We start from the raw sequence: 57671 nt of genomic DNA, 5'->3' as shown, positions 1-57671 counted from the left end.
AATATGCCAAGCGTTTTGATAATTTTATGTATGGATTGATGCTCGCATCATTTGAGTCGGCTTCTATGTTTAAAAAGCTAAAAGCACAACTTTGCAATATGGCTAATGATCTCGCAGGGCGAACGACTATCGCAGAGGTAAAGGCAAAGTTGCCCTTGATTACTGCAATACCGACAGATGAGTTTTGGGAAAATTGTGGCTTATTGGATTTGGAGCAGGTGCGTTTTGAACTGCGAGGTTTGATTCAGTTTATTGTCGATGAGGGTGATGGCAAGAAGATAGTATGCACCGATCTTGCCGATGTGGTGCTTACTACAAAGGAGGGGGAAAGCGTTGGTGAGGCTTATACTTTTGAGGATTATCGCCTAAAGGTAAATCGATACATTGAGCAACACAAGGATTCCAGCGCTATTTTGAAGCTACGCAATAATATCAAGCTAACCGAATCTGATTATCAGGCCTTGTCTGATATTCTCACAAAAGAATTAGGCAGTGAAGAGGACTACAAAAAAGAGTATGGGGATATGCCTTTTGGATTGATGATTCGTAAAATTGCCAAGCTTGAATACGAAGCTGCTATGCAGGTATTTTCTGGATTTATCAACGAACAAGGGCTTAATCACGAACAGATCGTGTTTGTGCGTAAAATTGTGGATTATGTGGTGCAAAATGGGTATATCGAAAGTGCCACCGAACTGATGAAACCGCCTTTTGATACGCCTCAGAGCTTTATGAAGCTCTTTGGGCAACCTGAGCAAACTAAGCTGGTTGCGCTGGTAAATCTTATCAAAGAAAATGCTTTGGTGGCGTAGGTGTCCCCTCAAATAATTGCCATTTGAAAAGATATAAAAGTCGAGTGGGAATAAAATTAAGTTTGAATGATTTTGGGTTTGCTAGCAATTTGAATCTTAAAATTTGACATTTTTGCTGTTTGCATTTTGCTTATTTTTGGCGTGGCAAAAATACTTTTTAATAAAATCTAAGTATTTCTTAGCTAGAATTACCGATTTAAATTCACAACAATAGACATAAAGGAATTGCGATGAAAAAAGGCATTCACCCCCAGTATGTTCCCTGCAAGGTAACTTGTGTTACCAGCGGGAAAGAAATCGAAGTGTTGAGCACAAAAAGTGAGCTAAGGATTGATATATCGAGCTTTTGCCATCCTTTTTATACAGGTAGTGATAAAATCGCCGATGCAGCCGGCAGGGTTGAGAAATTTAAACAAAAATATAATCTAAAATAATGCCGTGCTGACCCTCTTACCCACGCCTATTGGGAATCTAGCCGATATTACTTTGAGAGCCTTGCAGGCTTTGGGTGAGGCTAATGTCGTGATGTGCGAGGATATCAGGGTTACGAAAAAATTGATCGCACTTTTTGGGAAAAACCCCATCATCGCCGAGCATTTTTCTGCTATTTTTGAAAAAAAAGATTTTGTATCCTTTCATTCTCATAATGAAAAAGATTTTTTTAAAAATCTCACGCAGGATTTTTTTCACCAAAATAATGTCGTGTATATGAGTGATGCGGGGATGCCCTGTGTGAGTGATCCAGGAATATCGCTTATAGCCTATGCCATAGCAAATAATATCCCTTATGATGTGCTTCCGGGTGCGAGTGCGGGAGTTGTTGCGTATGCTTCGTGTGGGTTTGATGCCCAAGGTTTTTTGTTTGCTGGGTTTTTGCCACACAAGCAAAAAGAGAGGCGGGAGAGGATTTTAAATCTTTTACAAGGTTGTGCCTATCTTGAGCAAAGCATTCCCATCGTGATGTATGAAAGCCCCCATAGGATTTTGGATACGTTGGAAGATTTGGCTTTGCTCACCCCGAATGCGAGGCTTTTTGCCATCAAAGAAATGACGAAAATGCACCAAAAATATTTTATCGGGCAAGCCCGTGAGGTTTGCGCTCAAATAGAATCGCTCAATACAAGCGGGGAGTGGGTATTAGTGCTTTTTTCAGATACAAAAATGGAACGCTCGCTTTCAAGCGCACAGATATTGCAACTTGACATCCCTCCAAAAATCAAAGCCAAAATCCTCTCAAAGCTCCAAAACGAAGACACCAAAAGCCTTTATAAAAAAATTTCTATGCAAGTGTCCGTATGAATAATATGATTGTTTATGGAAAACGCATTGTAATGCACCTTTTGGAGCGTCACCCCGAACGTATCGAAGAAATCTATCTGGCTAAGGAAATCGACCCTAAAATTTTTACTTTTATGGCTAAAAACAATCGCCGTATTTTGCGCACAGATACCAAAAAAGCCCAAGCAATGGCGAGGGGCGGGAATCATCAGGGGTTTTTGGCAAAAATCCTCCCACCATCGCCTATTTCGGTCTCTGAGATAAAAAAATACCATAAGATTTTGGTGCTTTGTGATATTACGGATGTCGGGAATATCGGGGCTATTGTTAGGACGGCGTATTGTCTGGGTGTCGATGGGGTTGTGCTGGGCTTAAGGGAGAGTTTTTCTTTTGAGGGCGTTGTGCGCTCGAGTGCGGGGGCGATGCTAGATATGCCATTTTGTATCTGCAAAAATATTTTGGATCTCATCAATGAACTCAAAAATGAGGGCATACAATGCTATGGGGCAGATGTTGGGGGTCAAGATATTGTGGGTATTGAGCCAAAGGAGAAATGGGCGTTGTTTTTGGGCAGTGAGGGTGTGGGATTGCATAAGAAAATTTTATCAAAACTTGATAAAATAGTCTCAATCAAAATGAAACGGGATTTTAATTCCTTAAATGTGAGCGTCGCAGCGGGCATTTTAATCAACAGGATGGGTTAAATGGAAAAAGCAATCGAAAAACTTAAAGAAATCGGTGTCAGAGAAATCAGCAAAACCACCAAGATTTCTATCAATAAGCTCGATGATATTATCGAAAAGAGATTTTCAAACCTCCAAAGGGTGCGTGTGGTCGGGTTTTTGAAGATTCTTGAGCGGGAATATAAGGTCGATTTGAGTGAGTGGCTCAAAGAATACGATGAAAATTTCTTTGCCGGCTCGCAGGCTACCCAAGAGGTCGAAGACGTCGAGCATTCTGTCAATAATCTCGATCTGGACACGCAAAAACAAAAAGATGACTTGATCGAAGAAAGAAAAAAGCAACTCATTTCTAGAAAGCGTTTTTATATTTCTTTGATTGTTGTGGTGGTGATATTGGGAGGTTATTTTGGCTATAAGAGCATTTTTATGAAGTCGCCTAGCCCTTCAAAACATAGCCCATTACCCCAGCAAGAGCATTTGACAACCCCTGAAGAAAGCCCTGCAGTAGAGGAAGAAACTAGCCAGCAAGAAACCAGCAATATTGAGGAAGAAAATGCTAGCGATGGTTTGACCGAAGATGTTTCAGATGAGGCTATGAGCGCTCCAGTGCCACAAGATAACGTTTCAAAATCTGAAAAAAGCCACAAAGAACAGATTGTAGTTATCCCCAATCGTAGCCTTTGGATTGAAGTGCTTGATCTTAGTAGCAAGCAAAAATTTCAAACCATTGTAAATACGCCTTATCCTATCGAAGTCAAAAATGATAGATTATTAATATCTTTTGGTCACGGCGATTTTTCACTGCAGACTAATACAGGTGTAGCACATTATGAAAAACCTTATCCAATGCGATTTTTATACACCCCCAAAGAGGGTGTCAAACAAATCAAATACGCACAATATCTCGAATTAAGCGGTCAAAATTAATGATTTTAAAAATCGCCATTTCCATAGCTTTGTTTTTGTCTTTGGCATTTGCAGATGCCTTGGATGACAAGATCGAGAATCTCATTGGGACGCAAGCTTATAATGTTAATAAAAACTTTATCAATCGGATTTTTAATAACAAACAAGCGTTTTATGTTGATGGCAGGATTGATATTAAAAAGTTGGTTGCCACGCTCAAAGATAATGGCTTGTTGATACTCAAATTCAGCCAACCAAGCGAGCTTAATATTACTTTTGTTTCTCAGACAACGCCGATTTTTTTGACACGGAGTATCAATAGCGCGCTTTCTTCGATGGGGTATTCTTATTTTGCAGTTTCAAAAGCAGAATACACCGCAGGGATAGCTAAAATTACGTTTAGTTTTGCTACTGAACACGCTTTGGAGCCTTCGATTATGATTGATGAATTAAATAAACGGGGCTATATTTTTACCGACATCAAAAGAAATTCTATTTTTGATTGGGAATATGATATTGAGCTTGTCGATCCCAAGCTTGCCAATGCCAGAGAGATTTCGCCCTCTAATGAGGTTTTGGAAGTCAGAGAAGTGAGCGGGGAGTATTGGTTTAGCACAAAAGATAGTGGCAATATTACCATCACTGCCAAAACGCCCTACTGGCGTCCTCGCATTGTTCTTTATGATAAGGATCTCCAGATTATCAATCTGATTTCTCAAACCAGCACAACCAAAAAAATCACATTTAGCCTTTTGGAAGGGATTCGTTTTATTATGGTGAGCGATATTCAGAATCCTGCTATAATAAAAAACGGGCTTGAAATCAAGTTTGAAGAATTTGATAAATAAGGTTGCTTGATGTTTGATGAAATTGAGTTTGAAAAAATCAAACGATTGCCAAAATATGTTTTTGCAGCTATCAATGAGATGAAGCTTGATATGCGCCATCGCAATGAAGATGTGATCGATTTTAGTATGGGTAATCCCGATGGGCCAACGCCCCCGCATATCATCGAAAAGCTTTGTGAAAGTGCGCATAAGCCAAAAAATCACGGCTATTCGGTTAGCAAAGGGATTTATAAACTGCGCTTAGCGATTTGTCGGTGGTATCAGAGAAAATATAACGTTTGCCTAGATCCCAATCTCGAAGTTTGCGTGAGTATGGGGAGCAAGGAGGGGTATGTCCATCTTGTTGCTGCCATCACCAATCCGGGCGATACGGCTGTTGTGGCAGAGCCGGCTTACCCGATCCATTATTATGCTTTTATTTTGAATGGTGCGAATGTCGCGAGGTTTGGTATCAAGTGGAATCAACAAATGGAACTCGATGAGGATGATTTTTTTGAGAATCTTTCTCGTGCGCTAAAAGAAGCGATGCCCAAGCCAAAATTTGTGGTTGTGAATTTCCCGCATAATCCCACCACGACGATCGTATATAAAAGCTTTTATGAACGGCTTGTGGCAATGGCTAAAAAAGAGCGGTTTTATATCATCAGCGACATCGCTTATGCGGATTTGTGTTTTGATGGCTACCAAGCCCCCAGCGTGCTTGAAGTGCCTGGCGCAAAGGAAGTCGCTGTGGAGACCTACACCCTTAGCAAGAGCTATAATATGGCTGGATGGCGGATTGGCTTTGTGGTGGGTAATCAAAAAATCATCGGCGCACTCCAGAAAATCAAAAGCTGGATCGACTATGGTATCTACACCCCACTTCAAATCGCCTCTACTATCGCCCTTGAGGGTCCCCAAGACTGCGTGGAAGCCATCAAATCAAAATACGAAAAGAGAATGCAAGTCTTGATAAAAAGTTTTCAAGAAGCTGGCTGGGAGATGGATAAACCCAAAGCGAGTATGTTTATCTGGGCAAAAATCCCGCCTTGTGTGGAGCATTTGGGAAGCTTGGAGTTTTCTAAACAGCTTTTGCAAGTTGCCAAAATCGCTGTGAGTCCGGGTGTGGGGTTTGGGCAACACGGCGAGGGGTATGTCCGTATTGCCTTGATTGAAAATGAAAATCGTATCCGCCAAGCCGCAAGGAATCTCAAAGCATTTTTGAAAGATTTTCAATAGGCTTTATTATTTTTTACTCGGTTTAATTTTTTCTCTGAAAAATTAAACCTGAAGACCATTCCAGCAGGCAGAGCCTGCTTCCATTCCTAAAGTAATCATCTCATATTCAAGCAAGCTTGAATATTCGAGATAAATTTCTAAGGTTTTCATTATGTTTTACTCGATTCGATAAATCTAATCTGAAGACCACTACCACCGATTAAATCGGTGTTCGCTCCTAAAGTAACCATCTCATATTCAAGCAAGCTTGAATATGAGATGGTTTCTAAGGTTTTCATTATATTTTACTCGATTCAGTTTAAAAACTGAATCTGAAGACCGCTACCACCGATTAAATCGGTGTTCGCTCCTAAAGTAACCATCTCACACCCAGCCAGAGGCTGTGCGTTCGAGATAGGTTTCTAAGGTTTTCATTATGTTTTACTCGATTCACGTTGTGAATCTGAAGACCGCTACAGGCGAGTGAATCGCCCTACGTTTCTAAAGTTTAGGGTTATAACGGCGTGCTTTGCACTTCGTTATCTACCTAATTTTATAAGAAGCCACAACCACCCTACATATAAGCACACACCGCTCGGCTCACCTTGCCTTGATGGTAAAGCTCACAGAGATAATCGTGAATGACTGCTGGCTTGCTATGCTTCCCGATGGGGAAAACGAGAATACGAAAGACAAACGGCACCCTCGCAAAATCGGATTCAAATCCTTTTGGGACTTTGATGATTTCATCGGCGTTATTTTCTCGGTAATAATCAAATTCTTCGGTTATTTTAATATTGCCATTGTCGAGGATTTCGCCTTTTAAGGGTGTAGTAAATGAAAACATTTTAACTCCTTATGTTGATTTTTTGATGGTTTTTGTATATAATTTTTGTATTCTAGTTTGTGATGGAACTAGATAGTTTTAGCCTTGAAAAAATTTATTAGCTAGACCTGTTTTGGAAAAAGCCTGACGTCTTTTGGCGTTGGGCTTTTTTTATGGAATGTGGGCGGGCGGGAATCCAAAACAGGAGTCCGCAATGGATGCTATTATCCTTGCTATCTTGGCGGTCGTGATTCTCATTAAAGAAATTCGCGATCTGTTGCGATAGCCACCTAGCTTTTTAAATTTCCCGCTCTGCCTCATCAACAGGGCGGGTTTTATTATTTGTTTTTTGCTCGGTTTTCATTATTTTGAACTCGATTCACGTTGTGAATCTGAAGACCGCTTGATGGAAGCAAAGCTTCCAGTCGCTCCTAAAGTAATCATCTCATACCCAAAGCTTTGCTTTGTGTATTTGAGATATATTTCTAAGGTTTTCATTATTTTGAACTCGATTCAGTTTTTGCAAACTGAATCTGAAGACCGCTACCACCGATTAAATCGGTGTTCGCTCCTAAAGTAATCATCTCATATTCAAGCAAACTTGAATATTTGAGATATGTTTTAAAGGTTTGGGCGTCTTGCGGTGCTCCTTAAAGCTCACATATTGCCATCGCACTGCGGAGCTACCGAAGACGGCAGTTGGCTTTACGCCTCTCCTCTCACGCTCACGCGGGGCTTGAGTATTGAAGTATTGAAAAATAATCAGATCGGCTTTTTAGATTGCAGGCTTGCAACATCGCAAAATATGCCTACATTGGTATTAAAAATCCATATTGATAGATACATAATATCTCCGTCCCTCGTGGATATAGTTGTAGTTATTGACTTGCGTATTTATGTTTTTACTGCGACCAGGATAGACAACATCCACCCAATCGGAGAATTTTTCATTCAATAGATTATAGACAGCAACATTGAGCCGAATATTTTTGGTGATATTGTAATGCCCGCCGATATGGAGTAAAAAATAGGGATTAAAAAATGGCTTTGCACCCGGATAAGCTTTTTTGAGATCATCAAAAGAGTAAAATATCACATAATCAGCTGTGGATAACCAGCCCGGCTCACCTCTTGGTTGTTTGGCATAAAATTCACCCCGCAAATAAAGCCCAAAAAGTTTTTTGAATGTATAGTTTAGCGTGCCATTGAGATTATGCTCTGGGATATTGAGTAGGGGTTTGTTTTTGTTATTGCCTTTGGTTTGGAGGGTTTTTGTAAATGTATAATTGAGTTGTGCATCGATACTGCTTGTCCCCAAATCAATCGGCTTGAGGTTGAAAAATACTTCTGTGCCATACGTGATGGCTTCATCGACATTTACAGGGATATAACAAGCATTATTTGTCCGTGAAGTATGCCCATTGAGTGAGCAAACCGGACTGCCTTTTACTGGAAGCTTCTCACCAAGATTGAATTTTTGCCCATTCCTGCCATCAAGGATTTTATCTTTGAATTGATTGTAAAATCCCGTGATACCCATATCGGTGTAATCTGTCTCTGAAAGGGCGGAGAGTTCAAAATTAAGCGAGGTTTCAGGCTTCAAATCAGGATTGCCATATGAGAGTCTTAAATCAGCACTATTTCCGCTTATGGTGTAGTTGCCATTGACAAGTTGGTTGGCTGTTGGGACTCTATAACCTGTGGAGACCCCGCCTTTGAGGGTAAGCCAATCAGTAGCATCATAAGCGAGATATGCCCGTGGAGAAGCGTTAAAACCAAAGGCAAAATTGTAGTTTTCCCGAAATCCTAGTGTCAAAATCAGATCGTCTGTGAGGCTGAGTTCATTTTCTGCAAAGAGGCTGATATTGTTCTGATAGAGAAAATCCCCGCCCGTTGAGGCAATGAGATCTTTATCAAAGAGAGAAGAAAACCAATATTCCCCGCCTAGCACCAGTTGGCTTGTCCCCAACGATAGCTTGGCTTTTGAGGTAGCGATTACATCAAGCCCTGTGAGATCACGGCTTTTTTGATTCCCCAAAGCATCGACATAATTCTCACCATTTCCCCGCAATCCCGAGTTGTTGATTTGGATGGAATTATCTGTTTTTACCCGATCATAATCACCAAAATGTGCCAATATGCCATTGTTTTGATAATATTTTGCGGGTTCATAGACAGAATCTGGCCACGAGTTATACCACGCTTCATTGTGTGAAAAATCCACATAAGCGTGATTTTGCTCTGATGGTGCATATGATAATCTCGCCCCAATATCATATTTGTTGCTTTCTAAAGCCCCTGCGAGCAATCCATAGCCCTCTTGAATGAATTTTTTGCCATCGGGGGTCGGAACGACTGCCATATCTTTTTTGGATACATAGGAGGTATAAGCTTCACTCCCTCTGATCGCAATCCCCCAGTGTTTTTGGGGGTCTAGGGGCCCTGCAGTATAAAATGAGCCTTTATAGAGATTGCTAAATGCCTTTTCTTCTTGCAAGGTTGTGGAGAGATTGAAATTTGTGTGCCATTTATCAAAATTTTTTTTGGTAATGATATTGACCACGCCCCCCATCGCATCGCTTCCATAGATGGTGCTCATCGGTCCTCTGATGACTTCGATCCGCTCAATCGCAGAAAGTGGGGGGATAAATGAACTAAATATCGAATCAGCGCCGTGAGGGAATACTGCGGGACTGACATTTTGACGTTTGCCATCAACGAGAATAAGCGTGTATTGGGAGGGCATACCTCGAATGGAGATATTATAACCGGTGTTGCCGGTGATGTCTTGATTGGTCGTGATTCCTGGCACTAAGGAGAGGGCATCGCCAAGGTCTCTAACGGGTCTGTCTTCTAAATCCTTGGGGGTAACGATAGAAATGCTTGCGGGGGCATCTTTAAGATCTTGGGCAAAGCCACTCGCAGAGACAACGGACTTTTGAAGCGTAAAAGTCTTTGCCCCCCCCCCCATTGCTAATTTCTTCGCTAAAAGCCAACAGAGGGGATAGGAGAAGCGAGCCAAAGATAATATTTTTTTGAATACGTGGATGAAATATTTTCATTTTAATTCCTTTGATAAAAATTTAATATAAATAGATTATAGTAATTATTATTAATTTAATCTTAAGTTAGTTAAAAAAATAAAATTTTTTTATGCTGTTTTTTGGGCTGGTATTTTGGCTATTTGGGGGACAGGTGTTTGATTTTATTGATTTTTATTGTGCTTGGTTGGGGTGCATTGGGTTTGGATTTGTCTGCCAAACCCTGCTATTTTGTCGTTGGTTTGGCGACTTGGTAGCCGGATTTAAGGTTTTGTTTTGAATGCAAAATCATTTAATAACAGACCCCTTTAGCAACATATACAAACTCAAATCATTAAGCGATTCCATTTTTTGATACATTTTTTTTGCTTGGGTTTCTGCGATGGCTTTTTGGTTTTTATCCATCTGTTTGAGTGGTCGCAAGCCAAAATCCTGTGTGTATAAAAAATCCTCATTCCCCACGATGTCATAACCAAAGGCTTGGTTGTTTGGGTCAAATGGTGCTTTGGGGTCATTGCTAAAAAATGGCTTGCCAAAGCTATGATAAACAAAGCCTTTAGGGGCGACTAGCTCTATAAGCGTGGGCGTGATGTCGGTATGTGAGGCGATATGAGCAAGCATTTTGGGCGCAAGCGTAGGGGAATAGAGGATGAGTGGGACTAAATAATGCACCTTCGGATCGTTTGTGTTTACCGGTGCAACACGCCCGTAATGATCGCTGGTGATAACAAAAAGCGAATCAGGATAGGCTTTGGCGATTGTCTTGATAAAATGCGTAACTTGTTTGTCATACCACCAGATATGCTCTAAGATATTGGCATCCATTCCAGGTGAGCGTTTGGAAGCGGGGAAATGTTTGTCAAAAAAAGTGCTTAAATCGGGGACATTGAAATATTTTAGATCCAAATCATACGGGGGGTGGATAGAGGTTGTCATTATCATATTAAATGTGGGCTGGGTAGCCTTGCTTACCTTGTCTTTAACAAAGTCAAACATCACGTTATCGTGCGTGCCCCATTCATTAAACAGATGTTTTTGATAGGGTTTGTTGTGGGCAAAGTTGAGCATATCAATACCATCAAAGGTTTGATCAAATCCCTCTATAAGGGCAATCTTATCAAATAGCCCGTATTTGTCTTTGCCTTCTTTGTCATAAGCCCCGTAAAAAAATCTACTTTCATAACCAAGCTGGTGAAATATCCCTCCTGGTGCGGTGGGCGAGAGATTAAATTGCCCAAATAGCTTGTGAAGATAGAGCTTGGTCTGGACCAATCCTGTCATTTGCACGCTCAAGCTCCGGATGGTGCAAGGTCCATTTTCAACAAAATAGGGCATTTTAAAGCCGTGTTTGTTATCAATAAGGCTTTTGAGCCCTGAAGTCAGCCCGATGGCATCAAATACAGGGTCAAATGCCCAGTCGCTAAAGCTTTCAGAAACGATATAAAAAATATGCTTGATTTGTCTGTGTGATGGGTTGGTGCTTGTGCGTTTTAGCAGGGAGGTGAGATCGAGAGGGGCGCTTGGTGTGGTGGGGAGATCAAAATAATCTTTGCTCGCTTCAAGCAAACTCTGTGTGGAAAATTTGAAATCGGTTATGGCGCTATTGTCTTTATAATTGAGCCAGACAACAAAAAGGTGGCTCATAAACCCGTGAGAAGTGCGCTTGAGAAAAACATCTTTGGTTTGGTTGTCAAATCGATCGAATTGGTTGAGCCAATAGGTGCTGAGGGGTGATAGCATATACACAAGAAAGAGGATATTGCCCCCCCCCCCCTGAAAATACTAGTGCTTTAAAAGCAAAAGAGCGTTCAAATAGCGCTTGGCTTTTGGGAATGGTTTTGGAGACGATCTGGTGATAACCCCAACAATAAAAAACGCTTGCAAGCACCCAGATGATGAGCTTGGGTGTGATGTTGTATTGCCCGTTTAAGCCGGTTTTGAGAATAGCCGTCGTGTTGTCAAAAATAAGCCCTAAGAGGGCATTATTGAACCCATCAGCATAGATCTGATAAAAACCCATTTCAGCAATCCCCAAAAATAGGCACATAACAAAGACTATCTGGGCATAAACATATTCCCATCGCCTAAAAATACGCCCATAGACAGATAGGAGCGAGAGAACAAAAAACACCAGGGCAACCAGGGCAATATAACGCCTATCATAAAGCATACCGATGAAAAGGTTTTTGACCACCTCGCCCAAGCCAATATCACCCATAAAGCCCCCATAAACACCAACATAAAGAACAAAGCCTATACGAATGCCAAGTAATAATAAAATAAGCGCAATGGTAAAAATCAGTGTATTTGTGAGGGTTACAAGCAGGGCTTGCGACTTGTTTTGCGGATTGGTTGGCAATTTATTTGTAATTTGGTTTGATGGTGTCATTGTTGTCCTTTGTATATTTATGTTTTACTCGATTCAGTTTTTGCAAACTGAATCTGAAGACCGCTTACACGGGTAAAACCCGTGTTCGCTCCTAAAGTTCAGGGTTATTCTGAAGCTACGCTTCATCATCAACCCATTTTTATAGGTTTTCACTCGGTTTGTTTTGCAAAATAAGCAAACAAAGCAATTAAAAAATCCTCTTGTTTTGTTTAGGCTTTCGCCTGTAAGTTTTTCTAGTGCTTTAAACTTTTCAATCGCAAAAGAAATTTCACCCGCCCGCCCGTTGTTTATCCCTCCCCTAACCCCTTGCTTGCTACGAGCAAGATTCCTCCGTCCCGTCCAGCTATGCTTACACATATTGCAGGCGGTGTGCGAGGCTACCAGAGCCAAGCAGTTGGCTCTAGCTTTTCGCCTCTCCCCCAATTAGCCCACGAAAAGAATAAGCCTCCGCTTTTCTTTTTAGCTCCGCACGGCGATGGTTTTATGCGACTTTTAGGAGCATACCGGACGCCCAAACCTTAATCTACTCGCCCGAAGTGGTCTTCAGATTCACAACGTGAATCAAATAAATAATGATAGAGGCTTTCGCCTATTAGGAAGGGGGCGGGTTCTACTTGCGAAGCGTCGCCCGCCCCCTTCCTAAGACCTTCCCCCACCCACTGCACGCCCCCTTAGCCTGCAGGCTGAAAGTGCGTAGCGGGCTTTGGTTTGAGAGTGGATAGGATTTAAAAGCCATCTAAGGATTAAAATCTCAAACTGCTTTGCCTTTGTCGCGCTTGTGTGCTATGAAAAACCTCTTTAAAGTGGCACATAAGCACTCACTTAGCTGACCTATAAAAATACCATTACATTTTTATCCTCCATTACATTGGTTGGTTGGCGCTCGCTTTTTCAAGACTATTCACGCAGGGCAAACCTGTCTTTTTTCCAGAAAAAACGTATCATTCTTGATAAACCCTCAAAAATCGGGCGAATTTGGGAAAGCCATTTTTGGTGGTCCCGTTGTATTTGTAGGTGATGATAGTCCCTATTTTTGGCGGGTTTGCTCGAAAATCTTCGCTCAAGCCCGAGCCGATCTTGAATGTGATTACGGCAGGTTTTTTGTCCGATTTGGCTGGGTTTTGGCTTGCACCTATTGTATTCAAAGCAGGGCTTGGTGTGCTCTCTAGGTTCGCATTTGAAATCGTGCTTGGGGTTGCATTTGAGCTTGCATTTGGCGTGATGGGCAAGATCTGTGCGCAGATGATCGCCCCTACCTTGCCTTTAAAACGCCCTTTCCCCTCTGTGTAGGCTGTGATCTTGCATTCAGCGTCTTGGTAGGCTTTGAGTTTGAGGGCATTTTTGCTCCGAATTTCCTCATAAGGGGCGTCATTTTTGCGGATTACCACGCCCTCGCCAGCATTTTTGGTGATTTTTTCTAGCATATTTTGGAGCTGCGATATGCTTTGCAAGGGAATTTGGGGGATGATATGGATAGGCGTATCGGCGTGGGTAATAAGATAATCTTTTATGATTTGGAGGCGTTGTGTGAGCGTGCAGTAGGGCGATTTGGGATTTTTGTCTGTGTGGGTTGGGGGATTGGGGGCATTGCTAGGGGCGATAAATCGCTTATGATTATTATCCGCACCGCAATTAGGCACATCAAAGATTTGGTAAGTGATTTTTTGCCATTTTTGGCAATCTTGGTTCTGGGAAAGCACAATGCTCGCAGTTTCTTCAAACGCACCCCGTTTGATCCAAAGCTCCCCATCAAGCCCAAAAGGCGGGAGATGTTGCGTCCAGCATTGGGGGGCAAGGATGGGTTTATTCTGGCGGGTTTTTAGCGCTACGCCATCCCAGATCCCACGGATACCATCGAGTTTTTCGCTTGCAAGATAGCCTACAGGGGAACGCCCATCAAGAAATTCTTCGTTGTAGATTTGGAGTAACAAAACACCACCAGCAGTGCAGTATCCCCATAAAGATAAAAAAATAATTAAAATCTTTTTCAAAGGATGGCCTATTTTGGAGTTTGGTTTATGGGATTTAAATTGCCAAAAATTATATTCAAACCCTATGCAAAAGTCAATCGGGATTATTGGTTTGGCATTGGTTTAAATCTGTTGATAATGATGGCACTTATTTCCCCATCAGTGTTTGTGTAGCGTGTTTGAGGGCGCTAGATAAATCTTTGGTTTGGGGCTTTGATCGGATTTCATCGGTGATTTTTTCTACAAAATAGCTTCCTGCCACGATAATATCAACGTGGTTTTTGAGTGCTTGTATTTGGTCGTTTGAGCGGATACCAAATCCTAGGGCGATTTTTTTGTTTGAATGTTTTTTTACAAAATCGATCCATTCAAACAACGAGGCTTCCATCTCGGTTTTTTTCCCTGTGGTGCCACTCCTAGCGACGACATAGACAAAATCACTGCGGGTTTTAGAGAGTTTGGCAATGCGTTTGGCATCCATCCCGGGCGTGATGAGTTCGATGACATCAACGCCATATTTTTTAGCAATTTTTCTAAGATTTTCATCACATTCAAAAGGCAAATCAGGGATGATAAGTGCCTTGATCCCGCAAGCTTTGGCTTTTATCACAAAATTTTCTACACCATAGACAAAAACAATATTCGCATAGGTCATCAAAAGGATTTGGGTTTGCGTGTTTTGAGCAAGCGTGCTGGCGATGTCAAATCCATCTTGGATTTTGAATCCATCTTCCAAGCTCACATTACAGGCGTTTTGAATGATAGGGCCATCAGCACTCGGATCAGAAAATGGGAATTGGATTTCTAAAAAATCCGCCCCGCCATTACAGATTCCAAGCCCGGCTTCGATACTGCTGGCTTTGTTGGGATATCCGGCGATGATGTGCCCCATCAGCTGAATATTTTTCATTTTTTTCCTTTCGCCGACTCGATTTCTAACCGCTTGATCTCTTCTTGCAAAAATTTCGCCCAACTATCGCTATGGAGGGCTTTGGCGGTGATGAAAATATCTTTATCGCCCCGCCCAGAAACATTGATGATTATTTTTTTGTTTTTGAGTTTTTGGGAGATTTTTATCGCCCCAGCAAGGGCGTGCGAGGATTCCAAAGCGGGGATAATGCCCTCATTTTTGGCAAAAAATTGCAAAGCCCTCAAGGCTTCTTCATCTGTGGCATTGATGAACTCCACCCGTTTGATACTGCCTAAATAAGCGAGTTGCGGTCCGATACCTGCATAATCAAGCCCCGCACTAATCGAATGCGTGCTTGCAAGCTGTCCTTCATCGTTTTGCAAAAAGATACTTTTGTAGCCTTGAGCGATCCCGACACGCCCCGTGCCTGATTGATCCATCCTGGCAGCATTTTGCCCGCTTTCTTTGCCGATCCCGCCAGCTTCGACACCGATGAGACAAACGGCTTCATTGATAAATGAGCTAAAAAATCCCATCGAATTACTCCCGCCACCCACGCAGGCGACCAGATAATCAGGAAGCCCTTGAAAATAATCTTTACATTGTAGCTTTACTTCTTTGCCGATGACGCTTTGAAGCTCACGCACCAAATCCGGGTAGGGATAAGGTCCTAGCGCACTCCCTAGCACATAAAATGTATCGGTGCTGTTATTGCTCCATACCCGTAATGTCTCATTCACAGCGTCTTTGAGGGTTTTGCTCCCTGAGGTTACGTGAATCACTTTTGCCCCAAAAAGTTCCATATTAAAAACATTAGGCTTTTGCCTAACCGCATCGATTTCGCCCATATAGATCTCACATTCCATCCCGAGCTTCGCACACGCACTCGCCACTGCTAGCCCGTGCTGGCCCGCTCCTGTTTCAGCGATGACACGTTTTTTGCCCATTTTTTTGGCAAGCAGGACTTGACCTAGGGCGTTGTTGATCTTGTGCGCTCCAGTGTTAGCAAGACCTTCAAACTTGAGATAAATCTCATTACTGAGTGCTTTTGAGGCATTTTTGGCGTGGATAAGCGGTGTGGGACGCCCGATAAAATGCTTGCAAAGCGCTTTAAACTCATCTTGATAGGCTTTGGTAGGAAAGATTTTTTGATAGGCGATTTCTAGCTCTAAGAGGGCAGGTCTGAGGATTTCAGGCACGTATTGCCCCCCAAAACCTCCATTTTTGGGGTCGCCAAAAAATTTATTTTTGGATTTGAGCGGTATTTTTTTCATCGGGTTTCCTTTGAGCCTAGTTGGTGTGATGTTTTGATTTTATGAATAATCTCTTTGAGTTTTATTTTATCTTTTTTGCCCGGGGTTTGCTCGATTTTTGAGTTAATATCAAGCATTTTGGGTTGCAAACAAAGAATTTCATCAATGTTATCAAGCCCAATGCCCCCGGCAATAAAGAGCTTTTTTCCTAAATTTTTAAGCTTTTTTAGTTCGCTTGTAGCGATACTTTTGCCACTCCCGCCTGTTTGGGGGGATTTGGAATCAAGCAATACAAAAGGTGAAACGCCCTCTTTGGGATAATCGCAGAGATTTTCAAAATTGCTACAAGCATAGAAATTAAAATCAGCTTCTTTGAGGTCAAAACCTGCGTAAATATCGGGCGTATCGGGGTTAATGGCGTGGAGCTGGATAGCGTCTAAAAACCCTTCTTTAAAAAGCTCTTTTGCGATGATAAGCTCCTCTTTGTTTTCGGTGATAACGCCGATTTTTAAGACATTTGGGTAAAGCTTGTTCATCGCTTTACTCATCAGCTTGACATCTTTGGCTGAAATATACCTCGGGCTTTTTGGTGTAAGGATAAAGCCAATCATATCTGCCCCGGCTTCACTCGCAGTATATGCGTCGTCAATATCGGTGATCCCGCAGATTTTCACTAGCGGGGTAGGGTTTGAATAGATTGAGGCAAACACGCTGGGATAGAAAGGATTTTGGTGCTTTTTGCCTAAGGTAAAGGATTTGATGAGATGTTGGAGGTTTTTGCCTGTTTCTTTAGAAGCCACCAGATAGCTCCCGCACAACATCCCATCAAAGCCAAAACTCCCGGCTAAATACCCATCAAAGCTTGATTGAATGCCGGATTCAAAGATGGTTTTTATTGGAGCGGGGATTTTTGTTCGCAAATGCAGTGCTTTGGGCTTGTCGATCACAAAGGTGCGGAGATTTCTTGAGTTGATACCCAAAATCGGGCTTGCAGATGGATTGGCAGGATTAACAAAGCGGAGGGCGAATTGGCATTCTTCTTCGTTGTGGATTTCTAGCAGTGGTGTGAGGGCGTATTTTTGGCATTCTAGTAGGATATTTTGGAATATCGCTTCTTTTTTGCTATCCCCTATAAACATCGCTACGATCAAAAGCACCAAATCCGCTCCGGCTAAATACGAGATGGCGATTTCTTCGGGGGATTGGATAAAATCTTTTCGCAACACGCTGGCGTTTTTGAAAGCATTTTTGACTGCCATCAAATCAGCCAAACTCCCGCCAAAATAATCCTGCTCGGTCAAAACAGAAATGACATTTGCCCCGTTGTTGAGGTAGTTTCTAGCGAGCGCAATGGGGTCTTTTATCTCCCCGATGTGTCCAGCAGATGGCGAAGAGCGCTTGATTTCAGCAATCATTAGCGGGGCATTGGGATCAAAACGTGGGGGGCAAAGGGGGGCTTTTCGCTCTTTTGGGATAGAAAAACCAAAATGAAATCCCAGTTTTTGGATTTTTTCTTCCCTGTTTTGAGCGATTTTTTCCAAGACCTCTGCCATTGTCTATCTCCGTAAATTTATGAATATTAAAAGGTTTTTAAAATAATACACATAAAAACTTAAATTTTAAAGTTATTATCTGATATAATCTTGTCAAGTTTAAGGAGAAAGATTATGGAATCGCAGTTGATGGGATTGGCGATAGAGACTTATAAAATCACCCTGATTATTTCTTTGCCGATACTTTTGGCAGGGCTTATCGTGGGGCTTTTGGTGAGTATTTTTCAAGCCACGACGCAAATCAATGAGATGACCTTATCATTTGTTCCTAAGATCTTGGCTGTTATCGGCGTGGTGATCCTTACAATGCCGTGGATGTTGAATATGCTTTTGGATTATACAAAAATGCTTATCAATCTTATCCCCAAGTTTGCGCTATGAGGCTACATTATGAGTAAAACGATCGATTTTTCAAAATATTCTAGCATTAAGGTTGGGGGTGCTTTGAGTGTGCGGGTGATAGATACACCAGAGGCGATGGGGGATTTTGACTCGCACGCAGAGCTTCGTATCGTAGGCTATGGGAATAATCTGCTCGTTTCTCCTGATGCCAAAAACATCGCTATTTTGGGCGAGCAATACGATTATATCCACGATTTAGGCGATGTTATCGAGGCGGGCGGGTTTGTGAGTGCTCGCAAGCTTTATGCGTATTTTAGAGACGCTAATCTGGGGGGCTTGGAGTTTTTGTCTGCCTTGCCCGGTAGTCTTGGCGGGCTGGTAAAAATGAACGCCGGAATGAAAGCCTATGAAATCAAAAATATCTTGCATTCGGTGTGTGTCGATGGGGAATGGCAAGCGATAGAAGATTTACCGATGGGTTATCGCAACAGCGGGATTGATGGGGTGATTTTTGCAGCGAGATTCAAAAAAATCACCGGTTTTGATGAATCATTGCGCGAGGTGTTTGCCTCTATGCGTGTAAGCCATCCAAAAAAGCCAAGTTGTGGGAGTTGCTTCAAAAACCCGCCCGGCGATTTTGCGGGTAGGTTGCTTGAGGCAGTAGGGCTAAAAGGCTATCGCAATGGGGGCATAGGATTTTCTAGCGAACACGCCAATTTTTTGGTAAATCTGGGCAAGGGGCGCTTTGAAGAAGCTATTAGCCTGATTGATTTGGCAAAAAAACGGGTGTTTGAAGCGTATGGCAAGCATCTTGAAGAAGAAGTTGTCATCATCAGATGAGGAGAGGAAAATATGAATAAGATTTCTAAGATTATTTTGGCAAGCTCGCTTTTGGGCGTGGGGGCAGAGGCGTTGGAGTTTGGCGGGATGGGAAATATCTCTGCGAGTATGGGCGGGGCGGGGGTGGCTTTGAAAAATTCCCAATGGGCGCTCTACTACAATCCTGCGCTTTTGGGTGTCGATAAAAAATCCCGCATTGCCTATAGTTTTGGGGTGCATATCAAAGAAACCAATCTATTGTCCTTGGCGAGCGTGGATTATCAAAATCTCCAAGATACGCCCAGCAATATCGCAGGTATTTTTGACTCGAGTGCAACTACCAAAGCCATAGGGGGCGCGATTGGTGGGGCAACGCCGGTTATGCGGGCTATTTCTTCTCCTAAAGATCTTGAGGCGAGTGGGCTATTTGCTGATGTGCTGAAAAATATCAACTACAATGGAACAGGACTCAAGACCGATCAAGATGTCCAAAATTTTTTGGTAAACATTGTAACCAGTGCCGGTGGCAATGCTGATGAAATTAAAAGTGCCACTGATTTGACTGGCGTTGCAGAGAAATTTAAAGAGGCGGTCCAAAATAATCCCAATGCAGCAGAAAGCCTCAAACAAAATATCGTCGAGGCAACCAAAAAAACGGGTGGCGAGGGGGCTGATCTGCTCGCAGGCATTGTCGAAAACATTGACACGAGCAATATTTCGGGCTTGATAGATTTGTTTAATGAGAAAAATCCCAGCGTGGATAAGATATTAGAAAAACTTGGAGGCATTACGTTGGCTAAAGGGAGTAATCCCGGGCTTGATCGCTTTATCCAAGATGTCAATACGATCCAGAATGCCCTCAAATCAAACAATCTGGATATTACTTCGCAAAATGGTTTGGTCTTTCAAATAGGGGGTAATGGCCCAAATAAGCGAGGGGCGATCGCATTTGGCGTGTTTGGGAGTGCGTTTGCTTCAGCGAGTGCGGCATTTGATGATAGTCATAATCAAATCATCATCGAATCAGGCGGGAAGTATATCGAAGTAGGTGTCAATGGTAATGACATCAAACTCAATAATGCTGACAAGACTAAATACGAAAATTCTTCTTTGCTAAGCCCTAATGCCCAACACTACATCTATGGGCAAGCCATCGCTTTGAGCGAAGTTCCTATTGGGTATGGGCAGGCGTTTTCTACCCCGATAGGGAATTTTTCTATGGGGCTAACTGCGAAATATATTTTTGGTATGGGCTATAGCGTCGATAAAACGGGATCTATTGATAGCATTACCAAGTCATTCGGCGATATGGATTTGCAAAATGCTTCCAAACAATCGACTTTTGGGATAGATTTGGGGGTGTTGTATGATGTGAAAGGCTTTAGTTTGGGCGTGGTGGCAAAAAATATCAACGAGCCTGCTATCAAGGTCAATGATAATCATAAGATTATTTTAAATTCGCAGTTGCGTGCGGGCATTGCTTATGAATGGAAAATCTTGTCTTTTGCGATGGATATGGATCTCAAGCCCAATCATACCCTTTCGATCCTGTCCCCACAAAATCAAATGATTGGCGGGGGAATGATGGTCGATCTGAAATATATTGATTTTAGGTTTGGGGCGATGAGCGATCTAAAAAGCCAGACGCACGAGGGTGTGATTTTGACGGGCGGTATCAATATTTTGGGCTTCTTGGACTTGGCTGTGCAGTCTAGTCTCAAAACCACAAGGGTTGCAAGTTATAGTGTTCCGAGCTATCTAAGTGTGAAGCTTGGTGGCGGATTTAGCTGGTAAAAGGAGTTTCAATGCCTTATGTTGATGTTAAGGTTGGGGGTAAATTGAGTGCTGAGCAAAAACGTGCGATTGCAAAGGATATTTCAGATTCGTTAGAAAGAATCGCAAACAAACCAAAAGCGAGCGTTTATGTGAGTTTTACGGAGTTTGAAAGGGATAGTTTTGCTAAGGGAGAAAATCTCTTGAGCGATTTGGATCAATTAGAAAAAAAGAATCTTCCCAATACTTAAGCAGTCTTTTTTTGCAGACTACCCCGCCTCTTTGCCTCTCGCTATCACCTTTTTTCCTTACTATCACCTTTTTTCCTTGCCCGCCGTTTCTCTTTACTCATCTTTGCCCTGCCTGTTGCTCTTTTTGCCTCCGCCTTTTTGTTGTCCCATCTCGCACCGCACGGCCTCCTTGCACAAAAAAGCCCATCAAAAGCCCTTATTGTAGAAAATGCGTAATGGGTGCGAACAATTTGATTTGATAGGTTGGTGTCAGTTTATTTTTGCTAAAATCGTATAAAAAAGGATGACGAGGCGATGTTTAGAAAAATATTGATTGCCAACCGAGGTGAAATAGCCGTCCGTATTATCCGTGCTTGCAATGATTTGCACGTCAAAAGCGTGGCGATTTATTCTGAGGCGGATAGGGATTCTTTGCATATCAAGATGGCAGATGAAGCCTATATGGTGAGCAAAGAACCGCTCAAGGGGTATTTAGACGCAGATACCATCATCAAAGCTGCCAAAGAAAGCGGGGCGGAGGCGATCCATCCGGGTTATGGATTTTTGAGCGAAAATGCTGATTTTGCCAGAAAGGTCTTGGAAGCCGGGCTTGTATTTATTGGACCAAGTCCGGAAGTCATAGCAAAAATGGGGGATAAAAATCAAGCCCGCGCATTGATGGCGTGCAATGGTATTCCTATTGTCCCAGGCACGCAAGCGCTCAATCAAAACACCCCTGATGAAATCAAAAATCTTGCCGATAAAATCGGCTACCCTATCATACTCAAAGCCAGTGCTGGAGGCGGGGGCAGGGGAATCCGTGTGGTTTTTGAAGAAAAGGATTTGTTAGCTAGTTTTGAAGCGTGCAAGCGGGAAGCCAAGGCGTTTTTTAAAAATGATGATGTTTTTATGGAAAAATATATCCAAAATCCTCGCCATATCGAATTTCAAATCCTTGCGGATAATTATGGGAATGTTATCCATTTGCTTGAGAGGGATTGCTCTATCCAGCGTCGCCATCAAAAGCTTTTAGAGATTGCGCCTAGCCCGTTGATGGGAGAGGATTTGCGCCGTAGGATGGGGGCAGCTGCTGTTAGAGCAGCTAAGGTTTCAGGCTATAGCAACGCCGGGACCGTGGAGTTTTTGCTTGATGAAAATAATGAATTTTATTTTATGGAGATGAATACCCGTATCCAAGTCGAACACGGCGTTACCGAAGAAATCACGGGATTGGATTTGGTTGCTAGGCAGATTCGCATTGCGAGTGGGGAGTTGCTCGAACTTCTCCAAAGTGATGTCAAGCCCCAAGGCTTTGCGATCGAAGCAAGAATCAATGCGGAAGATGTCCATAAAGATTTTGCCCCAAATCCCGGAAAAATCGTTGGTTATTATCCGGCATTAGGGCCTTTTGTGCGTATTGATAGTTGTATTTATAAAGATTATATTATCCCCCCGCATTATGATTCGATGGTTGCAAAGGTCATTGTGCGTGCGAGTAGCTATTCTTTGGCGGTCAATAAGATGATTCGTGCGTTGAATGAATTTAAAGTCGAGGGTATCAAGACTACCACAGAGTTTTTGCTCAATATCTGCAAGGAAAAGAATTTTGGGCGTGGGGATTTTGATACTTCTTATATCGAGACGTATTTGCCTGATTTGTTGCCCCAAGGCGCTCCCGATGAGGTTTTTGTGGCGGTTGCTAATGCGATTGGTGCGAGATATGGATTGGCATAGTGGATTTTGTGAGGCAAGATAATGCGTGAGATTGTTTTGATTAATTCAAAAGAAGATCCCAAAGTAAAAACCTTAGTCGTCAATAAAATCGAGCTTTTGCCTATCAAAAAATCCATCGTAGAGCAACATATTGATTTGTATCGGATTGAAAAAAGTGTCGATGCACTGATTTTTACCTCAAGATATGCGGTCAAATCGTTGGTAAAAAATATGCAAGAATACCCTGAATTGGAAGTTTTCAGGCAGATACCCGCATTTGTCATCGGAGAAAATACCGCCCAAAAGCTAGAAAGTGCGGGTTTCAAGGTGGAATACATTGGTTTGGATTCGCACGGGGCGGGGTTTTCAAGCGAGATTATCCCGTTGCTCAAAAACAGAAAACCCCTGTATTTTCGGGCGAAAAAGATTGTTTCAGGGCTTGATGTCAAGCTCGCAGAAGCTAAAATCAAGCTCAAACAAATCATCGCCTATGAGAACAAAACCAATATCGTGGATAAGACATTCAAGCCATTGCCCCGATCGATCTTGATTTTTACTGCGCCTAGCCATTATCTGGCTTTCAAACAAAATTTTGGTTGGGATGGTAGCTATAGCGCTGTGGCGATTGGGATGACGACATTTGGGGTGTTTGATAGCGAAGTGGAGGGGTTTGTAAGCCCCGCACAAAGCATTGATAGCTGTATTGAGTTCGCAAAAGAATTGGCATTGAAACTTCCTTAGGAGGAGCGGATGGATTTTGCTTTGGTTGCTTTGGGTGGTGGGCTTGGTAGTGTGTTGCGGTATTGGTTGGGCAAGGTATTGGTGTTGCAATTTGTAGCGATCGGGGGATTTCCTCTGGGGACATTGGGCGTGAATCTCATCGGCAGTTTTTTGATCGGGTTTGCCAGTTTTTTATTCGCATACAAGGTTTTAGGGGCTGATTTTAGAGTATTTTTTATTGTTGGGGTTTTGGGAGGATTTACGACATTTTCATCTTTTGGGATGGAGGCATTTGATATGCTTGCTCAAAAAGAGTTTTTCAAAGCGTCTGTTTATGTTTTGGGCACGAATATCTTCGGATTGCTACTGGTTGGGCTAGGGTGGTGTTTGTCAAAAATGCTTTTCAACTCGTTTTTTGTTTGACTTCAAGGAGATACCTTGCGATAATGATGGTTTGCAATAATGTCGCAAAAAAGTTAAAAATAGGTATGAGTGAAAATGCGTAGGCTAGTGCTGTTATTTGAAAGTTTTTGGCTTTGTGTTGGGATAAAATCAAATCATAAGCGGGTTTTTCAAAAATAGAACTCCCCACATCAAATAACATCGTATTTTTGAAAAAGAAAAAATGCGGGATCAAAGCGGCAAAAATCCCTATAAACGGCAAGAAATAAAGTGGGGTGAGGATGAGGGCAAATAAAATAAAATAAGCAAATGATTTGGTAAAGTAGGCTAGTGATAAAGCAATCCCTCCAAAAGCTTGGAGTTCTATGTTGCGATAATATTTTTTGTGGAGATAGCCAATCACAATGGGCGTGTAAAAAATAGAAATAAAGACATTGCCAATGAGCGTGAGGATAATGATAAAAAATATTAACAAGATGTAAAGTAGGGATTTGATAAATACATTCCAGATGCTTGCAAAAAAGCCTTGATGCCCGGATAAATCTTGCCAGCTTGTAGGCAAAAGGTGGCTAAGCCAACCAAAAATATCCTCACTGAAATAAAACAGCAGCGTTCCCCAAAATAGCACGCCGATGAGGATTGGGATGATGTTTAGAATCAACATTTTTAGACTAAAAAAATCTTCCCAGCTTTTTTTCACGATATTTAGCATAATTTCGCCTTTAAGGATTTTATATAAAAACTTATCTTTTATTGACTTTATTTAAGTTTAAAAAAGGTAAGATTACGGGATATGTCGCCTCGTAGCATAATGATGATGGCGTCAAATTTCAAATATGGAGATTTAAATAATGAAGAAAAGTCTAGTCAGTCTGATTCTTGTGAGTGCTATATGTGTTGGATTTGCAGCAGCGAAGACCCTTGCTACGGTTGATGGCACAGCGATTACAGAAAAAGATTTTGATATTATCAAGCAACGTGTGCCTAATTTTAATTTTGATACCCTCAAAGATGATCAGAAAAAAGCTTTGTTGGATCAAGCCATCAATAATATCTTGATTGAAAAACAAGCCAAAAAAGAAAAAGTTGAGGATTCAGCTGATTTTAAATCTGCCGTTGAAGCGTTTAAAAAACAACTTTTAGTAGAACTTTGGGCAAAGAAACAAGCAAAAGAGATTGAAAAAATAAAAATACCTGAAGCTGATTTGAAAAAATATTATGATGAACATAAAGATCAATTTATCCAGCAAGAAGCCCACGCACGCCATATTCTTGTAAAAACTGAAGATGAGGCTAAGAAAATTATTTCTGAGTTGAATAAAACCCCTAAGGCAAAGGTTGAAGCTAAATTTATCGAATTGGCTAATAAAGATTCGATTGATCCTAATACAAAAAATACTCAAAATGGTGGGGATTTGGGAAATTTCCAAAAAAATCGAATGGTGCCTGAATTTTCTAAGGCTGCTTTTGATCTCAAGCCCGGCACTTATACAAAAACACCTGTAAAAACAGAATTTGGTTATCATATTATTTATCTCATCAAGAAAAACGACCCGATTACTTATACATTTGACCAAGCAAAACAAAGCATTGAAGCGATGTTGAAAGAGAAAAAGTTTCAAGAAGATATGCAAAAGAAAATCCAGGCATTGAGGAAAAACGCAAAGATTAATATTACAAAATAAAGAAAGGGGTCTCTGTATGCTCGTTGTCGGCAATGAGATTTTACAAAAGGCGCATAGAGAGCGTTATGGGGTTGGGGCTTTTAATTTTGTAAATTTTGAAATGTTAAACGCAATTTTTGAAGCTGCTAATGAGGCAAGCTCCCCGCTATTTATCCAAGCGAGTGAGGGAGCGATCAAGTATATGGGTATGGATATGGTCGTGGGGATGGCTAAAACGATGGCAAATCGCTACCCGCATATTCCTGTGGCATTGCATTTGGATCACGGCACGACGTTTGAGAGTTGCCAAAAAGCAATTGAAGCTGGTTTTACCTCTGTGATGATTGATGCGTCCCATCACCCTTTTGAGGAAAATCTGGAATTAACGAGTAAGGTTGTCGCATTTGCCCATAATGCTGGCGTGAGTGTCGAGGCGGAATTAGGCAGATTGATGGGTATTGAAGACAATATCTCTGTAGATGAAAAAGATGCCGTTTTGGTAAATCCCAAAGAAGCAGAGATTTTTGTTAGGGAATCCAAGGTTGATTATCTTGCTCCAGCGATCGGGACTAGCCACGGGGCATTTAAATTCAAAGGCGAGCCAAAGCTTGATTTTGAGCGTCTCCAAGAAGTCAAACGATTGACAAATATTCCTCTGGTGCTACACGGGGCGAGTGCGATACCAAATGATGTGCGCGAATCGTTTTTGAAGACCGGCGGGGATCTCAAAGGGAGCAAGGGTGTGCCATTTGAATTTTTGCAAGAAGCCATCGCAGGGGGTATCAACAAGGTCAATACCGATACTGACTTGCGGATTGCTTTTATTGCAGAAGTTAGGCGCGTTGGCAATGAGGACAAAACCCAGTTTGATTTGAGGAAGTTTTTTGCTCCTGGTATGCAAGCTATTAAAAAAGTGGTTTTTGAGAGAATGCACTTATTGGGTAGTGCTAATAAGATAGGCTAGAGGAGAGATGATGGCAATAGGAATGAGCGAATTAAAAAAAGGCTTAAAAATCGAGATAGAGGGCATTCCCTATCGAATCGTAGAATACCAACACGTTAAGCCCGGCAAAGGGGCGGCGTTTGTTCGTGCAAAAATCAAGTCATTTTTGGATGGAAAAGTGATTGAAAAAACATTTCACGCAGGCGACAAATGCGAAGAACCCAATCTAGTTGAAAAGACAATGCAGTATCTCTATCACGATGGCGATACCTATCAGTTTATGGATGCGCAAACATATGAGCAAGTCGCTCTCAATGATGACCAGGTTGGTGATGTTTCAAAATGGATGCTTGATGGGATGAATGTGCAGATTCTTTTCCATAATAATAAAGCAATTTCGGTCGATGTGCCTCAGATTGTTGAGCTAAAGATCATCGAAACGGCGCCAAATTTTAAGGGCGACACTTCGAGTGCGAGCAAAAAGCCCGCAACACTTGAAACCGGGGCTGTTGTACAGATTCCTTTCCACGTGCTGGAGGGTGAGGTAATTCGGGTAAATACGGAAACCTCCGAATATGTAGAAAAAGTCAAATAATCTATATTTTTATTCATATATTCTTTTATTATCTGCCTCGCTGTTTGTTGGTAGTGAGATATTTTCCTGCTTTTAGACCTATTTGGCAGGGTTCAAAATAGGTCTTTTCTTATCCCAAGAATTTTTATAGACCCACAACGCTATCAAACGATTATTTTAAATACACTTGGTGGCAATGAATTTTAAACTTTGTAGCTTTTGTTGGGTGTGTAATAAATTTTGTGGCTTCTGTTTTTGTTGAGAAATTTTAATATTAGTAGATAAATATCAAAATCACTATTGAAAATTTGGATATTGAATAATTTTGACTAAAATGTGTTTTATTTATCAAAGGAGTTTGCTTATGAAAAAAGTTGCAATGGTTGCGTGTTTATTGACAAGTTTTGTTTTTGCTCATCAAGTTCAAGAGGTGTATAAAGTGAAAGATTTGGAAGTCAAACCAGCGAGTATTTCCCAATATAATCCCGAGTATTTAAGTTTGAAGATAAGCCATTATGATTTTCAGACTACGCTTAATCGAGCTAAGGATCTCATCAAACAGCAAAAAATAAAGCTTTTTGCGATTCTTGATCATTCTGAGGCTGCCAGTGAATTTCACCAGACATTGCCCCCTACGAGTGTCGTTGTGTTTGGCAATCCTGCCGTAGGCACAGGCAAGATGAAAGAAGTCCCCAATCTAGCTATTGAATTGCCGATGAAAGTTTTGATTTATGAAAGAGACAAAAAAGTGTTTGTGGGCTTTGTGAAACCTAGTTTTTATGCCAAAGCTTTGGGATTGAGCACTGATGATACATTTATCAAAAATACAGAAAAATCCTATGAGAAATTTACCCATTACATTACCCATTGATGATTTTTGAAAATATTTTTGAAATTTTAAAGGGTATGTTTGAGGATTTCTAAGACGATTTTGTCTATGGGCTGATTTGCTTCAATAACAATATCAGCCGATTGGGCGTATAAATCCTGGCGGCACTTATAAAGCTCATAGGTTTTTTGCACATTGCTAAAAAGCGGTCTAGAGGCTAGCTCTGCTTGAGTGAGGCGTTTTTGGATCGCTTCAAAATCTATTTTGAGATAAAATACCTTTCCCATATTTTTTACTTGATTGTAAATCGGCATTCCCCCGCCGGTTGCAATGATAGCATTCTGGATACTTTTTTGCGCCCATTCTATAAAATGCGCTTCAAGCTTGCGAAAATATTCTTCCCCATAGTTTTCAAAAATACTTTTAATGCTTTGAGAATTTTGCGTGGCAATAAGCATATCGGTGTCGATGAGATAGCTTCCGGTGTATTTGGCTAAATGCGCCCCGATGGTGGTTTTCCCACTTCCCATAAAACCTATCAAAACGATATTTTTCATTACTCAAGACTTATGACGTAGTATTGATCTTCTTTGTTGATTTGATACTGGTATTGCCCATCAAGCGTGATGACAATGCGATAAAATGTATTATGCGTGCCAATGGATATTTTGGTGAAATACCTTTTGGCAAGATCAATGTTTTGGTTGATATTGCGGTCTTTTCTATCAATGTCAATGACGATACGATAAGGCGTAGGGAGAATAAATGCACGTTGGATCTTCTCATCAGTATGGATATAGAGCTTGTTTTGCTTGGTAAAAAACTCAAATGGCGGGATAGTGTAGTAATGCGTTTTTTCTGAAACGATGGCATTTTTTTGAGTGAGTCTCAAAGGATAATGCCAATCAATACTTTGATCGATACTTAGGGTTTTGGTATCGACAGAACCATCAATGTTTTGATACGTGATAGTAATATTTTTGAGAATTCTTGCTGTTGTGGGCAATTTGAAATCAAATACTTCAAAATAGTCTTTGGCATTTTTTGTTGCGTCGTGCGAGCTTTCTTTGGGTATCAAGAGAGGCTCAAAGGGATTTTCACGCCCGATGAGGCTACAGAGGACAAAAATCAAAACAGCAAAAATTTTTTTCACGGCTCAAGTCCTTTGAGTTCAAAAAGCTGTTTTTGCAGTTTGGCATTTTCATATTGGAGTTTTTGAACATTTTCTTGAAGCGATGTGCGTTTTTCTTTGACAGAAATGAGAACCTCAAGAGAATTGTTCCCAAAAAGCAGATAGCCTGTATAAGCCCCCATCAGTATCAACGCCAAAAAACTGATAATCATCGCCCGATTGACATAGATAGCACGGATAAGCTGGGCGTATTTGGTGGGTTCTTTATTTTCTATCATTATTTTTTTGCCATCATTCTTTGTATGGGGTTTTGAAAAGCTCTTTACCGATGTATTCGGTGTTTGCCATTTCGCTTTCTATTTGGAGCAAGCGATTGTATTTAGCGATTCGCTCACTCCTTGCTGTTGAGCCGGTTTTGATTTCACCTGTGTTGAGTGCCACGCCAAAATCAGCGATAAAAGCGTCTTCGCTTTCCCCACTGCGATGGCTCATCACACATTTATAATTACTTCTTTGTGCTAATCGCACCGTTTGCATTGTTTCGCTAATCGTGCCAATCTGGTTGGGCTTAATCAAAATAGCATTCGCGATGTTTTGCTCGATCCCGTGCTTTAAAATCGCCTTGTTGGTTACAAACAAATCATCGCCTACAAGCTGGATTTTCCCCCCAAGCCTTTCGGTGAGGTGTTTCCATCCCTCCCAATCATCTTCGCTCAAACCATCTTCGATAGAGACAATCGGGTATTTACTTACGAGTTCTTCATAATAGGCAACGAGTTCGTGCGAGCTGAGTTTCCTGCCCTCGCCACTGAGATGATAAATACCATTTTCTTCATAAAGCTCGCTACTAGCGACATCAAGGGCGAGCGAGATTTCTTCACCAGGTTTGTAGCCAGCTTTTTGTATGGCTTTGAGGATGATTTCGATGGGTTCAGCATTGTTTTTGAGATTGGGCGCAAAGCCCCCTTCATCGCCTATGCTTGTGATATGCCCAGCATCTTTGAGGATATTTTTGAGATATTGATACACCTCTGCACTTGCTCGCAATGCCTCTTTAAAGGTGTGAAATCCCAACGGCATAATCATATATTCTTGAAAATCCACCGTGTTATCAGCGTGAGATCCGCCATTGATGATATTAAGCATAGGCACGGGGATGGTGAGTGCGTTAGCACCGCCAAGATAGCGATAAAGCGGGATATTTAGCGAGCTTGCTGCTGCACGTGCTACTGCCATCGATACGCCGAGTGTGGCATTTGCACCGAGATTGGAATAGTTATTTGTCCCATCGAGGCTTTTGAGTAGCGAATCAATCAAGCTTTGATCAAACGGCGTGCTACCAATGAGTGCGTTTGCAATCGTTGTATCGATGTTTTCGCAGGCCCTCAAAACGCCTTTACCCAAAAATCGTGTCTTGTCCCCATCACGGAGTTCGAGCGCCTCACGCTTGCCTGTGCTTGCCCCACTTGGGACGATGGCGGATTCTATCGTGCCATCGCTAAGGACAACGCTGGCTTTGATGGTCGGATTGCCACGGCTATCAAGGACTTCTTGAGAATAGATATTTTCTATATAGACCATTGGGATTCTCCTTATTCGCTCATCTCATCGAGGGGTTCATCAGGCAGAGGCATAATCTCTTCTGTAGCACCGATTTGCTCTTTGATTTTTCCTGTGATTTCATCAGCTAGGGCTTTGTCTTCTTTGAGCAAGACTTTGGCATTTTCCCTGCCTTGACCGAGTTTTTTGTCTTTGTAGCTCAGCCAAGCCCCGCTTTTGTCGATAATATCAAGCTTGATACCATAGTCGATGATTTCACCCTCACGGCTGATCCCCTCGCCAAACATAATGTCAAATTCTGCTTCTCTAAAGGGCGGGGCGACCTTGTTTTTGACAACTTTTGCTTTGGCGCGATTCCCGATTTGCTGGTCGTTTTGTTTGAGCGTAGCGATTCGGCGAATATCGATCCGCACGCTGGCATAAAATTTTAGCGCGTTCCCGCCGGTGGTGGTTTCTGGGCTACCATATCCCATTGTGCCTATCTTCATACGGATTTGGTTGATGAAAATAAGTGTCGCATTCATCTTGTGGAGAATGCCCGTGATTTTTCGGAGGGCGTGGCTCATTAGCCTTGCTTGCAAACCGACGTGTTGGTCGCCCATATCGCCATCTATCTCGGCTTTTGGGGTGAGTGCAGCTACGGAGTCGATGACGATGAGATCTACAGCACCGCTTCGGGTGAGGGTTTCAAGGATTTCTAGGGCTTGTTCGCCATTATCAGGTTGGGAGACGAGGAGATTTTCGGTATCTACGCCCAATCTCTTGGCATAATACACATCCAAGGCGTGTTCGGCATCGATAAACGCACAAATCCCGCCATTTTTTTGGCATTCTGCTACGATTTGGAGGCTCAATGTCGTCTTGCCACTAGATTCGGGCCCATAGATTTCGACAATCCTGCCCTTGGGGATTCCTCCAATACCCAGTGCCATATCCAGCCCCAAAGAACCCGTAGAAATCGCATCGATTTTTTCTATTTGTTTATCGCCAAGCCTCACAAGTGCACCTTTGCCAAATGCCTTGTCGATTTGCTTGAGGGCGAGATCGATTGCCTTTTGCTTTTTTTCATCTATTGCCATTCTTTTCCCTTTCCTTGATATTGCGACAAAATAATCTTTGGATTTTACCAAACTCTTGACTAAAATAAACTTATTTTTTGGAATGCACTAAAAAATCACGCTAGGGATTTTGAATAAGGGATTCTAAAAATCTCTTAAAGCCTTTGTGATTTTTTTGTTTCAATAGCTCCTGCCCTTTAGTAAATGTGCATTGCCACTAATTTTGAGCCATCGCCTCAAGGTATCGCGATGGACGCCTAATTTTCTTGAGATTTTTGCGTGGCTCATCCCTTGGGCATCCCATTGGAGTATCTTGTCTCTAGCGTGGTAACACGGGTGGCATTCGATACGGCTTTTGCGCCCCACAGGTCGCCCCAAAATCACTCCCTCAGCTTTCTTTCTAGCGAGCGCCTCTTTGGTGCGTGCGGATATGAGATTTCGCTCAATCTCAGCAGCGAGGCTAAAAGCAAACGCCAAAACTTTGGAATTGATATTATCGCCTAGCGTGTAGTTTTCTTTGATGGATATGATGGTGATGTCTCTTTTCATACAAAAATTCAAAAATTCCATCACATCTAACAAGCTCCGCCCCAGTCTGGAGAGTTCTGTTACGATCAACGTATCGCCTTTTTTAAGCGTTTTGATCAAACTCCCTAGCTTGCGATTGGATGTGGCGATTTTGCCACTTATTGTCTCTTCTGTGGTGTGATCGATTGTAAAACCCCTCGCTTTGGCATAGTTTGTGATTTCAAACTTTTGATTTTCTGCGGTTTGCTTGTCTGTGGATACGCGGACATAACAATAAGTCATAGGATTCCTTTGATTTAGATTATCGACACGAATGGAATTTTGCCAAGCATAGTGGGTATGGCGTGCGTATAGCACCGATTTTGCGAGGTAGGGATATTAAAAGATATACGTATGAGTGGGCAGGATTGTGGGTTATTGGGACTTTTCCAGCCCTAAAGCTTGATATTGAAAATTATCCGAGCTTGAAAAATTATCTTCAAACTTTTATGCCAAAAATTTCCCAAAGCGGTGAAAGAGGTTGTAGGAAAAAAACTTCCAATAAGTGGTTTGAGACACAAGATAACATTGCTTATTTCGGGGAATTTAATAGGCAGAAAATTGTGTATAGCGAAATTGTTAGAAATTCTCAATTTTACCTTGATAATGGAGAGTTTAAATTTGGGAATTTTTATGCAGAAGCAACAAGCTTTATCCTCACGGGCGAGAAATTGCATTATTTGTTAGGCATTCTTAATTCCAAGCTTTTGACCTTTGCATTCAAAGAATTTTACGCAGGTGGCGGTCTGGGAAATGGTGGCTTTCGATACAAAAAAGCATTTTTAGAAAACCTCCCTATCCCGCAAATTGACCCCGAAGAGGAAATAAAATTTATAAAAATTGTAGAAAAAATCTTAGAGGCTAAAAAACGCAATCAAAACACTCAAGAATTAGAAAAAGAACTTGATATGATGATTTATGAATTGTATAGCTTAAACGAAACTGAAATAAAATCTGTTCTCTCTCTCTCTCTTAATAGCCCTTCTTGTGGTGAGTGCGATTGAAAGCCGGGCTTTAAGCTTGTTAAAATTACTTTTGAATAATTTTGAAAATGAGCTAAAAGAAGCCTTGAAATACGAAGATGGTTTAAAGCTCCCAAAAATCGAGCTTGAGGGGAAAATAATTTATCCAAATATGGCAAAAGAATTTATCGCACTTTTTGACAAAAAAGGTTTTTATACAAATCAAAAATGTTTTATAGTTACTCTAAACAAACCGAATGAGGATGAATATTTATATCTTACTGCTTTCCTTAATTCAAAAGCTAATTTTTGGTATTTTAAACAGATTGGTGCTACTTTGGGGGCAACAGGATATGAAATGAGTAAAATTTTTGTAGAAAAACTCCCCATCCCAAAGCCAACGTTTAAATCCCAAGCATTGGTTATTCAAATTGCTAGTTTGACAAGAGAGATTTTAAAATCCAAAGAAAAAGATGAGGATACCCAAAAGCTCGAATCTGAAGTCGATAGTTTGGTTTATAGGCTTTATGGTCTTAGCCCCGAAGAAAGGGCATTTATAGAAAATCAGATGTTATGATTTTTATCTCTTCATCAGTAAGGGCATAAAGGGCAAAGACCATCGTATCAAGTTGTTTTTCGAGGGTTTGGGTATCGTGATGTTGTTTTTTAGCTTCCAAAATTTGCTCAACAATTTCAACGAACTTGTTTTCCTCTTCGGCGCTGATTTGGGGGATAGGGAGGTTTTCAATTTTATCTTTTGACCCATAAGCATACTGCCCGACTTGTATTAAATTTGTCATTTGTATAATCAACCATTTATAAAGTGTGGAATTCATTAATCCTAGAAGATAAATCAAAAAATTATCATTTTTAGCTTGCAGATTCGAAGATTTTTTTGTATTGGATTTAGTAATCATAAAAAGCGAATTATTAAAATATATTTGGTCTTTAATATATGCAAAAAAGTATTCCCCACTAACTGGATTCCACACAATTTTCTGCCTATTAAATTCCCCGAAATAATTTGCTCCCCAACGTTGAAGACAATACCATTCATAACGAATCCCTGTTTCATCTTGATTTCTTTTAGATAGTCTATTTTTGTGTTCTAGTAGATGATTATATAGTTGAGGGTAGAGCCTTGTGAAATCTTTTTCATTTTCTTCCATTGATTTAGGTTGTAGGGTATTTGGGAAATGCCAAGGAATAAACAAAAGCCAGATATTTCCCCACTCATACGCATATCTTTTAATATCCCTACCTCGCAAAATCGGTCTAATAATTTGGTCTGTGCGCTCTTTTTCATTCAGATAGATGATACCCTCGTTTTTGTCTTTGGGATTTTCACACAAAATATATTGCCCATCGATACATTCAAAAGGTAGTTTGGAAGCAGGCGTGTCATCGCAAGCCTTTAGGATTTCATCTCTTTTTTCTGTGGTGATAATAAAGGCTTCGTTGTAGCCAGTCAGTATTCCTCTATAAATCTTAATATCCCAATCTTTGAGTGGCGTGCCGATAGATTCGATTTTTTGTTTTATCTGGAGGGTGAGAGGATCGCAAAATGTAAAGGCGGATTTGCTAAGCTGAGAGATTTGGAGTGTTTGGGGTTGTTCGCACTCGATATCGGAAGCTTCTTGGGGCTTGGATGTGATGGCACGGTATTGGAATGCCCCCCCCCCCGTTCGCCTCTACTGGCGTATTTTGATGTTTGATGGATTTTTGGAAGCTAATAATAGAAGTATCGACCGTGGCACTATCAAAGACCTTGATACCATTGAAATCGACATAATTTTCCAATCGGGTGTGTTCCAAAATAAAGGCTCTTAGTTTTTCCCCATAGCCTGCACGCGTCCATTTGTTGGAAACAATAAAGCTTAGGCGACCTTTTGCTTGGAGCACACGCCAGCCTTGCTCAAAAAAGTAGGTATAAATATCGCTTGTCCCGCTATAAATATCAAAATTTTTTTCAAGATGGGGCTTAAGCTCTTTGATGGATTCTTGGCGGATATACGGCGGGTTGCCGATGATAAGATCAAAGCCCATAAAATCGCCGTTTTCATCGAGGATTTCGGGGAATTCAAAGCGCCATTCAAAGGCGGGCTTGTTTTTGCGTTTGTCTTCAGGGATAGTGAAAAATTTGAGCGATTCAAGGGATTCAAAATCGCTTTTGAGTGCTTCTAGGAGCTTTTCCCCATTTTTGTCAAGCTCTTTTGGTTCTAGGCTGGTGAGCGTGGGGGTGAAGCGGTATTTGTTTTCCCGAGAAATCTTTATCATCTCCATACCAAAGGGACTTTCAAAGTCAAACACCCCATCGCCATAGTCAAAAATAAATTTTCTAAGATTTTCTTTGAGGCTCGTATTTTTGGGGTGATTTTCGATGAGATATGTTTCAAGCATTGCTTTAACTTCGGTGATGTTTTTAATGATTTGATTTTTGTCGCCAATATTATTTTTGTAGCGTTTGACTTGGTCTTTGTAGTCATCAATGGCTTTTTTGAGATTTTGTGAAAAAGAAACACTCATCCCGATGGTAAATTGGGTATGGATGGGGAAGTTTGACACCAGCGAATTGCCGTCTTTGATGTTGATGTCGATGTTGGGGAGAGTTTGGAGGAGTTTGTTTTTGATGTCTTTGTAATAGCTGTATTTGAGTAGCTCTATCCAAAGCCGGAGTTTGGTGATCTCACACGAGTTTGGATTGATATCGACACCAAAAAGGCAGTTTTCTATCAGGTCTTTTTTGGCATTAAAAAGGGCTTTTTGGATTTTATGTGTTGCGATGTTTTCGTGGGCAGGGTGTTCATAAGCAAATACCTTCCCATCAGGATCAATAATAACAATCTCATCGTTGCTAATCTCAAGCGTGATATCTTTGAGTCTTTTGAAATTTTCATCACACAAAATGCCTAGTGTGAATTTGATAAGAATCAATTCATTGAGTGCAGCAACAAGAAAATGCCCGCTCCCTACAGCAGGATCGCAGATTTTTATGGTGTTAAAAATCTCGTTGGCTTCTTTGAGATCCATATCCTTATCGATTCGATTTTCTAGCTCATCAAGATTTTGGCATTCATAGCCTTTGGCGGTGTTGAATTTATCCAGCACAACTTTTGCTAGGGCATCCTTGCACATATAGTTGGTAATGAAGCTGGGGGTATAGAAGCTCCCTTCTTTATAGCCGTTGAGCTTTTCAAATACCAAGCCTAGCACCGAAGCGTTGATGAGTTTGTCAAAATTGATTTTGGTGTGGTTTTTGATGTCTTTTGGCGTGGTGGTGAAGTCATAGGCATTCAAAAAGGCAAAGAGGTATTCGAGCAAGGGGAGTTCGGCAGTATCTTTATATGTGGCGTCTTTTTTGAGGATAGAGTATTTATGTAGGGCAAGGCGTTTGGAATCGAGCAATTTGATTTCTTTGCCGTCTTTTTCTAGGGCGGTTTTATCAAAAAGACTTGAGTTGAGATAAGGGATATTTTTGAGGGCTTGGGGGATTGCTATCCTAGCGTGCTCTTCTTTTGCTAGGACATCAAAAAATAGCGTATTTAGGTCTTTGAAATCTTTGATAATCTCGATATGTAAAAAGGGCTTTTGGATATGCTGGAAAGCTAAAAGCATTGATTCAAGGAGTCGCAAGAATAAAATCCGATTGTTCCAGGTGGTGATAAGAGAAAATATATCTTCAAAGCCTGCCTCTTTGTCTAAGTCAAAATTTTTGGTGATAGAATCCAACAGGGAGTTTGGCGTGTCGCTTGAGACAATGAGGACTTTGCCATCTTTTGTGATTTCTTGTAGCCCCAAGATATGGAGCAATTCATTATAAAAATCTTGATTGAGGACATTCGCATCAATGGTGCTTTTTTGCTTGAGGAGGCAAGCTGGGCTTAAGAGGCTATAAATCAGGGCGAGATTTTCATCGCTTGTTTCATTTTCGTTGATGGCGTAGGCTAGGTTGCAATGCGTATAGGCGATTTTACCCTCTTTTTCTTTGAGATAGTCTTTGATGTCTTCGTAGAATTTCTCCGTTGTGGCGTTGTTGCCAGCTTTGGCTTCGGTGTTTTTGAAAAATTTGTTTATTTGTTTGTCTTGCCCAAAAAGCCGTTCATATTCTTTGGCATCAATGATAAAGAAATCTTTGAGCGTGCATAAAATAATATGTTTGATATTGTTGTTTTTGTGGGTTTTGCTTTCTCGCAGATAGTAGAGGATAGATTCATAAAAGGCTTTGGATTCGAGTGTTTCAGGCGTCGGAAAGGCGTCTTTTGGGGCATTGAGCGCTTTGACTTCAATGAGGACAGATACGGCATTATCCACAAAGATTGCTGAATCAATCCTGCCTTTGGTGTTGATTTCATAGTCAAAGGTGGTTTTTAAAAATTCATTGATATTGTTTTTGTGATGTTCTTCGCTTTCTTTGGGGTCGGTTTGCAAGAGATTATTTATCGCTTCGTAAAAGGCTTGGCGTTCCTCTTGCGTGGGGTTTTTGGCAGTCTGGTCGCTGAGAAAATCTTGCAGGGATAATTTTTGATATTGCATTGAGAATCCTTAAAATCAAGTTTGCTTTCTTGAAAAATTATATGTAAAAGAACCTTAAGATTCGGGAGTGTTTTTAACCCCGCTTGCGGGCTTGGGATAGGTCGATATGGCAGTAACCTTGCGGGTTTTTTTGGAGATATTTTTGGTGATAATCTTCGGCGAGATAATAATTTTGGAGTTTTTTGACTTCGGTTTGGATCGGGGCTTTGTAACGGGGTTGGATGGTTTGGATATAGGCTTTTGCAAGCTCTAAGCTTTCATCATCATCGGCATAGATTCCGGTGCGGTATTGCGTGCCGGTGTCATTGCCTTGTCTGTTTTTTAGCGTGGGGTCGATGATGGAAAAAAACTCTTCAAAGATTTTTTCAAGCGAGATTTTTTCATCATCATAAACAAGCTCGATCGCCTCTACTGCCCCGCTCATCCCAGTGCATACAAGCTCATAGCTGGGATTTGCAATCTCTGAGTTCGCATAACCCACGCTACTTTTTAGCACGCCATCAAGCAGGTCAAAATACCCCTGCACGCCCCAAAAACACCCGCCGGCTAGATAGATGGTTTTTGTCATTGCGATTCCTTATTTTTTTGATTTTGTGATGGCATTTTAGCAGATGTATCAAGGCGATTTTGACTATAATGCAAATAAATTTTGATTTTAAAGGAGCGCGTATGGTTTGTGTGGCACACAGCCCGGATGCTGATGATTTGTTTATGTATTATGCGATCGTATTTGGTTGGGTAAGTAGCCCGTTGGGGCAGAAGTTTGAAAATGTGGCGCTGGATATTGAAACCCTCAATGTTGCGACTATCAAGGGGATTTATGATGTGAGTGCCATATCGTTTGGGGCGTATCCTTTTGTTCGGGAAAATTTTGCCCTTTTGCGCACGGGCGTGAGCTTTGGGCAGGGCTATGGGCCTAAGCTCATCAAGAAAAAAGCCACGCATTTGAAAAAAAACTTTAGAGTCGCCTTGAGTGGGGAGCATACGACGAATGCGATTATTTTTAGGCTGGCGTATCCTGAGGCTAGGATTGTGTATAAAAATTTCCTTGAGATTGAAAGTGCGGTGCTTAGTGGCGAGGTCGATGCGGGTGTGTTGATCCACGAATCGATATTGAATTTTGATTCGGGGCTTGTTGTTGAGCGCGAGATTTGGGATATATGGCAGGAATTTTGTGGGACGGATTTGCCCTTGCCTCTTGGGGGGATGGCGTTGCGCCGTTCGATCCCGCTCAATAAAGCGATTGACATTGAAGCTACGTTAAGCAAGGCTGTGGCTGTGGCTGTGAGAAATAAAAAATTGCTTTCAAAAATGCTTTTGGAACGGGGGGTGATTCGGGTGAATGAAAATGAACTCGATACGTATTTGAATCTCTATGCTAATAACGACTCTATCGAGCTTAATGCCCAGCAAAAACAGGGCATTGACAAGCTTTTTGAGCTGGGATTTGAAGCGGGGATTTATGATATTTTGATGCGGTGTGAGGATTATTTTATCCCCACAGAGTATGGGGATTTGCGATTTTCTTAGGCGAGGAGTTTTTTGTAGGCTTGCGAGGCTTGCTCTAGTCCTGCGTCTGTGATACCCGTTGCATTATAGGTGCAAAATACGCTTTGGGTTTGCATTCCAAGATATTTTGTTGCCATTTGCAAAGGGAGCAAGATGTCTTCAAGACTTTTTTGATTTCTTCCATCAGGGCGGTATTTTTCCTCAGGGCTTCCTGCTGATGTGATGATTTGGAAGATTTTGCCCGCAAGCATTTTGGGTTCAGAGCCGTAGAGTATGGCGCTAAAAACAACATCTTGGTATTCTTTGAGTAGGCTGGGGGTGCTAAACCAAAAAAGCGGGAATTGAAACACGATACGTTCATAGGCTTTTAGCAGGGCGATTTGTTTGTCTGCGTTGATTTTGCCATCGGGGTAGGTGGCATAAAGGTCGCAGATGGCTATATCTGGGTTGTTTTGAATGCCAGAAATGAGAGTTTTGTTGATTCTGGATTCTGCGATATTGGGGTGAGCGAGTAAAATCAGGGTTTTCATACATAATTCCTTTTTGGTAAAAATTTAAATTTATCTTAGCATTTTATATTAATGTTTTTGCCCCATCGTTTTATTTTGGCAAAAATAATGCGGGCTGGTGGTAGCAGAGCAAGGTAGTGTTTTTGGGTTGTAGCCAATAGTGTTTTGGCGTGATTTTTCTGGGCTTTTTTATTTTGTCGATAGATCGTCGATGAAATATTGCTATGGGATTTTAAAAATCGCCTTAAAACCTTGCGTCTAAAAAATATCGTATGGAGGCAAAGCCTTTTAAACCTTTGGATTTGATGGCGTCGATTTGTTCTTGGGTGAGGATACCACCAAGTGCAAACAGGTGGGCTTTGCACTCGGAATCAAAGCTATCGAGATAGGATATGCCTAGAGGATTTGGTTTATTGGGTGTGAAAAATATCGGGCTGATGGTAACAAAATCTATCCCCAAATCCAAAGCTTGGGATACTTCTGTTTTGTGATGGGCGCTGTAAAAGGTTTTTATTTTTTGTTCTGTTAGGGTTTTTGGGAGATTTTTTGCTTGGGATAGTTCATTGCCTTTGATATGGATACCACTTAGCTTGTATTTTTGGCAATATTGCAGGCTCTGGGGCGTGTTGGCGAGATTGATAAAACTCTCAATGTTATATTGGTCGCAAGTCTGAGAAAAAACCTTGATGAGATGGGCGGGGATTTCTTGGGTGCTATCTCTAAAACAAGCTTTTTGGATTGAATGGGATTGGAAAATATTTTCTAAACGCTGTTTGAATATGATAGGGGAAAGCTCAGGGTATAGGAGCGGGGAAGTGATAAAATAACTTTCAAATGTGGTTTTGGGGTTTGGAATCATTATGTCGCAACAAAATACTTAGGGATTTGGACAAAATCGCAAAAAAGCTAAAAATCCCAAAAAATGTGATGGATAACAAAAAAGCGATGATAGTATCAAAATCTCTTAAAATCAAAAAACACGAAATCCCCCCAAAAATACCAATCCCAAAGAATATCCCAACAAAAAATTCCAAAAGCTTGATGGCGGTATTTTTTTTCATTGTTTGGGTTTAAAACTGATTTTCATCTTCTACCAACACCGCACCTGCAAGATATACATAAGTCAAAATCATAAAAACAAATGCTTGCAAGATACCCATAAAAAATAAAACGGCAAAAGGCGCGATGGGGACAATCCAAGGAACGAGCATTAACATTACGAGCAAGAACATATCATCGCCTTTGATATTCCCAAAAAGCCTGAAAGATAATGAGATGATACGAGAAAAATGCGCGATGATTTCAATCGGGAACATCAGTGGGGCAAGCCATTTGATAGGGCCTGCAAAATGGGCGATGTAATGGAGGATGCCTTGGGCTTTGATACCCTCGTAGTGGTAGTAAAAAAACACGATCAACGCAAGCACGAGGGTGAAACTCCAGCTTGATGTGGGGGCTTCAAATCCGGGGATAATACCAATCATATTACAAAAAAACACCAAGATAGCTATCGTGCCTGCTAGAGGGAAATATTTTCTAGCGAGCTTTTCGCCGATAATATCCTTTGCCAAAAACAACATCCCCTCAATCATTGTTTCATAAAAATTTTGAATCCCAGAGGGGATGACTTGCATTTTGCTGGTGGCGATTTTGCCGATGATGATAGCGAGCAAGGCACATAAAATCGTATAAAAACCGATGATAAAGTCGTGGTCGGGATTGAAAAGGCTTGCGAATGTAAAAACTCGGTGTTCCATAATGATACCCTTTTGGATTGTTTTTAGGATTTATTGGAATCATTCTAGCCGATTTTTTTTTAAGACCAAATTAAATTTGGCGTTTAAGCTTGGATTCATTGGGAAATATTATAATTAAGATTATTATTTTTATACAATTGGCATAAAGATAATAATTTACAAAAACATTTCAAAGGAAAAGTATGAAAAAACTTACGTTAAGTTTGGTTTTGGCAGGGGCGCTCGCTAGCACGGCGTTTGCAGCGGCAAATAAAAGTTCAGGTTGCGGTCTAGGCAGTATGCTTATTGATGGGGATTCAAAACTTATCCATATCATTCAAGCTACCACTAATGGCACTTCTGCGAATCAAACATTTGCTATCACTTCAGGGACTTCGGGTTGTTCAGATACCAAGCTTGTGCTTGATGAGCGTGTGCAAGAATTTGTCGCTGCCAATATGGATAATCTTTCCAAAGATATTTCTCGTGGTGCTGGCGAGAGCTTAGATACGCTCGTAGAGCTTTTGGCTGTGGCAGACAAGGAGGATTTCAAAGCGAGATTGCAGGCAAATTATAATGCGATCTATCAGGATGAAAATGCTCAAATGAGCGATGTTTTGGATAATATTTCTACGCTTTAAATTTTATGATGGCAAGTTTTAATTCTTTGCCATCTGTTATTTTGATGACACGTTATTTTTTGTTATTGGTTGCTTTTTGTGTGTATTTGGATGCTGTGGGGAGTGATGGAAAAACGGGCAAAACGGCAGATTTTCAATCCCCTGATGCTTTGGTGCAAAAATATATTCAAAAGGCAAATGAACTTAAACTTTATGAAAGCAAGCACTGGCTGAATCTCTTGCATTTTCGTGGCAAAAAAAGCGAGATAACTGATAAAAAGTTTTTTTACTCTCCTGCTGGCAATCGTGATCCAAAAGCCGAGCTTGAAGCGACTATCAGGGAGTTTTATCGCCCCATAGAGGCAGTAAAAGTCCCTAGCTATCTCAAAGAAATCGTTGCCAATGCCAAAAAAATCCAAGGCGAACATCGCACAAAAATCCCGCAACGCTCCGCTAACAAGGCGGATTATCACGCAATTTGTAGATTTGGGGCGCGTTTTGATTATCTCGATGGCGCACTGCATTTTGAGGGCTTGCCAAAAAATCCTTGCAAAGAATTTACCGATATGTTTGCTTATATCGATCCAAAATCTGCTTCCATCGTATTCCCATCATCTTTTATGGGGTCGCCAGCTTCGATGTTTGGGCATACGTTTTTGTTGCTCAATTCAAGCTTTGATAGCAAGCTACTCGCCCACGCCGTCGATTTTGCCGCTCAAGTTGATATTTCCAAAGAAAATCCTCTGGTATATATGACAAAAGGCTTGCTTGGGGGGTATGATGGATTTTATGCGATCGCTCCCTATTATGATAAGCTCAAAGAATATTCTGACACAGAAAATCGGGATATTTATGAGTTTGGACTCAATCTTAGCGAAGAAGAAGTCAAGAAAATGTATCGGCATATTTGGGAATTGCGCGATATAGGTATCGAATATTTTTACTTTGATAAAAATTGCTCATATAATATGCTATGGCTGTTGGAGATCGCACGGGAGGGGGTGGATTTGCACCAGTATTTTATCTATCAGGTCAATCCGCCTGAGACGATTTTTGCTATGAATAATGAGGGCTTGATAGCAGGGCAAGAATACCGCCCTAGCAAGTGGAGTAAGATCACTGCGTATGAAAAAAAGCTCCGCCATCACGCACTTTTTGAGGTCAAAAAAATCTCGCAAGGGGTTAAAGAGCCTCAAAGCATTTTTTCTGAAGATATGCCACACAAAGAAAAGCAGGCTGTCTTGGAGGCGAGTGCGGAGATGGCAGAATATCGCTATATCAAAAATAAAATGCCTTTGCCAGAGTATCTCAAAACCGCCCATCAGATTGCTTTGGCACGCTCGTTTTTGGGGAAAGGCGAAGCGCTCGTTTTTGATCCTGATACGTTTTTGCAGGGCAATCAAGGCACTCGGATGATGCCCTATGCTTTTATAAAAAACGGCAAATTTGCTAGTGGTTTTGAGTTTAGGCTTGCCTATCACGATATTACCGATAATGATGTGGGGTATCTCAAAGGGATGCAAATCGAATTTTTGAAAGGTAGTTTTTATCTTGATGGCACGCAAAGTTCTGTTTTCCAGCTCCAAGAGGCAAAGATTTTTTCGGTGGCATCTTATGGGATGATGAGTTATTTGTTTCACCCGATAACCTATCGCTTCAATACAGGGTTTGATAGGAGTTTTTGGGAAGATAGACCTGTTTATTATGCAGCACTTGGGGGAGGGGCGAGCTATGCTGTTAATGATTATCTCTATATGTATTATGTGCTTGAGCCTATTTTTTATGTTTTGCGTTCTTCACGGGTGGCATTGGGAAATTCATTGGGGATGGTGGCTAGCAATGCGAGGCTCAAGCTCACTATCGAGTATTCCAACCGGGTGTATGGCAGGATTATCGGGCATATTCTTGATGCGAGTTTTTCGGTGCAGATAGTGCATAATCTCGCTTTGTTTGTGAATAATCAATCGTATTTTTTTAATGATAGAGCCACGAGGCAACAAAATGCTATGGGATTGCGGATTTATTTTTGAGTTTTTTTGATGATGGTAGTCCCACAAACGATGTCGTGGAGGCATTTTTTGTCTTTGCGAAAAAATGGCGTGCAAAGCCCGAAGAGAAACGTTGTTCCCAATATCCAGATAAAAAACCGGACCAATGCTCTCAAAAAACCCATTTTTTTACCATTTGTCCGAACAGCCATCAAGCCAGCATAGCGCAAGCCCGGAGTTTGCGAGGATATAGAAATAAAAAGAGCGCTGATGACCCCATAGAGACATACGCAAATAAAAATGCTGGTTTGATTGTCTCGAAAGCCTTGCGCACTTCCCAAAACAACATAAGCGGTGATATAAAGAATCGGCGTGTAAATCATAAACATATCGGTAATGAAAGCCTTGATACGCCCAAAGGTGTGGATTTGCTGGAGAGTTTGCAAAGAGGCGTGAAAAAACGTTTGCATAGAGTGGGATTTTTGTTTTACAGAGCCAGAAGAAGTGCGGGGAGGATGGTTTTTTTGGCTTTTGACTTTCCGCCATTTTTTCAAATCATTTTTCAATCTGGTTGCAACCTAAATTCTAGTTGCCTCTACTACCGGGCTTGATGGCTTTGTTTTTGCCATTTTGGCATAGCGGGCAGTCTTTGGGTTCATACATATTGAAAATAAAATCTTCAAGTGCAAATAATGGGATATTATCAGGCAATCGGCATTCAGGTTTTTTTGCCAGCTCTGAACCAACCCTTTGGCAAAAGCCCCGATTGGCTAATCCCGCATAAGCAATGACCTTGCCCCCTTGAAACTCCACACATCTGGCAGCTTCGAGTGCTGAGCCTCCTGTGGTGATAATATCCTCACAAATGAGGATTTTTTCATCTTCTTTTACCTCAAAGCCTCTGCGTAGGCACATTTGCCCCTCAACTCGTTCGGTAAAGATAAATCTCACTCCCAATGCCCTAGCAAGCTCATAACCAGCCAAAATCCCGCCAAGGGCAGGCGAACAAACACAATCAGGCAAAAGCCCGGCTTCTTGGATTTGTTTGGCGAGGGCTTTGGCGAGGATTTCAGCTGTTTTTGGATTTTCAAGCACTCTGGCAGATTGGAGATAGCGATCGGAATGATTGCCACTGCTAAGAAGAAAATGCCCTTCAAGCAAGGCTTGTGCGTCGGTGTAGTATTTTTTGATATCCAATTGCATTGCCATCCTTTTTGGTATTTCTATGAAAATTAAATTTAAACTTTCATTACCTCATCTTCTTTGTTTTTTGTCATTTCATCAATCTTTTTGACATATTCATCGGTATATTTTTGAATCTCATCAAGCGCTTTTTTGTTTTCATCTTCGGTGATGGCTTTGTCTTTTTCGAGCTTTTTGATGTGGTTATTGGCATCTTGCCTGATGTTGCGGATGGCAATTTTTGCTTTTTCGCCCATCCCTTTGGCTTCTTTGGCGATTTCTTTTCGTTGGTCTTGGGTCATTGGGGGAAAAAATAGCTTCACCGATTCGCTATCAGAATTGGGATTGACACCGATATTTGCCTCTTGGATGGCTCTTTCGATGTCTTTTAGGAGATTTTTTTCCCACGGGGTGATAACGATAGTCGTCGCATCTTGGGCGATCACAGAGCCGACTTGATTGAGCGGTGTGGGGGTATCATAATAATTTATCTTGATATTATCTAGGATACTGATAGAGACTTTTGCACTCCGAAGCGTGCCAAAATCCCTGCGGAGGGACTGGAGGGTCTTATCCATATGGTCTTTTGTTTCATCATAAATATCTTTTAACATCGCCAATCCTTTATTTTGTTTGATTGTTTTCAGGGATAAGTGGGGCTAGCGGGGCGATGGGCTTGACAGGTTCGAGGGTATTTTGCAAAGGAGCAACAGGGACTAGGGATTTTTTCGTGGCATCATCTAGGATACTTTTGTTGTGATTTTTGTTATAGACATAGCCCAAAGAAATCGTATTGATGAGGAACAAAAGCCCCAAAAACATCGTGAGTTTTGCCATAAAACCTGCAGGTCCTTTTGCGCCAAATACAGAGTCATTGCTCCCGCTATAGACGCCAAGCCCGATACTTGAGCTTTTTTGCAATAAAACAACGATCACGATTACAATCGCCAAAATAATTTGAGTTACCAAAAGTGTGCTAGCCATTCATTTCTCCAGAAATTTCTATATTTAATCAGAAATTTTACCAAAACTTTATTGAGTAAAATATAAAATTCGCAAATGTATAACCATATTCGCCACTCATTTTCTAAATCAGCACACACCTATCAAGAGAATGCTTTTGTGCAAAATCTCGTTGCCTCAAAGCTTTTGAAGACACTGGGTTTGCAACGTATTGATTCGTTGATTGATATTGGTTGTGGCAGTGGGAATATCGCTTATGCGATTGACAAAATAGGGATTTACGTGAATGATTTTATCGGTATCGATATTGCCGATACTATGCTGGCTTCGCACCCAAAGGCACTGCCGTGTATTCAAAATATTTCGCTTTTTTGCCAAGATTTTGAAACATTTTCTTTTCAGGCATATGATGTGGGCATTGCAGCTTCATCACTGCAGTGGGCAAGCGATCTCGAATCTGTGCTAAAACGTATCGCAGGCTCTTGTGCGCAGGTGGCATTTGGGATTTATACCAATAAGAGCTTGAGTTCATTGCATTCTTTTTTGGGGACTGCTTCCCCGCTTCGAGATGAAAAAACGCTCCGAGAGATTTTGGGAAAATATTTCAATGGCAAGGTATGGCTGGAGTATGTCAAGCAAGATTTTACTTCTCGCACAGATTTTTTAAAACATCTCAAATATCTCGGGCTTCTCGGCGGGGGAGTGCTGGGCTACACGGAGGCAAAACGCTTCAGAGAAAATGTCCCTTATGCGTGTGCAGAATATGAGATCTTGATGTTTGTAGGACGCCCCCGAATAACTACAGAATGCGAAAAATAGCTCACAAATCATCACCACAAAGGGCTTAAAAACTATAAAAATAACCCAGATTATTGGGCAGTTTTGCTTCCATCAATGATTTCATCTACTGCTTCTGAAAGCGCCTTTGCCGCACTTTTATCCAAAGCTTTGCTTTTGGCAAGATTTTCTTCTAAGAGTTTTGTATCGAGTTTATCGACTTTGACAAGCGCCCACAATGTGCCATCTTCGCTTATCCACGTTTTTGTTCTTTTGGAGCCGGCAAGGGTTGTATTCACGCTGTTTCGTATCGCTTGGACGGCTTCTTGAGATACGCTATCTTCGCTACTTGTAGAAAGCTCTTTGTATTTGCTTTCTATTTGCACTGCTATTTGGCTAGCAATCTCAGCCCTTGCGGCATTGGTCGCTTGCGTGGTGGCAAAACCGATATTATTGTTTTTTATCTTGGCGCTACCTACAGCGCTTAATAAACTTTTATCGCTATTTAAAACCCAATCAGGAGCGTTTTTTAACCCGTAGTTTGCCACATCGCCAACATCGTTTTTACTAGCACAACCAGCTAAAATCCCTATAGCGACAATCGCACCGATAAAATAGGCTTTTTTCATTTTTATCCTTTAATCATAGTAAATTTTGAACTTGAAATTTTTTCATTATAGTGTAGATATTTGCTAAAACAACTTAAAAATTGATTTTAATTTGCTTGCAAGCCCAGCACGTGTATAATGTGGCTCAAATCTAGTTTCGGACAAAAAGGGCTTAAAATGGCTAAAAAACGAGTATTTTCAGGCATCCAACCTACAGGGCAAATCCATTTGGGGAATTATTTGGGTGCGGTCAAAAATTGGGTGGATTCTCAAGATGAGTATGAAAATATATTTTGCGTGGTAAATTCGCACGCCATCACCACCACACAAGACCCCAAAGAACTCAAAGAAAAGACTTATGAGCTTGCTGGGATGTTGCTAGCTTGTGGGATTGATGTGGAAAAATCCAACCTTTTTATCCAGAGCGAGATCGATGAACACCCTGCTTTGGCGTGGATTCTTGATTGCAATATCCCGATGGGCGAAATGAATCGGATGACACAATTTAAAGACAAATCATCAAAAAATGCCAAAAATGTGAATGTTGGGCTGTTTAATTATCCTGCATTGATGGCAGCAGATATTTTGCTTTATCAGAGCGATGGCGTCCCTGTGGGTGAGGATCAGAAGCAACATCTTGAGCTTAGCAGAAATGTTGCGATGAAATTCAATCGGGATTTTGGTGAATGTTTCAAAATCCCTGAACCTTTGATTCCAAAAGTAGGCGCACGGGTGATGGGGCTTGATGACCCAAGTGTCAAAATGAGTAAATCAGCCAAAGGGAACAACCACGCGATTTTTTTGCTTGATAGTCCTGAAGAGATTTTGAAAAAATTCAAAAAAGCCACCACGGATTCTCATAATGCCATCATTTTTGATGAAACCCGTGCGGGTGTGTATAATTTGCTAAGCATTTATGAGGTTTTCACGCACAAAAGCAGAGAGATGATAGAAAATGAATTTGCACACAAGGGCTATGGGGAGTTTAAAATCGCAGTCGCCGAGGTTGTGATCGAAGCACTAAGACCGATTCAAGAAGAGTATTTGCGATTAAGCACAGAAAAAGGCTATATACAAAAAGTGCTTCGTGCGGGGGCAGATAAGGTCCGCCCCTTAGCAAAGGCAACGTATCAAAAAGCCAAGGATCTCGTTGGACTAGTTTGAGGCTTTTAGTTGGTTTTTTTGATGGAGATTTTCCATTCTGCATCGCCAATCTGGATAAATTCCCCGACATCATAGCCTTCTTCAGCCGCCCATTCAGGGATACTTTGAGTCCCTTGCGTGCAGTCAAAATAAATGATGAGTTCTTCATTGATAGCCATTTCTTGCATTGCTTTTTTTGCCTCTACTAGAGGGAAAGGGCATACCAGCCCGTTTGTGCGTAGTGTTTTTGCCATTATTTTCCTTTATGATTTGATTTTATTTGAAGCGATTTGTTGGGGTCGGATGATTGTCAGGTAGGTTGCAAGCCACGCCCCAATGATAAAAAATACCACAGCTACCCAGCCTTGATAGGAAAAAATAGCCGTATTTACCAGCCCATTTCCGATCGTGCAACCCCCTGCCAAAGATGCGCCAAACCCCATCAAAAGCCCACCAGAGAGGTTCAAGCCAAGCGTTTTTTTCTCTGGCAGTCTGAATTTAAATTCATTTGCTCCTTTTGCAGCGATGAAGCTCCCCATAAAGATACCCAAAACCAAGAACACGCCCCAATCGATATAGTCTAAATTGCCAGTAACCAAAAATCCCAATAGATTCGCTGATGGTGTAGTGATTCCTAGACCAAACTCTCTCCCGCTCGCATAGCTCAGAGGCCACGCCAGGATGGCGATGAGTCCGACTAAAATCGCTGTGATAAAGGGATGCCACGCCTTTTCAAAAAGCCAATGAGAAATCCCTGTTTTTCTCGGTGTCAATGTTGCGATTTTTCGTTTGGGCTTTTTGAGTTCTTTGTAGGTGAAAAAACCCACGATGGCAAATAAAATCACAATGAGAATCCACGGGGAGATATTGAGGGTTTGATAGAGCGTGGAGTCTTGGATTTGATAGGTTTTGAGATTTTGATTGATGGGTTGGAAAATACCAAATTTCGTCATTGCAGCCCCGAGCATATAACCAAAAAGGGCGATATAACTCCCGATAAGCCCCTCTCCAGCCCGATACCACGTTCCTGTAGCACAACCCCCAGCTAGCACCATCCCAAAACCAAAAATCACACCCCCAATAATCGTGGCTAGCCAGAAGAATGGCTTGTAAGCAAGTGCAATCACGCCATTATCTTGGAGAATAAAAATCCCAATACTTTGAATGGTAATCGCAATAAAAAGGGCTAAAAAGATAGTTGTTTTTTTGCTAAGGAAAAGATCGCGATACGCTCCCACCATACAAAAACGCCCTCTTTGCAGGACAAAACCAAGCAAAATACCACAGAGTAAGCCTGTTAAAATCATTTATTTTTCCTTATTTTATAAAATATAATTTTATGCAGATGATTTATCTTGATTTAGGTAAAGTTAAGAAAATCAAGGCGATAATTATAAGGGAATAAAGTAAATAACACAATATGTATTATTGATTTTTTGAATCCTGTTGCTTTTAATTTGTTAGAATCATCGGATAATAAATCGGGAATAAATTTTTGAATGGTAATGCAAATTTTTAAAATATTTAGGATAATCGCAATATTTTTGCTCACAGGGGTTTTTGGAATTTTTGCTTTTGGAGCGCCTACGATTTCGCTTGGTGAAAAGCTCAAATACCCCCATTTGAAGCATTTTGATTATGTCAATCCGCTCGCCCCCAAAGGTGGGGTGATACGAAACTACGCTTTAGGGACATTTGATAGCCTCAATCCTTTTATCATCAAAGGCACGCCCGCTGATGGCTTGGAGCTCGTTTATGATACGCTTTTGGTCCAAAGCCTTGATGAGCCGTATGCTGAATACGCCCTGATTGCTGATGATATTGAAGTCGCTAAAGACAATTCATTTGTGATTTTTCATATCGATAAGCGTGCGAGATTTAGCGATGGCGTGAGCGTGAGTGCTGCGGATGTGAAATTTAGTTTTGATATTTTAATGCAAAAAGGCTCGCCAGTTTTTAAGCAATATTATGCTGATGTCAAAGAAGCGCAAGTTTTGGACAAACAACGCATAAAATTTATCTTCAAAACCAATAAAAATCGGGAGTTGCCTTTGATTTTGGGGCAATTACAGATTTTGCCTAAACATTATTATGAAAAAAATCCTTTTGGTGAAAATCCTTTGCTCCTGCCACTTGGGAGCGGACCTTACAAGGTCAAATCCTTTGATGTGGGTAAAAAAATCGTTTATGAGCGCGATACCAATTACTGGGCAAAGGATTTGCCATCACGTCTAGGGCAGTTTAATTTTGATACCTCTGTTTATGAGTATTACAAGGATGACACCGTCGCATTGCGGGCGTTTTTGAGCGGGGCGTATGATTGGCGAATCGAAACGAGTGCAAAAGTTTGGGCGCGGGGCTATGTGGGAAAAGCTGTGAGTTCGGGTGCTATCAAAAAGATTAGCATCCGTCATTATCTCCCCAGCGGGATGCAGGGATTTTTCTTTAATACCCGCCGAGAAATTTTTAAAGATATTCGGGTGCGGGAGGCATTATTTTATGCCTTTGATTTTGAATGGAGCAATCAAAATCTTTTTTTCTCCCAATACAAACGCACACGGAGTTATTTTAACAATTCTGTTTTTGCCTCTTCGGGTTTGCCTAGCGGGCGTGAGCGTGATATTTTAGAGCATTATAAAAATCAGCTCGCAAGCCTTGCCCCAAAGATTTTTGACAGCCCTTATGTCATCCCTCGCACTGATGGGAACAAGGTCGTGGGCGAAAACAGGAGAGAAAATCTCAAATATGCCCAAAAACTCCTCTATGAAGCGGGTTGGCAGGTCAAGAACAATCGCTTGATAAACACCAAAACAGGCAAGCCCTTTGTTTTTACATTGCTTTTGGATAATGCTGCTTTTGAGCGTTTGGCACTTTCTTATGCCCAAAATCTCAAAGTTTTGGGTATCGAGATGAAAATCGTGCGGGTTGATTTGAGCCAGTATATCAATCGTTTGCGGGATTTTGACTACGATATGATCGTAGCTGTTATTTCCCAATCGCTTTTCCCCGGCAATGAACAAAGGTATTTTTGGGGAAGTCAGAGCGCTATAACCAAAGGGAGCAGAAACTATGCTGGCATCGCCAATCCTGTGGTAGATGATTTGATAAAATCTTTGATTAAAGCCAAAGACAGGGCAGAGCAGATCGCATACGTGCGGGCTTTGGATAGGGTGTTGTTATGGGGATTTTATGTTATCCCGCATTTTTATCTGCCTAATTTTCGCATTGCCTATTGGGATACAATTGGTATGCCACAGCAAAGCCCCAAATACGGATTTTCCCAATACCTATGGTGGGACAAAACCCTCCCAGCTGGACCTAAGGAGCATTAAAAAATGTTGCATTATATTTTGAAACGCCTTTTGTTGATTATCCCAACGCTTTTTGGCATTATCACTATCAATTTTTTCATCATCCAGATGGCACCGGGTGGTCCAGTAGAACAAATGATGGCAAAGATTGAAAGGGTGGGTGTGGGCAGTGAGGTGCATAGTGGGAGCATTGCAAATAATGCTGGCAATAGTGTTTATAGGGGTGCGCAAGGCTTAGATAGCGATTTGCTTGAGTCGTTAGAAAAGCTTTACGGGTTTGACAAGCCACTTTGGGAGCGCTATGTTTTGATGATAAAAAATTATTTGCATTTTGATTTTGGGCAGAGTTTTTATCGCCAAATCAGTGTGATTGATTTGATCAAAGAAAAGCTCCCTGTTTCGATTTCTTTGGGGGTGTTTAGCACGCTTTTGATTTATCTCATCTCTATCCCGCTAGGCATTTTTAAAGCCCGCCATAATGGCAGTAAGATTGATGTGGCTTCTAGTGTGGTGATTGTCATAGGGAATGCCGTCCCGGCGTTTTTGTTTGCGATATTACTCATCGTGCTTTTTGCTGGGGGGAGTTATTGGGATATTTTCCCTTTGCGTGGGTTGGTGAGTGAAGATTTTGGGACGCTTACTATTTTAGGAAAGATCAAAGACTATCTTTGGCATATCACCTTGCCTGTTATCTGCCTATCGATCGGGGGATTTGCGACGCTTACGCTGTTGGTGAAAAATTCGTTTTTAGATGAGATGAGTAAGCTCTATGTAATGACCGCACGGGCAAAAGGGGCGAGCGAGGGGCGAATTTACTACCGACATATCTTTAGAAATGCGATGTTGCTTGTGATTTCAAGCTTTCCTACAGCATTTTTGGGGATGTTTTTTAGCGGGAGTTTGCTTATTGAGATTATTTTTAGCCTCGATGGTTTGGGGTTATTAGGCTATGAAAGTATCGTAAATCGGGATTATCCGGTGGTGTTTGGGACATTATATATTTTCACGCTTTTAGGGCTTATTGTGGGGCTTATTAGCGATCTGACTTATACGCTTGTTGATCCACGCATTGATTTTGAAAAACGCTAAAGCAAGCATTTTTCAAATCTGATAATTTTTCAAACCCTATTTTGATAGCCCCATATTTTGTAACGCCCACATTTTGGCGTATGCGCCATTTTTTGCCAATAGCTCTGCGTGCGTGCCAGATTCTTTGATAACGCCCTCATCGACATACAAAATACAATCAGCATTTTGGATGGTTTTTAGCCTATGGGCGATGGCAACGACGCTTTTGTTTTGGATGAGGTTTTGGATGGCTTGCTGGATTTTGAGCTCATTGATAGCATCAAGTGCGGCTGAAAATTCATCCAAAAGCACGATCGGAGCGTCTTTGAGTAATGCCCTAGCAATGCTTATGCGCTGTTTTTGCCCGCCACTTAAGTTGCTTGTGGTCGAATTGATTTGAGTTTTTAGCCCTTCAGGCATTTGTGAGACAAACTCCATACAATTTGCCTTTTGACAAACCTCCAAGATCTCTTCTTGACTGGCGTGTTTTTTGCCTAATGTGATGTTGTTTTCGATACTATCAGCAAACAAATACACGTGCTGATAGACCATTGAGATCTTTTCCATATACGCATTGGGATCAAGTGTGCGGATAGCTTTGCCCCCAAAATAGATATTTCCCTCATTCACATCATAAAATCTCGCAATCAGCTTTAAAATCGTGCTTTTGCCCCCGCCACTAGGTCCGGTAATGCCGATGAATTGATTGGGGCGGATTTCAAAGGAAATATTTTTTAGCACGGGCGTGTCTTGATAGCTAAAACTTACATTTTCAAAAACAATGGAATAATCTTGTGGCACGGGCAGTGAGCCTATTTGGGGGGTTTGGGATTTGATCTCTAGTATCTTTGCCCCCGCTTTTTGGAAATATTTACTCTCAGCAAAGGCGATCGCAGAGATGCTAAAAGGCACAAACGCCTTGGTGCCAATCATCAAGAATGCGATGAATGTAAAAATATCCAGCGCACCAGCAAATATCAAATACCTACCGGTGATAATCATCACCCCAATGCCCGCCCCCACAAAGGCAAGTGAGAACATCACAAAAGGCACAGCAAATGCCTCCATCTTAAAGCTAGCACTGCGGAGTCTTTCAAAAGAAAGCAAAAGGCGTTGGAATTTTTCACCGATGAGATTGTAGGCTTTGATGACCTTGATACCTTCGATGTATTCTTGCAAGCGGTTAGCAGTCTCTAGCTGGGCGGCTTGCTGTTTGCTCCCGAGTGAATCGATGAGGGTTTGGGTGAGATAGAGTGAAACAAGGGCGAGGGGCAAGCAGATAAACATCGCAATTGCCATCTGCCAATTCACAAACAATAGCCCGATAAATACGACACTAGGCACAATGGTATTGGCGATACAGATGGGGAGCTTGTGGCTGATGGCGATTTCGACATTGGTGTAATTATTCATCAAAACATATGCGAGGCTTCCGGGGTCTTTTTCTTCGATAGCACCTAGCGGGAGAGAGGCGATGTGCTCAGCTAGAGATATTCTCCCTGTTGCTGAAACCTCATAAGCCTCTTTGTATAATGCCTTATACGAGAGGGATTCAAAGAACAACATCACGGCTAAAAAAACAATCAAAAATACCCCCAATCCAGAGAGCAAGCCCATATCTGGTGGGGTATTTTCTAAAAATGATCTCAACATATGCTCCATCGCCCAAAAAATCACGATGATGGGGGTGAAATGGATGAGTTCAGCGATGGTGGTTAATATCACGGGTTTGATGAGTTTTTTGGGCTCTCCAGCGGTGGTTTGATAAAAAATATTTGAATGTTTCATTAGTTTTCCTTTATATGGGCTTTATTGTGCTTGCGGGGCTTGCTTGTTTTCAAGCCTATTGTCAAGCCGATTATCAAGATGATAACTTGCCACCTGCAAAGAAGCAGAATACATTGCCTCATAAAGCGGGCTTGTGGTGAGTAATTCTTGGTGAGTGCCTTTTGCTTTAAGCTCGCCTTGATCAAAAACAAGGATTTCCCTGGCGTCTTTGATGAGATAGAGCCTGTGGGCGATGATGAAAACCACCTTATTTTTGGCGATTTCTAAAAGCGAGGCTTGGATTTGGGCTTCGTTATGTGCATCGCTAAAACTGCTCGCTTCATCAAGGATGAGGATGGGGGTGTCTTTGAGCAATGCCCGAGCGAGTGTGATACGTTGCTCTTCCCCGCCAGAAAGCCTCACGCCCCCTTGCCCGATGAGGGTATCATAGCCCCTGGGGAGTTTGGCGATAAATTCATCACAAGAAGCGAGCTTGCAGGCGTGCTGGATTTCTGCCATCGTGGCGTTGGGCTTGGCTATGCGGATATTTTCAAGCACGCTGTCAAAAAACAAAAAATTATCCTGAAAGACAAATGAGACATATTCTAGGAGTTTTTTTGAGGGGATATCAAGGATATTCACCCCGCCGATGGTGATTTTGCCGTTTTTTGGCTCATCTAGGACATCATAAAATCTTGCGATGAGATTTAAAATCGTGCTTTTCCCCCCGCCACTAGGTCCTACAAGCGCGGTAATGCCTTGTGTGGCAGTGAAATTGATATGCTTGAGGGCGTAATGTTCATCATTGCCATAAGAAAAGCTTACATTTTCAAATGCGACTTCAAAACTTTGGGGGGTTTTGGGGTGGTTTGATTCTAAAGGCGGGGTTTGTGAAAGGATGGCATCGATTCGCTCTACGCCTTCATTGCAGTCTCGAATGCCACTGCCTGAATCAATGAGGCGCATCATTGGGGAGGTGATGGCTGGGGTGATGATGACAAAAAACAACAAATGCAAGATGAAGTCAAAATTTTGGGGATTTCTTGCATACATATAGATCCCAAGTGGCATTAAAATACTTAGCGTGGAGGCGATGATGATCTTAAAACTCCCATAAGGGATTAGCATTTTGTTGGTGATTTGTAGCGTGAAATCCCTGTAGTCGATGATACTTTTGGTGAATTTGGCAAACGCATAAATATCCTTGCCAAAAAGCTTGATAGTGGGCATTCCTTTGATGTATTGGATACTTTGGGTGTTGATTTCTTCCAAAGAGTCATAATATTGTTTCACAAGCTTTTGCCCCGATTTTCCCATCATCAAAATTCCCTGAAGGCTAAAAGCAAGTATCACACAGAGCAAAAACGCTAGGCTCAAATAGATATTGAGATAAAACATCATTATTAGGATTGCGATGATGGTCGTGGTCGAAATGATGAGATCAGGGATATTATGCGCGATGAAATTTTCGATTTTTTCGACATTTTCTTGCACGCTTTTTTTGACCTTGCCGATGGAGGTTTTGCCCAAGAAACCAAGGCTGAGATCCCCGATATGAGAGGCCAGCTTCAAACGGGTGTTAAAAAGTATATCATAGGCGCAAATATGAGAGATCAAAAACCCCACATAAGCGCAGATAAGTCCGGCTACAATCGCAACAATGGCGATGATACCATAGTGTAAAATCAGGCTTTTATCGATGTTTTGGAAGTTGTTGTATTGATGATAATGCGTGATAAAGAGTTCTAAAATCTTAAAACTAGCGATATAAGGGATGAGCATCAATAAGGCGTGGAATGCCGAAAAAAATCCACTAAGCCAGAGCAGGTATTTTTTCTCCCCGCTGATTTCTAAGAGTCTTGAAATGCCTGTTTTTGGTTTTTGTGTTTTCATTTTTATATACCTTTATAATTAGAATCATTATTATTATATAATCAATTATTCCATTTTGCTACTCCAAAAAGGTTTTTTACTCCAAAAGAGTATGCGGGATTTATTATTTTTTACTCGGTTTTCATTATGCTTACTCGATTCGGGTTAAAGCCCGAATCTGAAGACCACTCACACGGATTAAATCGGTGTTCGCTCCTAAAGTAACCATCTCATATTCAAGCAAGCTTGAATATTGGAGATAAATTTTAGAGGTATCGGTTCGCTGGGGCGAACCTGAAGACCGCTACCACCGATTAAACCCGTGTTCGTTCCTAAAGTATTCTGACCCACCCACCCGTTTTATTCCCAGCTACCGCTGGTCATCAACCCGTTTTCTAAGGTTTTCATTATTTTCTATTCGATTCACGTTGTGAATCTGAAGACCACTCACGGGAGCTAAGCTCCCGTTCGCTCCTAAAGTATGGGCGTCTGCTATGCTCCTATCGGAGCATAAACGCATCGCCGTGCGAAGCTAAAAAAGATAAGCAGTTATCTTTTTTTACGCTTCTCCTCTCATACCCAAGCCTTAGGCTTGTGCGTTTGAGATAAGTTTTAAAGGTTTTTAAATCCTATTGCTAATAAACCCCAGCCCTCTACGCCCTGTCATCTGAACCACTAAGGGGGCGTGCAGGGGGAGCAGGGGTTTAAAGGGGTGAGCGGGGGGCGCTTCGCAAGTCAGCCCCCCAGCACCCCTTTCTAGCTAGTATAAGAAAAAATAACTAGTCGCACAGCTATGGAAAAGAATCATTATTTTTTACTCGATTCGCTTAGCGAATCTGAAGACCACTGCGGGCGGGAGACCCGCCCTGCGTTCCTAAAGGACAGGGTTATTCCAAAGCTTCGCTTTGTCATCAACCCGTTTTTATAGGTTTCGCAGGTTTGGAATCACTAACAAAAAAGCTATCTACGCCATTTAATCCTGCATTGCATTGGGGGCGTGTCAGGGGGTTTTCACCCTCCAAATGTTTAGACTTATAAACATTTGAAAGTTTGACTTTATCGCTATTTGACATCAAAATACATACCAAAAAACACGCTGTTACTTCAAATTCTTGGATACGATAAATACGG

At 41.5% G+C, this 57671-nt stretch carries 59 protein-coding genes and 1 pseudogene (1 of these 60 running past the window's edge); 27 read left to right on the top strand and 33 right to left on the bottom strand.

Annotated elements, in window-relative coordinates:
- The 7 genes from BJI48_RS00290 to BJI48_RS00260 all read left to right on the top strand — a co-directional run.
- Window positions 1-812, top strand: partial view of a DEAD/DEAH box helicase family protein gene (locus BJI48_RS00290; protein ID WP_095330627.1) — the 3' end only. The gene continues 2560 nt to the left of window position 1, outside the view; the window shows 812 of its 3372 coding nt (coding positions 2561-3372); the start codon falls outside the window, past its left edge; its stop codon occupies window positions 810-812.
- Between the two features lie 230 nt (window positions 813-1042).
- Window positions 1043-1246, top strand: a complete 204-nt coding sequence (gene rpmE / locus BJI48_RS00285) for a 50S ribosomal protein L31 (RefSeq protein ID WP_095298951.1) — start codon at window positions 1043-1045, stop codon at window positions 1244-1246.
- A gap of 4 nt (window positions 1247-1250) precedes the next feature.
- Window positions 1251-2111, top strand: coding sequence for a 16S rRNA (cytidine(1402)-2'-O)-methyltransferase (gene rsmI, locus BJI48_RS00280; protein WP_095330625.1), 861 nt, complete (start codon window positions 1251-1253; stop codon window positions 2109-2111).
- Between the two features lie 5 nt (window positions 2112-2116).
- Window positions 2117-2794 (top strand): 23S rRNA (guanosine(2251)-2'-O)-methyltransferase RlmB, encoded by a 678-nt coding sequence (gene rlmB / locus BJI48_RS00275; protein ID WP_095330623.1) that lies wholly within the window; start codon window positions 2117-2119, stop codon window positions 2792-2794.
- Window positions 2795-3700: a hypothetical protein gene (locus BJI48_RS00270; RefSeq protein ID WP_095330621.1), complete on the top strand. Its 906-nt coding sequence runs from the start codon at window positions 2795-2797 to the stop codon at window positions 3698-3700.
- Window positions 3700-4527 (top strand): hypothetical protein, encoded by an 828-nt coding sequence (locus tag BJI48_RS00265; RefSeq protein WP_095330619.1) that lies wholly within the window; start codon window positions 3700-3702, stop codon window positions 4525-4527. Before BJI48_RS00270 ends, BJI48_RS00265 begins: the two co-directional genes overlap by 1 nt.
- A 9-nt stretch (window positions 4528-4536) precedes the next feature.
- Window positions 4537-5745 (top strand): LL-diaminopimelate aminotransferase, encoded by a 1209-nt coding sequence (locus BJI48_RS00260; protein ID WP_095330617.1) that lies wholly within the window; start codon window positions 4537-4539, stop codon window positions 5743-5745.
- Window positions 5746-6298: 553 nt separating this feature from the next.
- Here BJI48_RS00260 and BJI48_RS00255 read toward each other — a convergent pair.
- The 9 genes from BJI48_RS00255 to BJI48_RS00220 form a co-directional block, all read right to left on the bottom strand.
- Window positions 6299-6571, bottom strand: a complete 273-nt coding sequence (locus tag BJI48_RS00255; RefSeq protein ID WP_095330614.1) for a DUF1353 domain-containing protein — start codon at window positions 6569-6571, stop codon at window positions 6299-6301.
- Between the two features lie 342 nt (window positions 6572-6913).
- On the bottom strand, window positions 6914-7048 hold the full coding sequence (locus BJI48_RS09605; RefSeq protein ID WP_257874328.1) for a hypothetical protein: 135 nt from the start codon (window positions 7046-7048) through the stop codon (window positions 6914-6916).
- A gap of 322 nt (window positions 7049-7370) precedes the next feature.
- Window positions 7371-9521: a TonB-dependent receptor gene (locus BJI48_RS00250; RefSeq protein WP_095330611.1), complete on the bottom strand. Its 2151-nt coding sequence runs from the start codon at window positions 9519-9521 to the stop codon at window positions 7371-7373.
- 358 nt (window positions 9522-9879) lie between these two features.
- Window positions 9880-11235: an LTA synthase family protein gene (locus tag BJI48_RS00245; protein WP_180762995.1), complete on the bottom strand. Its 1356-nt coding sequence runs from the start codon at window positions 11233-11235 to the stop codon at window positions 9880-9882.
- 46 nt (window positions 11236-11281) lie between these two features.
- Window positions 11282-11980, bottom strand: coding sequence for a hypothetical protein (locus tag BJI48_RS00240; RefSeq protein WP_095330607.1), 699 nt, complete (start codon window positions 11978-11980; stop codon window positions 11282-11284).
- Window positions 11981-12921: 941 nt separating this feature from the next.
- Entirely contained in the window at window positions 12922-13971 is a 1050-nt protein-coding gene (locus BJI48_RS09595; protein ID WP_095330605.1) for a DNA ligase, read from the bottom strand.
- 127 nt (window positions 13972-14098) lie between these two features.
- Window positions 14099-14860, bottom strand: a complete 762-nt coding sequence (trpA, locus tag BJI48_RS00230; protein ID WP_095330603.1) for a tryptophan synthase subunit alpha — start codon at window positions 14858-14860, stop codon at window positions 14099-14101.
- Entirely contained in the window at window positions 14857-16134 is a 1278-nt protein-coding gene (gene trpB / locus BJI48_RS00225) for a tryptophan synthase subunit beta (protein ID WP_095330601.1), read from the bottom strand. The genes trpA and trpB overlap by 4 nt, the downstream gene beginning before the upstream one ends.
- The gene (locus tag BJI48_RS00220; protein ID WP_095330599.1) at window positions 16131-17666 is read right to left on the bottom strand and encodes a bifunctional indole-3-glycerol phosphate synthase/phosphoribosylanthranilate isomerase; all 1536 of its coding nucleotides are present in this window, start codon (window positions 17664-17666) and stop codon (window positions 16131-16133) included. Before BJI48_RS00220 ends, trpB begins: the two co-directional genes overlap by 4 nt.
- A 114-nt stretch (window positions 17667-17780) precedes the next feature.
- Here BJI48_RS00220 and fliQ point away from each other — a divergent pair, with 114 nt between their 5' ends.
- From fliQ to crcB, 7 genes are all read left to right on the top strand, one after another.
- Window positions 17781-18047, top strand: coding sequence for a flagellar biosynthesis protein FliQ (gene fliQ / locus BJI48_RS00215; protein WP_095330597.1), 267 nt, complete (start codon window positions 17781-17783; stop codon window positions 18045-18047).
- A 6-nt stretch (window positions 18048-18053) separates the two neighbouring features.
- Window positions 18054-18848 carry a UDP-N-acetylmuramate dehydrogenase gene (locus tag BJI48_RS00210; protein ID WP_095330595.1) on the top strand — a complete coding sequence of 265 codons (795 nt, stop codon included), beginning with the start codon at window positions 18054-18056 and terminating at the stop codon, window positions 18846-18848.
- 12 nt (window positions 18849-18860) lie between these two features.
- Window positions 18861-20621 (top strand): conjugal transfer protein TraF, encoded by a 1761-nt coding sequence (gene traF / locus BJI48_RS00205; protein WP_095330593.1) that lies wholly within the window; start codon window positions 18861-18863, stop codon window positions 20619-20621.
- Window positions 20622-20632: 11 nt separating this feature from the next.
- The gene (locus BJI48_RS00200; protein WP_095330591.1) at window positions 20633-20851 is read left to right on the top strand and encodes a 4-oxalocrotonate tautomerase family protein; all 219 of its coding nucleotides are present in this window, start codon (window positions 20633-20635) and stop codon (window positions 20849-20851) included.
- Window positions 20852-21145: 294 nt separating this feature from the next.
- Window positions 21146-22564, top strand: a complete 1419-nt coding sequence (locus tag BJI48_RS00195; protein WP_095330589.1) for an acetyl-CoA carboxylase subunit A — start codon at window positions 21146-21148, stop codon at window positions 22562-22564.
- 21 nt (window positions 22565-22585) lie between these two features.
- The gene (locus BJI48_RS00190) at window positions 22586-23284 is read left to right on the top strand and encodes a uroporphyrinogen-III synthase (protein ID WP_095330587.1); all 699 of its coding nucleotides are present in this window, start codon (window positions 22586-22588) and stop codon (window positions 23282-23284) included.
- Window positions 23285-23293: 9 nt separating this feature from the next.
- Complete coding sequence (gene crcB / locus BJI48_RS00185) at window positions 23294-23686, top strand: fluoride efflux transporter CrcB (protein ID WP_095330585.1); 393 nt, start codon at window positions 23294-23296, stop codon at window positions 23684-23686.
- Here the strand turns inward: crcB and BJI48_RS00180 are convergent.
- Window positions 23667-24377, bottom strand: a complete 711-nt coding sequence (locus tag BJI48_RS00180) for an EI24 domain-containing protein (protein WP_095330583.1) — start codon at window positions 24375-24377, stop codon at window positions 23667-23669. The two genes, crcB and BJI48_RS00180, sit on opposite strands and share 20 nt — an antisense overlap.
- A gap of 139 nt (window positions 24378-24516) precedes the next feature.
- Here BJI48_RS00180 and BJI48_RS00175 point away from each other — a divergent pair, with 139 nt between their 5' ends.
- The 4 genes from BJI48_RS00175 to BJI48_RS00160 all read left to right on the top strand — a co-directional run bounded on the left by BJI48_RS00175 (window position 24517) and on the right by BJI48_RS00160 (window position 27717).
- Window positions 24517-25350 (top strand): peptidylprolyl isomerase, encoded by an 834-nt coding sequence (locus tag BJI48_RS00175; RefSeq protein WP_095330581.1) that lies wholly within the window; start codon window positions 24517-24519, stop codon window positions 25348-25350.
- A 16-nt stretch (window positions 25351-25366) separates the two neighbouring features.
- Entirely contained in the window at window positions 25367-26293 is a 927-nt protein-coding gene (locus tag BJI48_RS00170; protein WP_095330579.1) for a class II fructose-bisphosphate aldolase, read from the top strand.
- A gap of 10 nt (window positions 26294-26303) precedes the next feature.
- Window positions 26304-26867: an elongation factor P gene (gene efp, locus BJI48_RS00165; RefSeq protein WP_095330577.1), complete on the top strand. Its 564-nt coding sequence runs from the start codon at window positions 26304-26306 to the stop codon at window positions 26865-26867.
- A gap of 343 nt (window positions 26868-27210) precedes the next feature.
- Window positions 27211-27717, top strand: coding sequence for a DUF302 domain-containing protein (locus tag BJI48_RS00160; RefSeq protein WP_180762994.1), 507 nt, complete (start codon window positions 27211-27213; stop codon window positions 27715-27717).
- 26 nt (window positions 27718-27743) lie between these two features.
- Here the strand turns inward: BJI48_RS00160 and BJI48_RS00155 are convergent, their stop codons facing one another.
- The 6 genes from BJI48_RS00155 to BJI48_RS00130 all read right to left on the bottom strand — a co-directional run bounded on the left by BJI48_RS00155 (window position 27744) and on the right by BJI48_RS00130 (window position 32235).
- The gene (locus BJI48_RS00155; RefSeq protein WP_095330573.1) at window positions 27744-28232 is read right to left on the bottom strand and encodes a shikimate kinase; all 489 of its coding nucleotides are present in this window, start codon (window positions 28230-28232) and stop codon (window positions 27744-27746) included.
- The gene (locus BJI48_RS00150; RefSeq protein ID WP_095330571.1) at window positions 28232-28828 is read right to left on the bottom strand and encodes an AMIN domain-containing protein; all 597 of its coding nucleotides are present in this window, start codon (window positions 28826-28828) and stop codon (window positions 28232-28234) included. The genes BJI48_RS00155 and BJI48_RS00150 overlap by 1 nt, the downstream gene beginning before the upstream one ends.
- Window positions 28825-29085 carry a hypothetical protein gene (locus BJI48_RS00145; protein ID WP_257874326.1) on the bottom strand — a complete coding sequence of 87 codons (261 nt, stop codon included), beginning with the start codon at window positions 29083-29085 and terminating at the stop codon, window positions 28825-28827. Before BJI48_RS00145 ends, BJI48_RS00150 begins: the two co-directional genes overlap by 4 nt.
- Window positions 29086-29098: 13 nt before the next feature.
- Entirely contained in the window at window positions 29099-30388 is a 1290-nt protein-coding gene (gene eno / locus BJI48_RS00140; protein WP_095330569.1) for a phosphopyruvate hydratase, read from the bottom strand.
- A gap of 11 nt (window positions 30389-30399) precedes the next feature.
- Window positions 30400-31446, bottom strand: coding sequence for a recombinase RecA (gene recA, locus BJI48_RS00135; protein WP_095330567.1), 1047 nt, complete (start codon window positions 31444-31446; stop codon window positions 30400-30402).
- A gap of 159 nt (window positions 31447-31605) precedes the next feature.
- A complete protein-coding gene (locus tag BJI48_RS00130) occupies window positions 31606-32235 on the bottom strand; it encodes a master DNA invertase Mpi family serine-type recombinase (RefSeq protein WP_095330564.1) in 630 nt (209 codons plus the stop codon).
- A gap of 62 nt (window positions 32236-32297) precedes the next feature.
- On the opposite strand from BJI48_RS00130, the gene BJI48_RS00125 reads away from it, so the two are divergent.
- Window positions 32298-32996: a TaqI-like C-terminal specificity domain-containing protein gene (locus tag BJI48_RS00125; protein ID WP_095330562.1), complete on the top strand. Its 699-nt coding sequence runs from the start codon at window positions 32298-32300 to the stop codon at window positions 32994-32996.
- Window positions 32997-33012: 16 nt separating this feature from the next.
- A complete protein-coding gene (locus tag BJI48_RS00120) occupies window positions 33013-33531 on the top strand; it encodes a TaqI-like C-terminal specificity domain-containing protein (RefSeq protein ID WP_143428740.1) in 519 nt (172 codons plus the stop codon).
- Here BJI48_RS00120 and BJI48_RS09700 read toward each other — a convergent pair.
- The 3 genes from BJI48_RS09700 to msrA all read right to left on the bottom strand — a co-directional run bounded on the left by BJI48_RS09700 (window position 33509) and on the right by msrA (window position 38055).
- Window positions 33509-34306 (bottom strand): TaqI-like C-terminal specificity domain-containing protein, encoded by a 798-nt coding sequence (locus BJI48_RS09700; RefSeq protein WP_343286662.1) that lies wholly within the window; start codon window positions 34304-34306, stop codon window positions 33509-33511. The two genes, BJI48_RS00120 and BJI48_RS09700, sit on opposite strands and share 23 nt — an antisense overlap.
- A 229-nt stretch (window positions 34307-34535) precedes the next feature.
- Window positions 34536-37487, bottom strand: a complete 2952-nt coding sequence (locus tag BJI48_RS00115; protein ID WP_343286661.1) for an Eco57I restriction-modification methylase domain-containing protein — start codon at window positions 37485-37487, stop codon at window positions 34536-34538.
- Between the two features lie 73 nt (window positions 37488-37560).
- Window positions 37561-38055 (bottom strand): peptide-methionine (S)-S-oxide reductase MsrA, encoded by a 495-nt coding sequence (gene msrA / locus BJI48_RS00110; protein WP_095330558.1) that lies wholly within the window; start codon window positions 38053-38055, stop codon window positions 37561-37563.
- A gap of 101 nt (window positions 38056-38156) precedes the next feature.
- On the opposite strand from msrA, the gene BJI48_RS00105 reads away from it, so the two are divergent.
- Window positions 38157-39017: an MqnA/MqnD/SBP family protein gene (locus BJI48_RS00105; protein WP_095330556.1), complete on the top strand. Its 861-nt coding sequence runs from the start codon at window positions 38157-38159 to the stop codon at window positions 39015-39017.
- Here the strand turns inward: BJI48_RS00105 and BJI48_RS00100 are convergent.
- The 4 genes from BJI48_RS00100 to BJI48_RS00085 all read right to left on the bottom strand — a co-directional run bounded on the left by BJI48_RS00100 (window position 39014) and on the right by BJI48_RS00085 (window position 41262).
- Window positions 39014-39526, bottom strand: coding sequence for an NAD(P)H-dependent oxidoreductase (locus BJI48_RS00100; protein WP_095330554.1), 513 nt, complete (start codon window positions 39524-39526; stop codon window positions 39014-39016). The genes BJI48_RS00105 and BJI48_RS00100 overlap by 4 nt on opposite strands.
- 223 nt (window positions 39527-39749) lie before the next feature.
- On the bottom strand, window positions 39750-40364 hold the full coding sequence (locus BJI48_RS00095) for a thiamine phosphate synthase (protein WP_095330552.1): 615 nt from the start codon (window positions 40362-40364) through the stop codon (window positions 39750-39752).
- Window positions 40336-40566 (bottom strand): hypothetical protein, encoded by a 231-nt coding sequence (locus tag BJI48_RS00090; RefSeq protein WP_095330549.1) that lies wholly within the window; start codon window positions 40564-40566, stop codon window positions 40336-40338. The genes BJI48_RS00095 and BJI48_RS00090 overlap by 29 nt, the downstream gene beginning before the upstream one ends.
- A 9-nt stretch (window positions 40567-40575) precedes the next feature.
- Window positions 40576-41262 (bottom strand): F0F1 ATP synthase subunit A, encoded by a 687-nt coding sequence (locus tag BJI48_RS00085; RefSeq protein ID WP_095330547.1) that lies wholly within the window; start codon window positions 41260-41262, stop codon window positions 40576-40578.
- Between the two features lie 182 nt (window positions 41263-41444).
- On the opposite strand from BJI48_RS00085, the gene BJI48_RS00080 reads away from it, so the two are divergent.
- Complete coding sequence (locus tag BJI48_RS00080) at window positions 41445-41882, top strand: DUF3015 family protein (protein ID WP_095330545.1); 438 nt, start codon at window positions 41445-41447, stop codon at window positions 41880-41882.
- A 5-nt stretch (window positions 41883-41887) separates the two neighbouring features.
- Window positions 41888-43891 (top strand): DUF4105 domain-containing protein, encoded by a 2004-nt coding sequence (locus tag BJI48_RS00075; protein ID WP_095330543.1) that lies wholly within the window; start codon window positions 41888-41890, stop codon window positions 43889-43891.
- Here the strand turns inward: BJI48_RS00075 and BJI48_RS00070 are convergent.
- The 4 genes and pseudogenes from BJI48_RS00070 to secG all read right to left on the bottom strand — a co-directional run.
- Window positions 43882-44415: an RDD family protein gene (locus BJI48_RS00070; protein ID WP_257874325.1), complete on the bottom strand. Its 534-nt coding sequence runs from the start codon at window positions 44413-44415 to the stop codon at window positions 43882-43884. The two genes, BJI48_RS00075 and BJI48_RS00070, sit on opposite strands and share 10 nt — an antisense overlap.
- 19 nt (window positions 44416-44434) lie before the next feature.
- The gene (gene pyrE / locus BJI48_RS00065; protein WP_095330541.1) at window positions 44435-45052 is read right to left on the bottom strand and encodes an orotate phosphoribosyltransferase; all 618 of its coding nucleotides are present in this window, start codon (window positions 45050-45052) and stop codon (window positions 44435-44437) included.
- A gap of 35 nt (window positions 45053-45087) precedes the next feature.
- Window positions 45088-45645 (bottom strand): ribosome recycling factor, encoded by a 558-nt coding sequence (gene frr / locus BJI48_RS00060; protein WP_095330539.1) that lies wholly within the window; start codon window positions 45643-45645, stop codon window positions 45088-45090.
- 28 nt (window positions 45646-45673) lie between these two features.
- Window positions 45674-46015: pseudogene (gene secG, locus BJI48_RS00055) on the bottom strand (preprotein translocase subunit SecG); the annotation flags it as partial.
- 138 nt (window positions 46016-46153) lie between these two features.
- Between secG and BJI48_RS00050 the strand changes: the two are divergent.
- Window positions 46154-46813, top strand: a complete 660-nt coding sequence (locus tag BJI48_RS00050; RefSeq protein WP_180762993.1) for a methyltransferase domain-containing protein — start codon at window positions 46154-46156, stop codon at window positions 46811-46813.
- Window positions 46814-46863: 50 nt separating this feature from the next.
- Here BJI48_RS00050 and BJI48_RS00045 read toward each other — a convergent pair whose 3' ends face one another.
- Window positions 46864-47400, bottom strand: coding sequence for an LPP20 family lipoprotein (locus BJI48_RS00045; RefSeq protein WP_095330532.1), 537 nt, complete (start codon window positions 47398-47400; stop codon window positions 46864-46866).
- Window positions 47401-47556: 156 nt separating this feature from the next.
- Between BJI48_RS00045 and trpS the strand changes: the two genes are divergently transcribed.
- Window positions 47557-48543: a tryptophan--tRNA ligase gene (gene trpS / locus BJI48_RS00040; protein WP_095330530.1), complete on the top strand. Its 987-nt coding sequence runs from the start codon at window positions 47557-47559 to the stop codon at window positions 48541-48543.
- Between the two features lie 5 nt (window positions 48544-48548).
- Here trpS and BJI48_RS00035 read toward each other — a convergent pair whose 3' ends face one another.
- Together BJI48_RS00035 and BJI48_RS00030 are read right to left on the bottom strand one after the other, a co-directional pair.
- Window positions 48549-48776, bottom strand: a complete 228-nt coding sequence (locus BJI48_RS00035; RefSeq protein ID WP_095330528.1) for a sulfurtransferase TusA family protein — start codon at window positions 48774-48776, stop codon at window positions 48549-48551.
- A gap of 9 nt (window positions 48777-48785) precedes the next feature.
- Window positions 48786-49826, bottom strand: coding sequence for a YeeE/YedE family protein (locus BJI48_RS00030; protein WP_095331057.1), 1041 nt, complete (start codon window positions 49824-49826; stop codon window positions 48786-48788).
- Window positions 49827-50027: 201 nt separating this feature from the next.
- Here BJI48_RS00030 and BJI48_RS00025 point away from each other — a divergent pair, with 201 nt between their 5' ends.
- Both BJI48_RS00025 and BJI48_RS00020 read left to right on the top strand, forming a co-directional pair.
- Window positions 50028-51854, top strand: a complete 1827-nt coding sequence (locus tag BJI48_RS00025; protein WP_095330526.1) for an extracellular solute-binding protein — start codon at window positions 50028-50030, stop codon at window positions 51852-51854.
- Between the two features lie 3 nt (window positions 51855-51857).
- Window positions 51858-52922, top strand: a complete 1065-nt coding sequence (locus BJI48_RS00020) for a microcin C ABC transporter permease YejB (RefSeq protein WP_095330524.1) — start codon at window positions 51858-51860, stop codon at window positions 52920-52922.
- Between the two features lie 36 nt (window positions 52923-52958).
- Here the strand turns inward: BJI48_RS00020 and BJI48_RS00015 are convergent, their stop codons facing one another.
- From BJI48_RS00015 to BJI48_RS09355, 3 genes are all read right to left on the bottom strand, one after another.
- Window positions 52959-54689, bottom strand: coding sequence for an ABC transporter ATP-binding protein (locus BJI48_RS00015; protein WP_095330521.1), 1731 nt, complete (start codon window positions 54687-54689; stop codon window positions 52959-52961).
- Between the two features lie 21 nt (window positions 54690-54710).
- Window positions 54711-56561: an ABC transporter ATP-binding protein gene (locus tag BJI48_RS00010; RefSeq protein WP_095330519.1), complete on the bottom strand. Its 1851-nt coding sequence runs from the start codon at window positions 56559-56561 to the stop codon at window positions 54711-54713.
- An 890-nt stretch (window positions 56562-57451) separates the two neighbouring features.
- Window positions 57452-57671, bottom strand: a 220-nt coding sequence (locus tag BJI48_RS09355) for a hypothetical protein (RefSeq protein WP_180762991.1), incomplete at its 5' end; no start/stop codon positions are given.

The organism is Helicobacter sp. 11S02596-1, assembly GCF_002272825.1.
In the GTDB taxonomy this organism is placed as follows: domain Bacteria; phylum Campylobacterota; class Campylobacteria; order Campylobacterales; family Helicobacteraceae; genus Helicobacter_J.
The sequence above is the reverse complement of the archived record's forward strand: the minus strand, read 5'-3'. Positions and strand labels throughout refer to the sequence as shown.

Bases quoted from the DNA above. Each gene is read 5' to 3' on its own strand.
- rpmE (WP_095298951.1), top strand. From the start codon at position 1,043: ATGAAAAAAGGCATTCACCCCCAGTATGTTCCCTGCAAGGTAACTTGT.
- rlmB (WP_095330623.1), top strand. From the start codon at position 2,117: ATGATTGTTTATGGAAAACGCATTGTAATGCACCTTTTGGAGCGTCAC.
- BJI48_RS00270 (WP_095330621.1), top strand. From the start codon at position 2,795: ATGGAAAAAGCAATCGAAAAACTTAAAGAAATCGGTGTCAGAGAAATC.
- BJI48_RS00265 (WP_095330619.1), top strand. From the start codon at position 3,700: ATGATTTTAAAAATCGCCATTTCCATAGCTTTGTTTTTGTCTTTGGCA.
- BJI48_RS00260 (WP_095330617.1), top strand. From the start codon at position 4,537: ATGTTTGATGAAATTGAGTTTGAAAAAATCAAACGATTGCCAAAATAT.
- BJI48_RS00255 (WP_095330614.1), bottom strand. From the start codon at position 6,571: ATGTTTTCATTTACTACACCCTTAAAAGGCGAAATCCTCGACAATGGC.
- BJI48_RS09605 (WP_257874328.1), bottom strand. From the start codon at position 7,048: ATGAAAACCTTAGAAATATATCTCAAATACACAAAGCAAAGCTTTGGG.
- BJI48_RS00250 (WP_095330611.1), bottom strand. From the start codon at position 9,521: ATGGGGGGGGGGGCAAAGACTTTTACGCTTCAAAAGTCCGTTGTCTCT.
- BJI48_RS00245 (WP_180762995.1), bottom strand. From the start codon at position 11,235: ATGAGCCACCTTTTTGTTGTCTGGCTCAATTATAAAGACAATAGCGCC.
- BJI48_RS00240 (WP_095330607.1), bottom strand. From the start codon at position 11,980: ATGACACCATCAAACCAAATTACAAATAAATTGCCAACCAATCCGCAA.
- trpA (WP_095330603.1), bottom strand. From the start codon at position 14,860: ATGAAAAATATTCAGCTGATGGGGCACATCATCGCCGGATATCCCAAC.
- trpB (WP_095330601.1), bottom strand. From the start codon at position 16,134: ATGAAAAAAATACCGCTCAAATCCAAAAATAAATTTTTTGGCGACCCC.
- BJI48_RS00220 (WP_095330599.1), bottom strand. From the start codon at position 17,666: ATGGCAGAGGTCTTGGAAAAAATCGCTCAAAACAGGGAAGAAAAAATC.
- fliQ (WP_095330597.1), top strand. From the start codon at position 17,781: ATGGAATCGCAGTTGATGGGATTGGCGATAGAGACTTATAAAATCACC.
- traF (WP_095330593.1), top strand. From the start codon at position 18,861: ATGAATAAGATTTCTAAGATTATTTTGGCAAGCTCGCTTTTGGGCGTG.
- BJI48_RS00200 (WP_095330591.1), top strand. From the start codon at position 20,633: ATGCCTTATGTTGATGTTAAGGTTGGGGGTAAATTGAGTGCTGAGCAA.
- BJI48_RS00195 (WP_095330589.1), top strand. From the start codon at position 21,146: ATGTTTAGAAAAATATTGATTGCCAACCGAGGTGAAATAGCCGTCCGT.
- BJI48_RS00190 (WP_095330587.1), top strand. From the start codon at position 22,586: ATGCGTGAGATTGTTTTGATTAATTCAAAAGAAGATCCCAAAGTAAAA.
- crcB (WP_095330585.1), top strand. From the start codon at position 23,294: ATGGATTTTGCTTTGGTTGCTTTGGGTGGTGGGCTTGGTAGTGTGTTG.
- BJI48_RS00180 (WP_095330583.1), bottom strand. From the start codon at position 24,377: ATGCTAAATATCGTGAAAAAAAGCTGGGAAGATTTTTTTAGTCTAAAA.
- BJI48_RS00175 (WP_095330581.1), top strand. From the start codon at position 24,517: ATGAAGAAAAGTCTAGTCAGTCTGATTCTTGTGAGTGCTATATGTGTT.
- BJI48_RS00170 (WP_095330579.1), top strand. From the start codon at position 25,367: ATGCTCGTTGTCGGCAATGAGATTTTACAAAAGGCGCATAGAGAGCGT.
- efp (WP_095330577.1), top strand. From the start codon at position 26,304: ATGGCAATAGGAATGAGCGAATTAAAAAAAGGCTTAAAAATCGAGATA.
- BJI48_RS00160 (WP_180762994.1), top strand. From the start codon at position 27,211: ATGAAAAAAGTTGCAATGGTTGCGTGTTTATTGACAAGTTTTGTTTTT.
- BJI48_RS00155 (WP_095330573.1), bottom strand. From the start codon at position 28,232: ATGAAAAATATCGTTTTGATAGGTTTTATGGGAAGTGGGAAAACCACC.
- BJI48_RS00145 (WP_257874326.1), bottom strand. From the start codon at position 29,085: ATGATAGAAAATAAAGAACCCACCAAATACGCCCAGCTTATCCGTGCT.
- eno (WP_095330569.1), bottom strand. From the start codon at position 30,388: ATGGTCTATATAGAAAATATCTATTCTCAAGAAGTCCTTGATAGCCGT.
- recA (WP_095330567.1), bottom strand. From the start codon at position 31,446: ATGGCAATAGATGAAAAAAAGCAAAAGGCAATCGATCTCGCCCTCAAG.
- BJI48_RS00130 (WP_095330564.1), bottom strand. From the start codon at position 32,235: ATGACTTATTGTTATGTCCGCGTATCCACAGACAAGCAAACCGCAGAA.
- BJI48_RS00115 (WP_343286661.1), bottom strand. From the start codon at position 37,487: ATGCAATATCAAAAATTATCCCTGCAAGATTTTCTCAGCGACCAGACT.
- msrA (WP_095330558.1), bottom strand. From the start codon at position 38,055: ATGACAAAAACCATCTATCTAGCCGGCGGGTGTTTTTGGGGCGTGCAG.
- BJI48_RS00105 (WP_095330556.1), top strand. From the start codon at position 38,157: ATGGTTTGTGTGGCACACAGCCCGGATGCTGATGATTTGTTTATGTAT.
- BJI48_RS00100 (WP_095330554.1), bottom strand. From the start codon at position 39,526: ATGAAAACCCTGATTTTACTCGCTCACCCCAATATCGCAGAATCCAGA.
- BJI48_RS00095 (WP_095330552.1), bottom strand. From the start codon at position 40,364: ATGATTCCAAACCCCAAAACCACATTTGAAAGTTATTTTATCACTTCC.
- BJI48_RS00090 (WP_095330549.1), bottom strand. From the start codon at position 40,566: ATGAAAAAAAATACCGCCATCAAGCTTTTGGAATTTTTTGTTGGGATA.
- BJI48_RS00085 (WP_095330547.1), bottom strand. From the start codon at position 41,262: ATGGAACACCGAGTTTTTACATTCGCAAGCCTTTTCAATCCCGACCAC.
- BJI48_RS00080 (WP_095330545.1), top strand. From the start codon at position 41,445: ATGAAAAAACTTACGTTAAGTTTGGTTTTGGCAGGGGCGCTCGCTAGC.
- BJI48_RS00075 (WP_095330543.1), top strand. From the start codon at position 41,888: ATGATGGCAAGTTTTAATTCTTTGCCATCTGTTATTTTGATGACACGT.
- pyrE (WP_095330541.1), bottom strand. From the start codon at position 45,052: ATGCAATTGGATATCAAAAAATACTACACCGACGCACAAGCCTTGCTT.
- frr (WP_095330539.1), bottom strand. From the start codon at position 45,645: ATGTTAAAAGATATTTATGATGAAACAAAAGACCATATGGATAAGACC.
- BJI48_RS00045 (WP_095330532.1), bottom strand. From the start codon at position 47,400: ATGAAAAAAGCCTATTTTATCGGTGCGATTGTCGCTATAGGGATTTTA.
- trpS (WP_095330530.1), top strand. From the start codon at position 47,557: ATGGCTAAAAAACGAGTATTTTCAGGCATCCAACCTACAGGGCAAATC.
- BJI48_RS00035 (WP_095330528.1), bottom strand. From the start codon at position 48,776: ATGGCAAAAACACTACGCACAAACGGGCTGGTATGCCCTTTCCCTCTA.
- BJI48_RS00025 (WP_095330526.1), top strand. From the start codon at position 50,028: ATGCAAATTTTTAAAATATTTAGGATAATCGCAATATTTTTGCTCACA.
- BJI48_RS00020 (WP_095330524.1), top strand. From the start codon at position 51,858: ATGTTGCATTATATTTTGAAACGCCTTTTGTTGATTATCCCAACGCTT.
- BJI48_RS00015 (WP_095330521.1), bottom strand. From the start codon at position 54,689: ATGAAACATTCAAATATTTTTTATCAAACCACCGCTGGAGAGCCCAAA.
- BJI48_RS00010 (WP_095330519.1), bottom strand. From the start codon at position 56,561: ATGAAAACACAAAAACCAAAAACAGGCATTTCAAGACTCTTAGAAATC.